General features: G+C 37.3%; 47 protein-coding genes (2 of these 47 cut by a window edge). 17 read left to right on the top strand and 30 right to left on the bottom strand.

Annotated features, from left to right (window positions below; genetic code table 11):
- From rpiA to RM573_RS04200, 3 genes are all read right to left on the bottom strand, one after another.
- Positions 1-217, bottom strand: the beginning of a protein-coding gene (rpiA, locus tag RM573_RS04210; protein ID WP_311577761.1) for a ribose-5-phosphate isomerase RpiA. Its footprint begins 440 nt before the window's first position; the window shows 217 of its 657 coding nt (coding positions 1-217); its start codon is at positions 215-217; the stop codon falls past the left edge of the window.
- A gap of 84 nt (positions 218-301) precedes the next feature.
- Entirely contained in the window at positions 302-910 is a 609-nt protein-coding gene (locus tag RM573_RS04205; RefSeq protein ID WP_311577759.1) for a 5-formyltetrahydrofolate cyclo-ligase, read from the bottom strand.
- Positions 911-1,036: 126 nt separating this feature from the next.
- A complete protein-coding gene (locus tag RM573_RS04200) occupies positions 1,037-2,581 on the bottom strand; it encodes a peptide MFS transporter (protein ID WP_311577757.1) in 1,545 nt (514 codons plus the stop codon).
- Between the two features lie 296 nt (positions 2,582-2,877).
- Between RM573_RS04200 and galU the strand changes: the two genes are divergently transcribed.
- The 8 genes from galU to galE all read left to right on the top strand — a co-directional run bounded on the left by galU (position 2,878) and on the right by galE (position 12,844).
- A complete protein-coding gene (gene galU / locus RM573_RS04195) occupies positions 2,878-3,777 on the top strand; it encodes a UTP--glucose-1-phosphate uridylyltransferase GalU (protein ID WP_311577755.1) in 900 nt (299 codons plus the stop codon).
- A 206-nt stretch (positions 3,778-3,983) separates the two neighbouring features.
- Entirely contained in the window at positions 3,984-5,600 is a 1,617-nt protein-coding gene (gene pgi, locus RM573_RS04190; RefSeq protein ID WP_311577752.1) for a glucose-6-phosphate isomerase, read from the top strand.
- 144 nt (positions 5,601-5,744) lie between these two features.
- Entirely contained in the window at positions 5,745-6,644 is a 900-nt protein-coding gene (cysD, locus tag RM573_RS04185; RefSeq protein WP_311577750.1) for a sulfate adenylyltransferase subunit CysD, read from the top strand.
- An 87-nt stretch (positions 6,645-6,731) separates the two neighbouring features.
- A complete protein-coding gene (gene cysN, locus RM573_RS04180; RefSeq protein WP_311577748.1) occupies positions 6,732-8,156 on the top strand; it encodes a sulfate adenylyltransferase subunit CysN in 1,425 nt (474 codons plus the stop codon).
- A gap of 131 nt (positions 8,157-8,287) precedes the next feature.
- Positions 8,288-10,006: an SLC13 family permease gene (locus RM573_RS04175; RefSeq protein WP_311577746.1), complete on the top strand. Its 1,719-nt coding sequence runs from the start codon at positions 8,288-8,290 to the stop codon at positions 10,004-10,006.
- A 78-nt stretch (positions 10,007-10,084) separates the two neighbouring features.
- Positions 10,085-10,690, top strand: coding sequence for an adenylyl-sulfate kinase (gene cysC, locus RM573_RS04170; protein WP_311577744.1), 606 nt, complete (start codon positions 10,085-10,087; stop codon positions 10,688-10,690).
- A gap of 103 nt (positions 10,691-10,793) precedes the next feature.
- Positions 10,794-11,750: a DHHA1 domain-containing protein gene (locus RM573_RS04165; protein ID WP_311577741.1), complete on the top strand. Its 957-nt coding sequence runs from the start codon at positions 10,794-10,796 to the stop codon at positions 11,748-11,750.
- An 83-nt stretch (positions 11,751-11,833) separates the two neighbouring features.
- Positions 11,834-12,844: a UDP-glucose 4-epimerase GalE gene (galE, locus tag RM573_RS04160; RefSeq protein WP_311577739.1), complete on the top strand. Its 1,011-nt coding sequence runs from the start codon at positions 11,834-11,836 to the stop codon at positions 12,842-12,844.
- Between the two features lie 122 nt (positions 12,845-12,966).
- On the opposite strand, the gene RM573_RS04155 is transcribed toward galE, so the two are convergent.
- On the bottom strand, positions 12,967-14,190 hold the full coding sequence (locus RM573_RS04155) for an EAL and HDOD domain-containing protein (RefSeq protein WP_311577737.1): 1,224 nt from the start codon (positions 14,188-14,190) through the stop codon (positions 12,967-12,969).
- A gap of 215 nt (positions 14,191-14,405) precedes the next feature.
- On the opposite strand from RM573_RS04155, the gene putP reads away from it, so the two are divergent.
- Complete coding sequence (gene putP, locus RM573_RS04150) at positions 14,406-15,893, top strand: sodium/proline symporter PutP (protein ID WP_311577735.1); 1,488 nt, start codon at positions 14,406-14,408, stop codon at positions 15,891-15,893.
- Between the two features lie 97 nt (positions 15,894-15,990).
- Here the strand turns inward: putP and RM573_RS04145 are convergent, their stop codons facing one another.
- The 9 genes from RM573_RS04145 to RM573_RS04105 all read right to left on the bottom strand — a co-directional run bounded on the left by RM573_RS04145 (position 15,991) and on the right by RM573_RS04105 (position 26,713).
- The gene (locus RM573_RS04145; protein WP_311577733.1) at positions 15,991-17,832 is read right to left on the bottom strand and encodes an alpha/beta hydrolase family protein; all 1,842 of its coding nucleotides are present in this window, start codon (positions 17,830-17,832) and stop codon (positions 15,991-15,993) included.
- Between the two features lie 428 nt (positions 17,833-18,260).
- Entirely contained in the window at positions 18,261-18,974 is a 714-nt protein-coding gene (locus tag RM573_RS04140; RefSeq protein ID WP_311577731.1) for a DUF3379 family protein, read from the bottom strand.
- Entirely contained in the window at positions 18,967-19,482 is a 516-nt protein-coding gene (locus tag RM573_RS04135) for a sigma-70 family RNA polymerase sigma factor (protein ID WP_311577729.1), read from the bottom strand. Before RM573_RS04135 ends, RM573_RS04140 begins: the two co-directional genes overlap by 8 nt.
- A gap of 181 nt (positions 19,483-19,663) precedes the next feature.
- A complete protein-coding gene (locus RM573_RS04130) occupies positions 19,664-21,328 on the bottom strand; it encodes a BatD family protein (protein WP_311577727.1) in 1,665 nt (554 codons plus the stop codon).
- Positions 21,322-23,175, bottom strand: coding sequence for a vWA domain-containing protein (locus RM573_RS04125; protein WP_311577724.1), 1,854 nt, complete (start codon positions 23,173-23,175; stop codon positions 21,322-21,324). Before RM573_RS04125 ends, RM573_RS04130 begins: the two co-directional genes overlap by 7 nt.
- Entirely contained in the window at positions 23,168-24,202 is a 1,035-nt protein-coding gene (locus tag RM573_RS04120) for a vWA domain-containing protein (protein WP_311577721.1), read from the bottom strand. The genes RM573_RS04125 and RM573_RS04120 overlap by 8 nt, the downstream gene beginning before the upstream one ends.
- Entirely contained in the window at positions 24,202-24,720 is a 519-nt protein-coding gene (locus RM573_RS04115; protein WP_311577717.1) for a DUF4381 domain-containing protein, read from the bottom strand. Before RM573_RS04115 ends, RM573_RS04120 begins: the two co-directional genes overlap by 1 nt.
- Positions 24,708-25,736, bottom strand: a complete 1,029-nt coding sequence (locus RM573_RS04110) for a DUF58 domain-containing protein (protein WP_311577714.1) — start codon at positions 25,734-25,736, stop codon at positions 24,708-24,710. Before RM573_RS04110 ends, RM573_RS04115 begins: the two co-directional genes overlap by 13 nt.
- Before the next feature lie 20 nt (positions 25,737-25,756).
- Entirely contained in the window at positions 25,757-26,713 is a 957-nt protein-coding gene (locus RM573_RS04105) for an AAA family ATPase (RefSeq protein WP_311577711.1), read from the bottom strand.
- 263 nt (positions 26,714-26,976) lie between these two features.
- Between RM573_RS04105 and fadI the strand changes: the two genes are divergently transcribed.
- The 3 genes from fadI to RM573_RS04090 all read left to right on the top strand — a co-directional run bounded on the left by fadI (position 26,977) and on the right by RM573_RS04090 (position 30,843).
- A complete protein-coding gene (fadI, locus tag RM573_RS04100) occupies positions 26,977-28,281 on the top strand; it encodes an acetyl-CoA C-acyltransferase FadI (RefSeq protein ID WP_311577708.1) in 1,305 nt (434 codons plus the stop codon).
- Positions 28,281-30,422 (top strand): fatty acid oxidation complex subunit alpha FadJ, encoded by a 2,142-nt coding sequence (gene fadJ / locus RM573_RS04095; protein WP_311577705.1) that lies wholly within the window; start codon positions 28,281-28,283, stop codon positions 30,420-30,422. The genes fadI and fadJ overlap by 1 nt, the downstream gene beginning before the upstream one ends.
- 217 nt (positions 30,423-30,639) lie before the next feature.
- Positions 30,640-30,843, top strand: a complete 204-nt coding sequence (locus RM573_RS04090; RefSeq protein ID WP_303448615.1) for a hypothetical protein — start codon at positions 30,640-30,642, stop codon at positions 30,841-30,843.
- A gap of 246 nt (positions 30,844-31,089) precedes the next feature.
- Here the strand turns inward: RM573_RS04090 and RM573_RS04085 are convergent, their stop codons facing one another.
- The 3 genes from RM573_RS04085 to RM573_RS04075 form a co-directional block, all read right to left on the bottom strand.
- Complete coding sequence (locus RM573_RS04085; RefSeq protein WP_311577697.1) at positions 31,090-31,368, bottom strand: hypothetical protein; 279 nt, start codon at positions 31,366-31,368, stop codon at positions 31,090-31,092.
- 136 nt (positions 31,369-31,504) lie between these two features.
- Complete coding sequence (locus RM573_RS04080) at positions 31,505-36,076, bottom strand: EAL domain-containing protein (RefSeq protein ID WP_311577692.1); 4,572 nt, start codon at positions 36,074-36,076, stop codon at positions 31,505-31,507.
- A 147-nt stretch (positions 36,077-36,223) separates the two neighbouring features.
- On the bottom strand, positions 36,224-38,995 hold the full coding sequence (locus RM573_RS04075) for an insulinase family protein (RefSeq protein WP_311577688.1): 2,772 nt from the start codon (positions 38,993-38,995) through the stop codon (positions 36,224-36,226).
- Between the two features lie 190 nt (positions 38,996-39,185).
- Between RM573_RS04075 and sixA the strand changes: the two genes are divergently transcribed.
- On the top strand, positions 39,186-39,662 hold the full coding sequence (sixA, locus tag RM573_RS04070; protein WP_311577685.1) for a phosphohistidine phosphatase SixA: 477 nt from the start codon (positions 39,186-39,188) through the stop codon (positions 39,660-39,662).
- Between the two features lie 20 nt (positions 39,663-39,682).
- On the opposite strand, the gene smrB is transcribed toward sixA, so the two are convergent.
- Positions 39,683-40,228: an endonuclease SmrB gene (gene smrB / locus RM573_RS04065; RefSeq protein WP_311577682.1), complete on the bottom strand. Its 546-nt coding sequence runs from the start codon at positions 40,226-40,228 to the stop codon at positions 39,683-39,685.
- A gap of 114 nt (positions 40,229-40,342) precedes the next feature.
- Between smrB and prmB the strand changes: the two genes are divergently transcribed.
- From prmB to RM573_RS04050, 3 genes are all read left to right on the top strand, one after another.
- Entirely contained in the window at positions 40,343-41,290 is a 948-nt protein-coding gene (gene prmB, locus RM573_RS04060) for a 50S ribosomal protein L3 N(5)-glutamine methyltransferase (RefSeq protein WP_311577679.1), read from the top strand.
- A gap of 42 nt (positions 41,291-41,332) precedes the next feature.
- A complete protein-coding gene (aroC, locus tag RM573_RS04055; protein ID WP_311577676.1) occupies positions 41,333-42,424 on the top strand; it encodes a chorismate synthase in 1,092 nt (363 codons plus the stop codon).
- Positions 42,425-42,487: 63 nt separating this feature from the next.
- Positions 42,488-43,633, top strand: coding sequence for an MFS transporter (locus RM573_RS04050; RefSeq protein ID WP_311577673.1), 1,146 nt, complete (start codon positions 42,488-42,490; stop codon positions 43,631-43,633).
- Between the two features lie 172 nt (positions 43,634-43,805).
- Here RM573_RS04050 and lipA read toward each other — a convergent pair whose 3' ends face one another.
- From lipA to leuS, 13 genes are all read right to left on the bottom strand, one after another.
- Positions 43,806-44,774 carry a lipoyl synthase gene (gene lipA / locus RM573_RS04045; RefSeq protein ID WP_311577668.1) on the bottom strand — a complete coding sequence of 323 codons (969 nt, stop codon included), beginning with the start codon at positions 44,772-44,774 and terminating at the stop codon, positions 43,806-43,808.
- Positions 44,764-45,426 carry a lipoyl(octanoyl) transferase LipB gene (gene lipB / locus RM573_RS04040; RefSeq protein WP_311578894.1) on the bottom strand — a complete coding sequence of 221 codons (663 nt, stop codon included), beginning with the start codon at positions 45,424-45,426 and terminating at the stop codon, positions 44,764-44,766. Before lipB ends, lipA begins: the two co-directional genes overlap by 11 nt.
- An 87-nt stretch (positions 45,427-45,513) precedes the next feature.
- Complete coding sequence (gene ybeD, locus RM573_RS04035; protein ID WP_311577664.1) at positions 45,514-45,777, bottom strand: DUF493 family protein YbeD; 264 nt, start codon at positions 45,775-45,777, stop codon at positions 45,514-45,516.
- Between the two features lie 176 nt (positions 45,778-45,953).
- Positions 45,954-47,126, bottom strand: coding sequence for a serine hydrolase (locus tag RM573_RS04030; protein WP_432280217.1), 1,173 nt, complete (start codon positions 47,124-47,126; stop codon positions 45,954-45,956).
- A 177-nt stretch (positions 47,127-47,303) separates the two neighbouring features.
- On the bottom strand, positions 47,304-48,092 hold the full coding sequence (locus RM573_RS04025) for a septal ring lytic transglycosylase RlpA family protein (RefSeq protein ID WP_311577658.1): 789 nt from the start codon (positions 48,090-48,092) through the stop codon (positions 47,304-47,306).
- Positions 48,093-48,105: 13 nt separating this feature from the next.
- Positions 48,106-49,221 (bottom strand): rod shape-determining protein RodA, encoded by a 1,116-nt coding sequence (gene rodA, locus RM573_RS04020; protein ID WP_311577655.1) that lies wholly within the window; start codon positions 49,219-49,221, stop codon positions 48,106-48,108.
- Positions 49,221-51,218: a penicillin-binding protein 2 gene (gene mrdA / locus RM573_RS04015; RefSeq protein ID WP_311577651.1), complete on the bottom strand. Its 1,998-nt coding sequence runs from the start codon at positions 51,216-51,218 to the stop codon at positions 49,221-49,223. The genes rodA and mrdA overlap by 1 nt, the downstream gene beginning before the upstream one ends.
- Positions 51,219-51,220: 2 nt before the next feature.
- Positions 51,221-51,691, bottom strand: coding sequence for a 23S rRNA (pseudouridine(1915)-N(3))-methyltransferase RlmH (rlmH, locus tag RM573_RS04010; protein ID WP_311577648.1), 471 nt, complete (start codon positions 51,689-51,691; stop codon positions 51,221-51,223).
- A 9-nt stretch (positions 51,692-51,700) separates the two neighbouring features.
- On the bottom strand, positions 51,701-52,018 hold the full coding sequence (gene rsfS / locus RM573_RS04005) for a ribosome silencing factor (protein WP_311577644.1): 318 nt from the start codon (positions 52,016-52,018) through the stop codon (positions 51,701-51,703).
- Positions 52,019-52,152: 134 nt separating this feature from the next.
- On the bottom strand, positions 52,153-52,854 hold the full coding sequence (gene nadD, locus RM573_RS04000; protein ID WP_311577641.1) for a nicotinate-nucleotide adenylyltransferase: 702 nt from the start codon (positions 52,852-52,854) through the stop codon (positions 52,153-52,155).
- Positions 52,847-53,890, bottom strand: coding sequence for a DNA polymerase III subunit delta (gene holA, locus RM573_RS03995; protein WP_311577638.1), 1,044 nt, complete (start codon positions 53,888-53,890; stop codon positions 52,847-52,849). Before holA ends, nadD begins: the two co-directional genes overlap by 8 nt.
- A gap of 55 nt (positions 53,891-53,945) precedes the next feature.
- Positions 53,946-54,512: an LPS-assembly lipoprotein LptE gene (locus RM573_RS03990; protein ID WP_311577634.1), complete on the bottom strand. Its 567-nt coding sequence runs from the start codon at positions 54,510-54,512 to the stop codon at positions 53,946-53,948.
- A 30-nt stretch (positions 54,513-54,542) separates the two neighbouring features.
- Positions 54,543-57,134, bottom strand: coding sequence for a leucine--tRNA ligase (gene leuS, locus RM573_RS03985; RefSeq protein ID WP_311577632.1), 2,592 nt, complete (start codon positions 57,132-57,134; stop codon positions 54,543-54,545).
- 256 nt (positions 57,135-57,390) lie between these two features.
- Between leuS and RM573_RS03980 the strand changes: the two genes are divergently transcribed.
- A protein-coding gene (locus RM573_RS03980) for a zinc ribbon-containing protein (protein WP_311577629.1) crosses the window boundary here: on the top strand, positions 57,391-57,671 show its 5' portion. The gene runs 202 nt beyond the window's last position; only the first 281 of its 483 coding nucleotides appear in the window; it begins with the start codon at positions 57,391-57,393; the stop codon falls past the right edge of the window.

Here is a 57,671-nt window from a genome sequence, read left to right as displayed (position 1 = left end):
CATTATTTAAATCAAATACTTCAATGCCGTGAGCTTGTAATCTTTTGGTTGACTCCTCTGAGCTTGAAACGGCGCCTTCAATATCATTTTTCATTGTCGCTAATGCGTCTATAAAGTGGTTAACCGTTGAGCCTGTACCAACACCAACGATAGAATCTTTTTTAACAAATTCTAGCGCTTTGATAGCCGCTGCTTTTTTCATTTCATCTTGAGTCATAGAGGAGGTCCTGTAATTTTTGCCGTTATTATATCAGCCAATAACGGCTGAATATATGTTATCGAAGGAAAAGAAGTATTAAGATTAATAAAATTTAAATTGATGGTTAGGTGTAATAATTTCAGGAATTGGAATATCCCAATGTTCACTGGGAATTGTCTCAACCTGTTGAAAGTCATGAGCTAAGCCAATCGGGTAGGGTTTATTTGTTTTTGCTTTTTGGGCGTACCATTTACTCAGTGTTCTATCGTAGTATCCACCTCCCATCCCAAGCCTTGCTCCTGTCTTGTCAAAAGCAACTAACGGAGTAAAAATGATATCGAGTTGTTCAAGTGGCAAGACATCCAAAACGTTCAATTTCGGCTCTAAAATATGATATTTGTTCCGTTGCATTATGGTGTGTTCATGATAGTGCAAAAATAATAAATGACCTTTACTAAAAGGGTGAAGCACAGGTAAGTAAGTCTTTATGTTTTGCGCCCAACACGCGTGAATAAATTTATCCGTATTTAACTCACCATCATTAGTTAAGTAGATAGCAATAGACTGAGCGGTAAGTACTTTTGGGTGATTGAGTAAACTGCTCGCTAAACGCTGTGACTGTTGTTGCTGGGTTGTTTCATCTAATGATTGACGTTTCTGGCGAATTACATGCCTAATTTCATTTCTAGAAAGTGAATTAGAGGTAGTCATTTTGTCTGATCAGTATGGATTGATAAGTTAACAATAAACGGCGAAGCAAAAAAGTGAAAGTAAAAAAATAGCCAACGATATTGTTGGCTATTTTATAGGAACTGCTTTTATTTTAAGTTGAAATAATTAACTAACTGGCGATGCTGACTTCACGTGTTCAGCCGCTGTATCTTCCGCTTTAGGGTCTTCATCATCAGCAGCAAGGCTTTCCCAAAATCTTGATTTCAAACCAATTAACAACATTACAATCCCGATACCAATACTAAATAAACTAATTTGGAGATATAACGAAGGTATTTGCTCTACGTTATTTGGATCGTAGTTACCCGCTAGTAAACCAGAAATAATATTACCAATTGAATAGGTTAATACGAAAATCCCCATCATTTGACCAGCAAAACGTTTAGGAGAAAGTTTACTAACCGCACTAAGTGCAACTGGACTTAAACATAATTCACCTACTGTGTGTAAAAAGTAAGTGGCAACTAACCAATAAGGCGCTACTTTCATACCTGAAGCGGCGTATTGTGCAGCAAAAAACATTACGATAAAACCACTTGCCATGATGATCAAACCAAAGGCACATTTAATACCGTAAGAGGGGCTAACTAATTTTTTACCTAAGTTAATCCATAATGCAGCGAAGAAAGGAGACAATAAAACAATAAACACAGAATTTAGTGATTGGAACCAGCCTGTAGGTACCTCAAATGAGCCAACTAAACGGTCGGTATAATCACGTGCGAATAAGTTCATTGAAGAACCTGCTTGCTCAAATCCAGACCAAAAACAGGCAGAAGCGATACAAATCAGTAATAATGCCCACAGTCTTTTCTTTTCATTTGGGGTTAAGTTACTGAAAAAGTAAATAACGGCGTAATAAATAACAAAAATAAGCGAGAATGCTATCGCAACATATTGTGCTACCGCTACCGGGTCGATTGAAATAGTACCATTGAAAACTAAGGCTGTGACTATAGCTATACCACCTAATACGGCACCAATTAGTGACCAACTTGTTTTCTGAGCTTTTTCTGACATCGGATAAACAGGGTGTTCACCAACGCCAGCAAGTTTAGGAGTAGTAATTTTATATTGAATTAAACCTAACGCCATACCAACTGCAGCTGCGCCAAATGCCCAGTGCCAGCCAACATTTTCCATTAAGTAACCACAAACGCCGTAACCAATTACAGAGCCTATATTAATGCCCATATAATATATGGCGTAGCCACTATCACGACGAACATCTTTATCCGCATATAATTGACCAACCATAGCGCCGATATTGGGCTTTAATAAACCGGTACCTAAAATAACAACGATTAAACCTATAAAGAAAGTATCATCACTTGGAATGGCTAAAATAATATGGCCAATCATAATAATGATAGCGCCGTACCAAACAGACTTTTGCCCACCGAGCAATCGGTCAGAAATCCAACCGCCAGGTAAGCCCATAAAATAAACACTACCGGTATATAAACCATAAATTGCTGCTGCAGATGCGACAGTTAAGCCTAAACCGCCTTCTTGTAATGTTGCTGTCATAAAAAGTACAAGCAGCATGCGCATGCCATAATAACTCATACGTTCCCACATTTCTGTGATAAACAAAGTTTGTAAGCCTTTAGGATGACCAAAGAACGAATGGTCAGTTTGCGTTGTCATATATAATTTCCTTCGTAAGGGGCGACGTACATCTATTTTTATTATTGGTGTGGTTGTTTAATGGTTAAATCAAACGTATCGATGTCGACGCTTTTTATAATAAATCAGCGGCATTTATACCTTTGATAGCCATCAAGCGCAAGTTTATCGCGCAGTTATCTGATGTTTTAAGCGGAAGAATTCGATTGAAAATGAATTAAATTCTGAAAAAATAACATTAAACTGGAGTTTAAATGTTAATTAATAGTACTATTTAACCCAGTTAACATAAATTATAGTCAATAAAGATGGTCAATATGGAAAAAAAAATTACCAAAGCAGTGATCCCTGTCGCAGGTCTTGGAACAAGAATGTTACCCGCAACGAAAGCCATCCCGAAAGAAATGTTGCCGATAGTGGATAAGCCGTTAATTCAATATATTGTCAATGAATGTATCGATGCGGGCATTAAAGAAATTGTTTTAGTGACCCATTCTTCGAAAAATGCTATTGAAAATCACTTTGATAAATCCTTTGAATTAGAAACGACGCTTGAAAAGCGTGTTAAACGTCAATTACTCGATGAAATTCAAGCGATTTGCCCAAAAGACATCACTATATTGCATGTGCGTCAAGGTGAAGCGAAAGGCTTGGGACATGCGGTATTAAAAGCGCGTCCAATTATCGGAAATGAGCCTTTTGCTGTGGTTTTACCTGATGTTATCCTCGATGATGTTCATGCCAACCTAAAAACAGAAAACCTTTCTGCCATGCTTACCCGTTATAAGGAAATAGGCAATTATAGTCAGATCATGGTTGAACCTGTACCTATGGAAAAAGTCAGTAGCTACGGCGTTGTTGATTGTGGCGGTTATGAACTTGCGCCAGGAGAGTCAAAAACCATGACGGCTATTGTTGAAAAGCCACCGGTAGAAAGTGCACCATCGAATTTAGCGGTTGTCGGTCGTTATGTCTTGTCTGAAAAAATTTGGGATTTGCTCAGTTTAACACCTCCAGGAGCTGGTGATGAAATTCAGCTAACCGATGCAATTGCAATGCTGATGGAAAAAGAAACTGTTGAGGCTTTCCATATGACAGGTAAATCACATGACTGTGGCTCTAAGCTTGGTTATATGAATGCCAACGTTGAATATGGTTTAAGACATCCTGAACTTGCTGATGACTTTAAACAACATTTAATTGAGTTATTAAAATAGTCTATTTACAGTAAATAGTGAGGTATTTAATGCGGAAAGTCTTTTCTGCTTAAATACCTTAATACAGTGTTACCTTTCATGTTACTTCTAAGACCGTATCGTATTTAATGATTGTTTTAAAATAGGTGTTTCTGTATGCGTCTCTCATTAGTTAAGCACTTTAGTAATAGTTAATAATAGTTGATTGATAAAATAAGGATATATCGGTGTTTCAAGAGCTAAATGATATTTGCCAACTTGCAAAGCAGGTGAAAAATCGTTCTATTTTAGAATTATTTACTGATGCAAATCGGGCCGATAAATTTTCTGTCTCGGTTGGCGATATCTTTCTTGATTATTCAAAACAAAATATCTGTGATAACGAGTTATCTGCTTTGTTTCAGTGGGCAGAAAATTGTCATTTATCTGAGACGATCAATGAGATGTTTTCAGGTGAAAAAATTAATAAAACAGAAAATCGGGCTGTTTTACACACTGCATTAAGAGCCTCAAAGTCATTAAAACACTCAATATTGAAAGAAACAGCGCAAGAAGTTATTGAGACCGAAAATAAAATGGCTGAAATTGTTGATAATGTTTGTTCAGGCAAGCTACTTTCGGCATCAGGAGAAAAATTTACGGATGTTTTAGCCATTGGTATTGGAGGATCATATTACGGTATAAAAGTCGCACTCACTGCACTTAAGCCATATCATACTACGGGATTAAATGTTCATGTGTTAGCTAATGTCGATGGCGGTGCGGTTGAAGAAAAAATGCGTCTACTACCCGTTGAAACAACGTTAGTTGTGGTGATATCAAAAACTTTTACCACTCAAGAAACACTACTCAATGCTACAGCGATAAAAAATTGGATGTTATCAAGCGCTAACAATAAGGATATTATCGAAAAGCAATGGTTCGCCATTAGTACCAATATTGATGCGGTGATCTCATTTGGTTTATCAAAACAACATATTTTACCTATGTGGGACTGGGTTGGTGGTCGATTTTCGTTATGGTCTGCCGTTGGCTTACCGCTAGCGCTGGCGATAGGAAACCAAGGGTTCTCACAGTTAAAATCCGGTGCAGCACAGATGGACGACCATTTTAAAACGGCCTCTTTTTCAGAGAATATGCCTGTTTTATTAGCGCTACTAGGGATATGGAATCGTAATGGTCTAGCTCATTCTAGTTTAGCCATTTTACCTTATGATCATTCTTTACGTGCTTTACCGGGGTATTTGCAACAGACAGACATGGAAAGTAATGGTAAATCTGTTGGTGTTAATGGTGAAAAATTATCGTGGCAGACTGCGCCGGTTGTTTTTGGTCAGGAAGGCACAAATGGCCAACATGCTTTCATGCAATTAATGCATCAAAGTGATGATATTATCCCCACTGATTTTATTATTGCCCTCAACAGTTCAAGCCCATTTAACAGCCATCATCAAGTGCTTGTCGCAAATTGTTTTGCGCAAAGTGAAGCATTAATGCAAGGTAAAAGCTTATCGCAAGTAAAAGAAGAGTTATCTGCTGCAGGTTTCTCGTCAGATGATATTGAAAGCTTAGCTCCCCATAAAACCATGAAAGGTAATACCCCAAGTAATACGTTATTGTTAAAAAGTGTCACACCTAAATCATTCGGTGCTTTGTTAGCTTTATATGAACATAAAATATTTGTTCAAGGGGCTTTGTGGCAACTTAATTCTTTTGATCAGTGGGGAGTAGAATTAGGTAAACAATTAGGTAATCAAATATTAAAGGTAATGGATGGAGAGCAAAGCGAACGGTTATCTTCCTCGTCATTATCATTAATTTCCAAGTTTAATCAGGCTAAATAACTCCTTACTTAATACTAAATGAATGCTTGAATGATTTTTATATTCATTTTTTGTCTATTAAATTTCTTTCTTATATTGGAACATACTAAAGTATTATGCCAAAATTCATGTCATATTTAATAGGGATTTAACGTTAAGAAGCCAATGAATTTAACTCATTTACAAAAGTTAGAAGCTGAATCTATCCACATAATGCGTGAAGTTGCTGCTGAGTTTGATAACCCAGTGATGCTTTATTCTGTCGGAAAAGACTCTGCTGTTTTACTTCACCTTGCCCGTAAAGCGTTTGCACCTGGAAAAATACCTTTTCCGTTATTGCATGTTGACACGACCTGGAAATTCAAAGAAATGATTGAATTTCGTGATCAAATGGCAAAAGAGTACGGTTTTGAGCTATTAGTGCATAAAAACCCTGAAGGTCTTGCCATGAACATCAGCCCATTTGAGCATGGTAGTGCCAAACATACCGATATCATGAAAACCCAAGGGCTAAAACAAGCGTTAGATAAATACGGTTTTGATGCCGCTTTTGGTGGTGCGCGTCGTGATGAAGAAAAATCTCGTGCTAAGGAACGGGTATATTCATTTCGCGACAAAAATCATCGTTGGGATCCTAAAAGCCAACGTCCTGAATTGTGGAATGTTTATAACGGTAAAGTCAATAAAGGTGAAAGTATTCGTGTTTTCCCATTATCAAACTGGACTGAGCTAGATATTTGGCAATATATTTATTTAGAAAATATTAAAATTGTTCCGTTATACCTTTCTGAAAAGCGTCCAGTTGTTGAACGTGACGGCACTTTGATCATGGTTGATGATGATCGTATGCCAATTGAAGAAGGTGAAGAAGTGATGATGAAAAATGTTCGCTTTAGAACTTTAGGTTGTTATCCGTTAACCGGAGCGGTTGAATCTGATGCCACGACTTTACCTGAAATTATTCAAGAAATGTTGTTAACCAAAACCTCTGAACGTCAAGGGCGTGTTATTGACCATGATTCTGCAGGTTCGATGGAAAAGAAAAAAATGGAAGGTTATTTCTAAGCCTACATTAGTCATTTATCCAACTAACAATATTAATCCGTATCAGGCCTTAGTGCTGATATAAGAATAAATTCCAAAGGAAAAAAAATGAGTAATCAATCAGACTCACTTGAAACAAATTTGCTTGAAACAGATATTGAAGCGTATTTAAAGCAACATGAAAATAAAGAAATGTTGCGATTTTTTACCTGTGGTAGTGTTGATGACGGCAAAAGTACACTAATTGGTCGTCTATTACACGACTCAAAAATGATTTTTGAAGATCAGCTTGCCGCGATTGAAAATGACAGTAAAAAGTCAGGAACTACGGGTGAAGCAGTTGATCTAGCGTTATTGGTTGATGGTTTACAATCTGAGCGTGAACAAGGTATTACCATTGACGTTGCTTACCGTTATTTTGCAACCGATAAGCGCAAGTTTATTATTGCAGATACTCCAGGTCATGAACAATACACACGTAATATGGCAACAGGTGCTTCTACGTGTGATTTAGCGATTATTTTGATTGATGCCCGTCATGGTGTGCAAGTTCAAACCCGTCGTCATTCTTTTATTTGTTCATTACTTGGCGTTAAACACGTATTAGTGGCTGTCAATAAAATGGATTTGGTTGATTATAGCCAAGAACGTTATCAGTCCATTAAGAAAGAGTATCGCGACTTTGCTGATGGTTTAGCATTTGATGATGTGCGTTTCGTACCTATTTCTGCATTAAATGGTGATAATGTTGTAGAAGAAAGTGCCAATATTTCATGGTATCCGGGCGCTACAATGATGAAATTGTTAAATACTATTTCTGTTGATAACGATGAAAGCTTCACACAATTTCGACTGCAAGTGCAATATGTTAACCGTCCTAATTTAAACTTCAGAGGCTTCTCTGGTACGATTGGCTCAGGTCATATTCGCGTTGGTGATGAGATTGTTGCTTTACCTTCTGGAAAAGAAAGTACGGTAAAATCGATCGTTACCTTTGATGGAAATTTAGAGCGTGCTGATAAAGGTCAAGCCATTACGTTAACGCTTGATGATGAAATTGATATTAGCCGCGGTGAGATGATCGTCAAAAAAGGCGCCTTACCTGAATCATCGAAAGAATTTAATGCCTCTGTTGTTTGGATGCATGAAGATGAATTAGAAGCAGGGCGTGAATATTATATTAAACAAGGTAGTAAAACTACTACTGGTCATGTCATCGATATTGAACATCGTATCGATGTAAATACCATGGAAACGAGTGACGTTACTCAACTTGCTTTAAATGAAATAGGCTCGGTAAATTTTGAAGTGGCTGAAACTCTGCATTTTGATGCATATCACAACAATAAAACCACAGGCGCTTTTATTATTATTGACCGATTAAGTAATATTACCGTTGGTGCGGGGATGATCAATAAAGCGATTTCAAAAGATCAAAAAGTTGAATTTTCAGCATTTGAACTTGAATATAATGCGCTTGTGAGAAAACACTTCCCTCATTGGGGCGCCCGTGATATTTCTAAACTGAAATAAGTGTTTTACTGTCAGAGTAAAACTGCAGATACTTTGACATTCAAGTCGTTGAACGCTTTAACTTTACGTGTTCAGCGACTGATATTTTTATCGATAAGTAAGCTAGCAAAAGGAAAATAAAAGTGGTCGCAATGCAATGGCTTTTAGTGGTCATTTTTATCGGTACCTTTATTGGACTTTTAAAGTTTCAACGTAGACCTGAACGGGTATTTTCTGCAGCAATGTTAACCTGTTTAGCGACTTCTTTTGTCGATACGGATCATATCCTTAATAATGCCGTAAATTCCGGTTTAGTTACTCTAATTTTATTGGTATTAGCGTCTTTCTCGTTTGAAAGAACCAGCATTTTACGCCGCTTGTCGGCAACAATGATTAATGGCTCGCCATTTAAATCAACGGTTAGAACTTTAACTTATACCGCACTTTCTTCTGCTTTAATGAACAATACGGCTGTGGTGGCCGCATTAATTTCCACGGTTAAAAATAACCGATTAATTAACCCTGGAAAATTATTACTCCCTTTATCGTTTGCTGCCATATTAGGCGGAAGCTTAACTTTGGTGGGCACTTCAACAAACTTGATCGTCAATACCATGTTGATTGAACAAGGTCATGCTGGGATCCGTTTTTTTGATTTTACCCCGATTGGCATTGTTGCCTTATTGGTTTGTTTGTTACTGATCATTATACGACAACACAAATTGCCGAATATCAAAGAAGAACATGCTTCAAATCAAGATTACTTATTAGAGGCTAAAGTAAGCCCTGATTCAAAAATGCTCGGTTTGACTATCGAAGAAAATGGCTTAAGAAATTTAGACTCGCTATTTTTAGCAGAAATAATTCGTGATAACCGTTTAATTTCTCCCGTGTCACCTGATGAGTTGATCTTGAAAAATGATAAGTTAATTTTTTCAGGGGATATTTCAAAAATACTGATTTTACAGCAATTTGACGGGTTAACTTTATATGCTGAACAAAGTGGTTTACTCAGAGATAACTTAACCGAAGTACTGATTAAGCCTGATGCGACGATTGTTGGTAAAACATTAAAACAATCTGGCTTTCGAGCGCGATTTGATGCCGCCGTTGTGGCAATTAAACGAGAGGGGAGTTCCTTATCTGGCAAGCTCGGCGAAATGATAATTAAACCTGGCGATTTTCTTGTACTAGCTGTGGGGAATGACTTTAGCGCTCGAACTAACTTAACGAAAAACTTTTATATTTTGTCGGGGCATAAACCCGATAATATGCTCTCTGGTTGGCGTGATAACTTAACCTTGTTTGGCTTTATTGCCTGTATTTTAGTTTCCGTTTTATTAAACGTTACTTTGCTTAAATGTTTGATTTTTTATATTTCATTGCTGATTTTTACAGGTTGCTTAACGGTAAACGAAATAAAGCGCCGTTTTCCTTTAGAAATTTGGATGATTGTAGTGGGGGCGTTAACGCTTGCCAATGCACTTGAAACAAGCGGCGTTGCTGACTTAATCGCCGTTAATATTGAACATATTTTACATGGGAAAAGTGCTTATCTGACTTTAGTGGTGATATTTATTACGACGTTAGTCATTACTGAGCTGATCACCAACAGTGCCGCAGCAGCCTTGGTTTTTCCTATTGCCTATAATATAGCGTTGGGGTTGGGAGTCAGCCCATTGCCTTTTGTCATGGCGGTAGCATTTGCCGCAAGTGGTAGTTTTATTAGCCCGTTTGGCTACCAAACAAATGTCATGGTTTATAACGCAGGTAATTATACCTTAAAAGATTTTGTCTCTTTTGGCTTGCCGGTATCTTTGGCTTATAGCACAGTTGTATTAATGTTATTACCTTATGTTTTTCCTTTTTAGTAAAATTGAATCAATAGCTTAGTAGTTGGCTTGGCGAGAGCAAATGCTGCTTTAACAAATTTTAATAGTGAATAAAAAATGAATATGAAAACTGATAATACTGTTTGGCATGAGCAATTAGTGAATAAAGAACAGCGCGCTAATATAAAAGATCAGCGACCTTGTTTGCTTTGGTATACTGGCTTAAGCGGCTCAGGTAAATCAACTGTGGCAAATGCCGTAGATCGATTGCTTTTCGAACGTGGTTGTCATACTTATTTACTTGATGGTGACAATGTCCGTCATGGCTTAAATGGTGATTTAAGTTTTAGTGATGAAGACAGAGTGGAAAATATCCGCCGCATCAGTGAAGTGTCAAAGCTGTTTATTGATGCTGGCATGATAGTTTCTACTGCCTTTATTTCGCCGTTTGCCGCAGATAGAAAAATGGCTAAAGATTTATTAGCAGAAGGCGAGTTTATTGAAGTCTTTATCGATACGCCCATGACTATTTGTGAGCAACGTGATCCAAAGGGACTTTATAAAAAAGCACGAGCAGGTGAGATCAAAGACTTTACTGGCATTGACTCAACGTATGATGTGCCTAAGCAACCGACTATTCATGTGAAAACCGCTGAGCAAGATATCCGTCAATGCGCGGAACAAATTATCCGGTATTTACTTAATCATCACTATATAAAATAGTGTATGAATAACTTATTCGGTAGCTAAGCGAACAACAAGTTTTAAAGCTTAACAATTGCCGCAAGTTATCTCTAAACTTTTAAAAATGGAAGAGTGTTAATTTATGCATTTTGATGTATTTAATGGTGATGCCGATGGCATTATCGCGTTAGTACAATTACGATTAGCTGAGCCAAAACAAACTAAGCTGATCACCGGAGTTAAGCGCGATATTGCCTTGGTTGAGAAAGTGTCTATAGAACAAGCAATGTCTGCGACCATACTTGATATCTCGATGGAAAAAAATATTACCTCGTTAACTCAGCTATTAAATAATGAGGTTGATGTGTTTTATGTTGATCACCATAGAGCGGGTGATATTCCACAAACGGATAAGCTACGAGCTATCATTGATACTGACGCCAATACTTGCACGAGTTTATTGGTCAATACTCATCTTAATCATCAGTATGTCAACTGGGCGATTACGGCAGCCTATGGCGATAATATGCTTGCTTCTGCGGAAGCGCTTGCTGAGCAAGTTGGATTATCACAATTTGAAAAATCGCAATTAAAAGCTTTAGGTATTTATATTAATTACAATGGTTATGGGCGCAGTGTTAATGATTTACATGTTGCGCCTGATCAACTGTACTTAAAATTGCTACAGTATGAAAACCCATTGGCGTTAGTTGCTGAGCCTAATTCGGTGTTTCATCAGTTGGAAAATGCTTATAACCAAGATATGGAAAAAGCGATTAGTGCACAAATTCTCGCAGATAATAAACAATGTAAAGCCGTAGTCTTACCTGATGAAGCTTGGGCGCGACGAGTAAGTGGTGTATTTGGTAACGAGTTAGCTAATCAATCTCCAGATAAAGCGAATATTGTCTTTACGATAAACACTGACGGTAGTTATACCGTTAGTCTGCGAGCACCACTAAATAATAAACAAGGTGCAGGCGATATTTGTGCCGAATTTCCAACAGGGGGAGGAAGAGCTGCTGCTGCAGGAGTGAACAAATTACCTGCAGAAATGATTAACGCATTTATTAAAGCCGTGGCACAATATTACGCTTAAAATTAACTTAATATTATTCGCCATACATTATCGATTGTTACTAGATAATAATTTTTTGATAAGACAAAAAGATAAGGAACATTATGAGTTTATTGATCACCGGCGGTACTGGCTATATTGCTAGTCATACGGTCGTAGAGTTATTAAATTTAAACAAAGATATTGTCATTGTTGATAATTTATCTAATTCATCAACATTAGTCTTAGACCGTATCACGCAAATTACCGGTAAGACGGTAACTTTTATTGAAGCCGATATTTGTGATGAAGCTGCGTTAAATCGTATTTTTGAGCAGCATAGTATCGAAGCCGTTATTCATTTTGCTGGCTTAAAAGCGGTGGGTGAATCCAATGAAATTCCGCTTGCTTATTATCAAAACAATGTTGCTGGCTCAGTGACGTTATTTAGAGTGATGGCACAGCATAATGTTAAAAATTTAGTGTTTAGCTCTTCGGCAACGGTTTACGGTGAAAATAACCCCGCACCTCTTGTTGAAACTATGCCTACTTCAGCCACTAATCCGTATGGCCAAACCAAATTAATGGTTGAACACATATTACAAGACTTAGCTAAAAGTGATGATACTTGGTCTATTGCTTGTTTACGTTATTTCAATCCTATCGGCGCACACGAAACTGGCTTAATTGGTGAAAACCCAAATGGCATACCAAATAACTTGTTGCCTTATGTTGCACAAGTTGCTGTTGGTCGCTTGCCTCAGTTACAAGTATTTGGTGATGATTATGATACGGTAGATGGTACAGGAGTCAGAGATTATATTCATGTGGTCGATTTAGCCGTTGGTCATGTAAAAGCGCTGGAAAACTTGTCTAAAATATCAGGTTGCCAGCCAATAAATATTGGTACAGGCAATGGTACATCGGTGCTTGAGATTGTGAATGCGTTTAAGGAAATTAGTGGTCAAGATATTCCTTATGCGATCGTTCCTCGCCGTGCAGGCGATATCGCAACCGTATATGCTGATGCGAGCGTTGCTAATGAGTTACTTGGTTGGCAGGCAAGTCGAGATATAAATGCCATGATAACGGATACGTGGCGTTGGCAATCAGAAAATCCGAATGGTTTTGAATAACAATATTGAACATCATTTTAAAACCATTGAAAAAAAGAGCCGTACGGCTCTTTTTTTATGTATGCAGTTTTAATCAGTAAACGAACTGTTCAAGCTTGGTTATTTTATCAATACTCAGCGGTCTAGTCTTGAGTAAGCTGAGACTGTTCATCCGCCCAAGCTATCGCTTCGTTATAATCTTTAACAACCTTCTCTTTGCTTAACCCTAATTTTTCCATGACAGTGGCGGTTTTATCCCAATTGGCATGTTCAATGAGTTTAACTAAAGTGATCAGAGCGGCTAAAACCCCTTTCTTTGTGGTAAGTGCGTCTTTGATCTCTTGAGCGAGAGGCAGCTTCTCTAATATACTTTCTAAGCTTTCATCGAGTATAGCATCAATTAATGACAATAATCCTGTTAAAAACGCGATAGAAGTATCAACGGGGGCTTTAATATCTTGAGCAACCAATTCACAAAATTTTGCTCTGGTCATTGCTGCATTAATTAATTCACTCGGTTTGTCAGGATTAACATTCGTGGCAAACATTAACCCGAGAAAACGTTTTAATTCTCCTGAGCCTAAAATTACGAGCGCTTGTTTAATCGTTGAAATTTCACTTCTACGTTTAAAAATAGGAGAGTTTGCATAACGTAATAATTTATATGATAACGAAACATCGCGCTCAAATACTGAAGTGATACTGGTAAGATCTAATTCTGGTTTTGAGGTTTCATATAATAATTCAGCCATGGCAATTTGCGAAGGCGATAAAGATTTTGTTTTCACCATTTCAGGTTTAGCAAAGAAAAAACCTTGAAACAATTCAAAACCTAGCTCGATGGCTTGATTATATTCTTCATAGGTTTCAACTTTTTCTGCTAATAATTGGATATGAGGATGTTTGACAATCGCGGTTTTTATTTCTTTGATTTGTTCAATACTTGTGTCTTTCCAATCGACTTTAATGATTTTTATATAGGGATAAAAATGCCCCCATACCGGTTGGTGAATGTAATCATCTAAAGCGAGTGTATAACCTTTTTCTACCAAATCTTTACATAATGATAAAAGCTTTTTACCAGGTTTGACTGTTTCTAAAATTTCAACCACAACTTCATCGGTGGTTAACATTTCAGGGTAACCTTGTTCGATGGTTTCTAAAGTGAAATTTATAAATGCTGGCTTATTTCCAGTAAACTCGCTGATTCCTAAATTGAATTTACTCGCTTCAACCATTTTACTGGTGGCTTCATCACCATCAATATCTGGAAATACGTTATCTATACTATCGCGAAACAATAATTCATATGCAAAGAGGTTCTTTTCTTTGTCTAGAATAGGTTGTCTGGCTGCGTAGAAATACATAGAAGATCCTGTTTACCTTTTTATATTATGAATATATGAGAAATACATTGATATTTCATTCTTTTTTTACAGAAAGTAAGAATATTTTTCTTAAAAGCATGGTAATGCATTTTGAGATCCGCATAATAACACTCTATATATTTTCTGTGTGTAACAGTTTTGTTTCTAACAAATAATAAATATTTTCTTAAAACGATACACTTTTGGAGGCTCATTTGGCTACTGGTACTTTAGTTTCACTTGCTATCTATTTTATTGTGATGTTGGCAATAGGTTTATACGCGTATAGAAAATCAACGAGTGATGTTTCAGGTTATATGCTAGGAGGGCGTAGTTTGAGCCCTTCGGTGACTGCTTTGTCAGCGGGAGCGTCTGACATGAGTGGCTGGATGTTAATGGGCTTGCCTGGCGCAATGTACTTAACCGGGTTAAGCAGTATGTGGATAGCATTAGGATTGGTTATTGGTGCTTTTTTAAATTATCTGATCGTTGCGCCACGTTTAAGAACCTATACCGAAGTTGCGAATGATTCGATAACTTTACCCGATTATTTTGAAAATCGATTTGGTGATAAGTCACGTGCATTACGTTTAGTTTCATCTATTGTCATTATTGTCTTTTTCACTTTGTACACCTCATCAGGTGTTGTTGCGGGCGGTAAATTATTCGAAAGCTCGTTTGGTCTTGATTATGAATTAGGCTTGTACATAACCGCAGGAGTTGTGGTTGTTTATACATTATTTGGTGGTTTTTTAGCTGTTAGTTTAACGGATTTTGTTCAAGGCTGTATTATGTTTTTAGCTTTGATTTTAGTGCCAACGGTCGTTTTAAATGACATGGGGGGATTCTCACAAGTCACGACCAGTGTTGAAGCAATTAATCCTGAATTATTAAACTTATTTAGCGGTGTCGGAATTGTGGCGATATTGTCAGCGATGGCGTGGGGGCTTGGTTATTTTGGTCAACCGCATATTATTGTACGCTTTATGGCTATTCGGTCTGTAAAAGATATTCCAACCGCTCGCCGCATTGGCATGACTTGGATGATTGTCTCTATTTGTGGAGCTATGGCGACAGGTTTTATTGGTATTGCTTACATTGCTAAAACAGGTACACCATTAAACGATGCTGAAACAATTTTTGTGCTTTTATCACAATTACTTTTCAACCCACTTATTTCTGGCTTTTTATTAGCGGCTATTTTAGCGGCTATTATGAGTACCATTTCATCACAATTATTAGTCACTTCTAGTTCATTAACTGGCGACTTTTATCAAGCCTTTTTAAACAAAACCGCGAGTGAAAAACAATTAGTTTTTGTTGGACGCATTTCTGTATTAATGGTGGCTTTGGTTGCTATCTATTTGGCTTATGATAGAGACAGTTCTATTTTAAGTTTAGTCAGTAATGCTTGGGCGGGGTTCGGTGCGGCATTTGGTCCAATAGTGATCCTTAGTTTATATTGGAAACGAATGAATCGAAACGGTGCATTAGCAGGTATGGTCAGCGGTGCAGCTACGGTATTATTTTGGATTTATGCGCCAATTACCATAAATGGTCAGAGTTTAAGCGCCATTATTTATGAAATTGTACCTGGTTTTATTGTTTGTAGTTTAGCGGTGATTATTGTCAGTAAATTAACCTATAAACCGCAAAATGATATCGAAGAAAAATTTGATGAAATGTTAGCGTATCACCCGTAATTTTATTTGGGATAAATGTTAGCTATTTAATCAAAAAGCCGAACAATTGTTCGGCTTTTTATTTATGGTATAAAGTTTAAAAATCAAAGACTAAACTTTAAATATTCTTTTTAATAAAGGTTAATGATTCACGTAAAAAAGATATTCTTGATTTTTCATGAGAAATCCAATGATCTTCATTTTCAAATTCAACATATTTACTGCCTTTTATTTTAGCCTTTTTCAATGCTTTATACATTTTTTCAGACTGAAATGCTGGGACAATCGTATCTTTCTCTCCATGAAACATTAGGATTGGACGAGTGTTTTTATTGATTAAATGAAGCGGCGAATATTTTAGGAGGTCTGCTTTATTTTTTCTGCTCCCTATACTTTTCTCCCAATATGAGAATCCACTATATTGTTCTTTGGCATGATAGAACATGTCATCGAGATTGCTAATTCCGGCAAAGGAAACACTGCATTTGTATTTTTTATATCGTGCAGTTGCGCTGTATAAAGCTACGTAACCACCATAACTTGCGCCAACAACACAAATTTTATCTTTATCGACTAATCCGTCTTTAATAAGTTTATCAACGCCATCGTCAATGTCTTGTTGCATTTTTTTCCCCCATTCACCATAGCCTGATTCAGCATATGTTTTACCATAACCTGATGAGCCTCTATAGTTGGGTTGAAAAACGGCAAAACCTTCAGATGCAAAGAACTGTCTTAACCAATCGAAAGCTAATGAATCTCTAGTTTCCGGCCCTCCATGCGGAAGAACTATTAACGGAGGTTTAATTAAATTACTGATACTTGGTGTGGTAAAATAAGCTGGTATTACTAAACCATCTGTTGCTTCATATTGTATATTCCTGACTTTACCTAACGACAGTTTCTTTATATGAGGGTAACTATCCGCTATTTTTAATAAACTTCCCTTTGATTGATCATAATAGAAATATTCCAATGGGACTTCTTGACTAGAAACTTTGGCAATAAATTTTTCTTTATTTTTAGAATAAGATGAAATGACAACTTCTGAGTTTGGAAATGTTGCTTTTAAATCAGCATAAACTTGCTTTAATTTGATATCAAAATAATCAGATTCAGTAAATTGGTTGGTGAATTGAACGCCAATTAATTGAGAGTCATAAAGATCTTTGAGGACATTATTAACATCAAATTTACCATTGTTAGAAGCGTTTTTTATATCTGTAACAACATAATTATTAATATTTGCTTGAATCAGGTTTTGTATGTTTATATCAGGCTTTTTCGTGTAAAAAATAGATTGTTTATCATTACTAACGAATTGTATATTGCCTTCAAAAAGTTCACTTTTCCCATCTTTAAGAATTTTTAACGAAGTGAAATCATTATCTCCTGGAACTTTGAACATCTCATGGAATTTTTCTTCTTTTTTCGAATATTGAGAATAAGCCAATATTTCCCCATCAGAGTCAGTAACCCAATCACTCGATTTTCGAGCAATGTCGAGTTCTTCTTTCTCTCCGTTTGTCAGGTTCACTTTTAATAAATCGCCAAAATATGATACTAAAATATGCTCAGAATCATTGATTAATTTATTGATTATTCTTGGAGCACCAATCGCATTCCGGTATCTACCTTTATTAAATGGCCAAATCGCTTTACTGTTATTGACGTTTAAGAAGCCTATTCTATAGATGGTGAAGGTTTCATAATCACCTCTAGAATAATGTGGGAAAGTAGCTAAAAAGATAACTCTATCATTATTTCCCCATTCTATTTGCCTTACCTTAGCAGCACCAACACTAAATACTACAGGTTTGGTCTTAGTATTCATAAGATCTCTTACTACAATATAATATTCGCCTTTAATATTTTGAATAAGCGCTATTTTATTGCCATTTGGTGATAATTGAATATCTTTAACAAACGGAAGTTTTCCTAATATTTCAGCATTGTCCATTGCGGAAGCTGATATTGATAAAGATATCGTAATGATTAAAATACAATTGAATAAATATTTCATTAAAGTTATTACTGTATATTGATTAATAGAATTAATGAGAGAAAATTAAATTCATTATGATAAGTATGATTATCATCGTTAGAATATTTCAATCATCCATGATTTAGGTGTGAAGCTTCCGAGCGTTTAAACCTCGCAGAATATGCAAAATTTTTGACAGTGTTTAATTACCACAAACAATTTGAATAATCAGGCTTACCTTCACCTTTGATTGTCTCAAAATTTATTGAAAAAAACACTGCATTTTATAAAGAAATGATAAAACTACGAGCTATTGAAAGGTCTTTGAGATAGTTTAGAACGTTTTTTTAACCTTAAGTAAATGTTCTAAACTATCTCTTTAAAAATTAGAGTCATCAAACAAGCTATGTTGACCAACGAACATTTTTATTGATTCTTTGTTGCCATTGTTGGAGTGGTTCTTGAAGATCACCCACCACAATAATTTGACTGGTTTTAAAGTCATTGACCAAACCAGATAACTCACCATTTGTAAATTCTTTCGAATAAGCGAGATGATCATTAGCAGGTACTACATAAATATTAACCGGTGATTTTTGTCCTTTAAGTACTAGATGTAGACTTCTCATGCCATCAAAACGACAATACTCCGCCATCATTAATTCACCTAAATTAGCCGTAAATTGACCATTAAAACTTGCCATTTTTTTATTTAATGCTGCTAGAGTTACTGTCGCTTCACCATTGTTATTAAAGTGACTTGCTTCGTGATTGGTATGAGCAATGGCATAATCACCTACAGAACTGTAGGCATGTGAAAATTGTAATTGGTTGATTGTTAATCCAATTGCAAAAGCGACAGACGCCGCAATGGCCAATTTTATTCGTGTTGATTTCTTCTGTTGCTGATGGCTCGCCAAAGATTGACGTAAAATAAGTTTCTCACTTAACTCTTCAGGCACAGGCACATTTAGTGCATCAAATATTTTTTGATCTAATTGCTCAATCTCACGCGCAAACTTTTGTTTGGCAGGATCTAAATTTTTTGCAGAAATAACATCTGGATCAGTTGTTTTGGGATCTGCATAAATATTGCGTCGAAATAGCAAATCATCCATTGTATTGACCTCTTAACTTGGGTTCTTCGTCTAAAGCCTCTTTTAATTGATTGCGGGCTCGAAAGAGTCGAGTCATTACGGTGTTTTTATTTAGTGATAACATTGCTGCTATTTCTTCACCACTAAAGCCACCAATAACTTGCAATACTAAAGGCTCTCGGTATTCTTCAGGCATTTTGGCTATTTTTTCTCGCAGCCAATGGTTTTCAATTTCTTGCTCTGAACTTGTTGAACGCGTGTCTGTGATCGCTGCTTCTTCATATTCGCTCATCTCAAAACGTTTACGTTCAAAACGACGTGCATTTTCACGACGTAAAATTGTGATCAACCATGACTTAGCTGCTTTTTCATCTTTTAAAGAATCTAAAGCCCGCCATGCCCTTAAAAATGTTTCTTGCACTAAGTCTTCAGCCACTTGTTTTTCGTGACATAGCCAATAAGCATAACGGTATAAATCGCTATGTAAGGCTTTTACTAATGCTTCGTATCTAACTTGTTTTGTCGCCATATTTGAAGAGACCCGACCTTGCGATTTTTAATTTCCAAATTTATTTTTAATTTAGTTTTTTTAGACGTTGCTCTATAGGAGTTAAGAGTAGTAGATTTTTCAAGGAGCATCTTTCATTGTAAAAAATAGCGGTAATAAGCTAGCAAGTTTGATTACTCGCTAGCTTAGTTTATAGAGGCTGTTATGGATTGATTGCAAAGGTTTGAGACGGAGAAATTTCCGGTTGTTTGTTAACCGCTGTTACTGCTTTTATTAAATTATCACCATGCCAACGCTGCGTGCTTTTACTGTAAAAACATTGTTGTAAATCATTAATTGCACTTATTAACGTGTCATGTTGAGTGTGATGAATGATATCAGCTATGGTCGATATTTTTTTATCGACCATAGTATTATACCAAGGCACTAATAATGCTAACGCTTGTTCGCCATTATGCTGTTTGCATGCGGCTAAAAGTGCTAAGTATTGGTCGTTCACAGAAGACTTTTTGGCGTTTGAAGGTGTTGATTTATTTTGTCTAATATAAGTGATAAACCACGCAAGAGAGGTTAATAACCACAAGGCTAAAAATAACCACTGTAACCAAGATGATTGATACACGGTCACGGTTTTAGAGGCGGTATTTGATGGTTCTGTTAAACTTGGTAGCTCCGAGGATAATGAAATAGGAGCTTGTGCGATTTGCTCCGGATTACTTTCTACCGTTATCGTTTGCGCTGGGATTACTGCTTGTTGATATTGATTAGTCACTGTATTCCACCAAGGAATAATGATTTCAGGCAATTGATAAACGCCTGCTTTATTAGCAACAATGGCGAAATTTTTCACTTTTTGACTAACTAACCTTTCATTATTTAATCCGGTATGTAATTCAGCTTGGTCGGGATATACTTTTAATCCTTCAGGCATCGCCATTTCTATGTCAGGTAATTGCTCTTCGGAAAGCCCTGCTGCTGTTAATGTGATAATGCGCGTAATGGGCTCACCAACAATAAAGCTATCAGGGGATGGTTGCCACTCTTGATGAATTGATAATAATTCGCTTGGCAACCAAGCACCTTGATAATCCGCAGGAATAGGGCGGATAGTTAACGGTATTTCTTCGCCTATTACACTGACAGGTTTTGTTTCAGCAAAACTTAAAAAGCCATTTCGTCGGGTAGATGGCTGCATAATTTCACCAGAGAATATCGGTGATTTTAAAGTAAATTCTCCACTTTGCTGTGGACTAATGGCATAAGTACGCTCTATTACACGATAACGACGCCCATTGATAATGGTATCAGCTTCTTTGTCTTTGCCAATTTGTGTGATGTTCGCGCCTGTTAAAGAAGGCTCGGTTAAACTACCTCGTTTTAATTCCGCAGCGAAGTGTAATTTAACCGTTAGAGTTAATTGCTGTTGAACGTAAACTTCTTTCGCTGAAATATCCGTGGTGATAAATAGATCTTGTTGTTTGCTCGCTTGTGGATCACTTGCGGCAAGTACACTTAAGGTAATTGGCTCAGTTACCGCTGAATCTACTGATAGCGCAGGAATGATTTTTGTGCCGGCTTCTCGGGCAATTAATACCGTTGACCATTTTGTAGTACGGCTGGTTTTAAAGTTAATCATACTCGTTTGCGTACTAACGGAAGTTCTTCCGACGATAAAATCTTGCATTAAAGGTGAGGTGTCTAATGCATTGGTATTAATGTCGTCATCAGCGGTTACGGTTAAGACAAATGATTCAGAGACAACCACAGGGTTTTTATCAACGGTTGCGGTTACGTTAACAAATGCAAACCCTGTTTTTGTTAGCAATAAAGCGTATAAGCCGATTAATGTTACGATTATTCTTACCACTTTTTCTTAACTCCTACACTACTTCTATCTTGACGACGCTTTTGATATTCCAATTGCATCTTATTGCGTAATAATAAATAAGGATCATCAGTCACTTTATTCAATAATTGCTTGTGTTTTTGCTCGGTTTCTTTCTCTTGTTGTGCTTTTATTGCTTGAGCTTCCTGCTGCTGCGCATTTTGCTCAGCCGATTCGTCTTTTTGCTGATCAGATTGTTGCTCTTGTGCTTCTTGCTCTTTTTGTTCTTGGTTTTGTTGTTCGTTTTGTTCCTGCTCAGCCTGTTGGTCTTGTTCAGATTGCTGATTTTGTTCAGGGTTTTCGTCTGAATTTTGTTGTTGATCTTGATCAGTGGACTGTTGCTCGTTCTGCTCTTGCTGATCTTGTTGTTGCTCACCCTTTTGATCTTGCTGCTGATCCTGATTTTCTTGATCGCTGTTTTCTTGTTTGTTTTGCTGTTCTTGGTCTTGTTGCTGCTGCTGTTGATCTTGCTGTTGCTTTAATTTTTCAATTAAGGCTTTATTCGCTTTTGCATCTTGGTAATCTGGGTTTAACTTTAACGCTTTGTCGTAGGCGGCTATGGCTTCATCAAGTTTATTTAATTTTGCAAGTGCATTACCTTGATTATAAAGTGAATCGGCATCATGACCTTTTTGAAATGACGCTAATGCTTGTTCATAATTGCCGGCGTTGTAATGAGCACTTCCTTGCCATTGAGGGTCTTCAAACTGCTGGGCTGCTTGCTCAAATTCTTTATTATTAAAATGAACTTGGCCTTGTTGGTTTTTGGTTTTCCACAAGTCTGTCCAAAAGTCTGCATGTACTGGTTTTGTTGGTGTTAAGAGGAAAAGGCAAGGAATAATTGCTAATAAATTACCTCGACGAAAATACCCCAACACTAACGGCAACACCAGTAATAATAAGTAAGGACCGAATTCTTGCCATTGATCACCCGTTTGCGCACTTTCCGATTTTTTATCTTCGTCTTGTGCAATAGGTTGGCTGACTAGATGCTTAATATCGTTAGGGCTATTGGTAATACGCGCATAGTTTCCTTGGCCGCTACTTGCTGCACCTTGTAATGCTTTGTCTGTTAATTTAGGGATAACAATTGAGCCACGGTCATCTTTCATTAATTCGCCATTGCTTAATTTTATTGGTGCGCCTTCTGAGGTGCCAATACCTAATATGTTCAGTCTATAGGGATGGTTACGACTCCATTGAGTAATGTCTTGCAAATCTTCGCTATCAATACCGTCAGTAAACCAATAAATATCACCTTCTAAATGGCCAGCATTTTTAAGCATATCATTGGCTAAAGCGAGTGCTGAATATGGGTTACTGCCTAATGCGGGCATAAGATCTGGACTTAATGACGGTAATAATAATTTGATGTTATTAATGTCTTCGGTAAGAGGGCTTATCGTAAAAGCATCTCCGGCATACGCAATTAAACCAATTTCACCTTCATTAAGCTGGTCGAGTAAATCAATGGCCTTGTAGCGAGCACGAGTTAAGCGGTTTGGTGATAAATCAGTCGCATACATCGAATACGACATATCCATGATTATTACTGAACCTCGGGCTAATTGATAAACAGGTTGTGGCAACTTTTTCCAAGTTGGCCCCGCAAGTGCGATTATCGTCAGTAACCCAATGATAAAAGGCAAGATTAAAGAAATAGATTGTGTTTTAGTAGCACCATCCACTAATACTTTCGATAAATGAGTAGGTAAAAGTTGATGCCAACCTGATTGATTGAGGCGATATTTTTTCAACAAATATAACGCGAAAATCAATGCAACAATGGCGACTAACCATAAAGGTCTAATAAAATGAAAATCAGCCATGATCACCACCTACTACTGAAGCTGAATTATGCTTACGTTTGCGAGAAAATAATGTCTTAGGCGCGTTGAGTAATAAAATATAAAAGAAAGTTAATGCAAGCGCCAAAGATAACGGATAGTAAAACAACGCAGTTAATGGTCGCATTTGCTGTTGTTCTTGCTCAACAGGCTCAAGTTGGTCGAGTAAGTTGTATATTTCACTCATATCGTCACTGCTTCTTGCGCGAAAATATTTTCCACCGGTTTGTTCAGCAAGTTGTGTGAGGGTATCTTCATCTAATTCACTGGAAGGATTAACACGTCTTTTACCAAATAACGAACGTTGGATCATCACATCAGCCCCGATACCGACTGAATAAATCGTGACTTTTTTGGCGACAGCTAATTCAAGCGCTTGATCAGGGGTAATTTTACCTGCGGTATTTTGACCATCAGTTAACAACAATAACACCCGATTTGATTCTTGCTTTTCATCAAAACGTTTTACCGCTAAGGCAATAGCGTCGCCAATCGCGGTTTGTTTACCTACAAGTCCTAAAACGGTTTCATCAAGCATTTGTTGTACGGTTTTTCTATCGAAAGTCATCGGCGTTTGCATATATGCATCATCACCAAATAAAATCAGTCCTAATCTATCACCAACGCGGCGGTCAATAAATTCACCAAGTAATACTTTTAGCATTTCAAGGCGGTTTACAGAGTTACCATTAAGGCTCATATCTTCTACTTGCATACTGCCGGATAAATCTACGGCAACCATCATTTCTCGACCTTGGGTAGGAATATTAATTGCTTCACCTAACCATTGTGGCTGACTTGCTGAAACCACAAGTAACAGCCAAACACTGATCAATAACGATAAGGGTGTTTTTTTACGAGCATTCCCGTGCTCACTACTGCTCATGCCTTGGATGATCGTTGGCATTTTTAAAGGAGCGGCTTCGGTATTTTTTTTCGCGGGTAACCAATAAACAATAAAGGGCAACGGCAAGGCGAGAAAAATCCAAGGAAGTGCAAATTCAATCATTAGTTTGCACCTGCTATTTTTGATGCTGGCATTGACGCGCTCTTGAGGTTTGACTTTTGATTGGATTGCTTAGCCGGTAGAGCGTGTTTTAGCCATAACATGACGGCTTCAGTTAACTCATTATGATTGTCGAGTAATTCATCTCGTTGATATCTTTTTTCAAGGGCAGGTTGAAAGCGCTCGATAAAGATTGGCTGTTGTTTGACCGGTAAACAAGACACCAGAAATGCTTGCAAGCCTTCGCCGGTTAAACTGGCAATTTGTTGGCGCTCAAAGTATTGCATTGCTGCCCATTTTAATAATGAAATCAATTGTTCAGCATCGAGCTTGTTTTCTTGAATCATTTGCATTGCTTGTTTTTTTGCTTGACAATGTTGACGATGCTTACGGTATTTTATTAACCCCCAAGCCGTTAACATTAATATGCTAACCAGTAAAATCCACCAGCCATAAGCTAGCGGATATTGAGCGATTTGCTCAGGTAAATGTATTGTTTTTAAATCTGCTAACGGATCCATGAAGCAACTCCGTTTTTTAATTGTTCTTCTAATGATTGACTGGCGCAAAAGTGCAGTAATCTAGCACCGGTTTTCGTTAATAATTGTTCTTTTTCGTTAAGCATGGCTTGCGCTTGTTGATGATAACGTTGGGCTATTTTTTCATCACCTAACGTTAATTGTTGCTTTTGCTGACCATCGGTAATGCTAACGTTGAGTTTGACATCACTGCTCGGTAACTGATGCTCTAGTGGATCTGAAATTAAACAAACCACTAATTCACAATGTTTGGTGATATTACTTAAATGTCGAATCGCCTCTTGGTTAATGAAATGCCCATCTGTGATCAAATACACTAAACTACCAGGGCGAGCTACTTGTCTAATACGTAGGCAATTTTGTTCAAAAGCGCGTTGTTTATTTGTCTTATCTTCAGACGACTGGCTACTGGTTAATTCGTTATTTTGTAGGTGAGAGATCGTTTGTTCATGACAAGTCATCAAGGTATGAATGTAATGCAATACACCTTGTTGTCGGCTACGAGGTTTTAATTCGCTGTGCTGAAACTCATTAAATACGATGCCGCCAACGCGATCACCTCTAATTTTTGCATGCCAAGCGACTAGTGCTGCTAAATGAGCAGCTTGCACTGATTTAAATAATAATTGGCTACCAAATAGCATGTTACTGCTTAAATCAGTGGCAATAATAACGGGTCTTTCTACTTCTTCCCTAAAAAGTTTCGTGTGTGTGGTCCCTGTTCTGGCCGTAACTCGCCAATCGATTGCTCGAATATCATCACCATTTTGGTAATGTCGAACCTCATCAAACTCCATTCCTCGACCTTTGCTGCGGGCTAAGTAATTACCACTCATTTGGCTTTGAATGTTTTTTACCGCCGTCAAATTGATCAATGACGCTTTGTTTTGATATTGGATCAATTCATCGATAGATAAAGCAATACCAGATGACAACAAATGGGCAAGTTTATCCTCAACACTTGTTGATGATGGTTGCTGTGTTTGTTTTAACCACATGTCTTAAATAATCCTTTTATTTAAGATATCGCCACTAAACTTAATAAGTGATCGAGTAATTGATTACTGCTGATCCCTTCGGCTTCTGCTTGATAAGTTAGTAAAATACGATGGCGTAGTACATTATGGAAAACGGCTTGGACATCTTCTGGACCAACAAAATCTCGACCTTGCAACCAAGCTCTTGCTCTGGCACATCTATCTAAAGCAATAGTCGCTCGAGGACTTGCACCAAACGCTAACCATTTTTTGAGGTTGTCGTCATATTTTTCTGGCTGACGAGTTGCCATGATCAGATCAACAATATATTTTTCTATCGCAGGGGCCATGTGTATTTTCATGACTTCTTCACGAGCGGCGAAAATATTCTCTTGGCTTATTTCCTGAGTTTTCTTCTGCTCGTGTTTGATGGCTTCGCCACGATTAAGCTTAAGGATAGCTAATTCACTTGCTGCATCCGGGTAGTCAATTTCAACATGCATTAAAAATCGGTCTAATTGCGCTTCCGGTAAAGGATACGTACCTTCTTGCTCAATTGGGTTTTGGGTTGCCATGACTAAAAATAAATCAGGTAAAGGGTAAGTGTTACGACCAACGGTTATTTGCCCTTCCGCCATGGCTTCTAATAACGCAGATTGCACCTTAGCAGGAGCACGGTTTATTTCATCAGCTAATACTAAGTTTCTAAATAAAGGCCCAGGTTGAAAGACAAATGTGCCGTCTTCAGGGCGATAAATGTCAGTACCGGTTAAATCAGCAGGTAAAAGATCTGGGGTAAATTGTACGCGGTGAAAGTCAGCTTCTAAACCTTGAGCTAATGAATTAACTGCACGTGTTTTTGCAAGACCTGGAGGACCTTCTACAATTAAATGACCATTTGCTAATAAGGCAATGAGTAAATTCTCTACTAATGCATGTTGTCCGATAATTTGTTCTGATAAGTGTTCTTTGAGAGAAGAAAAATGTTCAATAGCCATAATGGTTTATTCTTATTTGTTTAAAGAGTTACGAGAAAGTTTCGACCTTAGGATTTATATATGGTTCCTCAATTGAAATACAAGTACCAATATAAAATTGTAAGTAAATTTATTACGAATAATCTACGTGATACGAGTCATCATAAAGAAAAAATAATTTCTATCATCGGCTTTGAGTTGAAATATCAATTTAACACGTTAGAATGGAATAAAAGTTAAGAGGTCAGACCTCTTGTTTTGTACTATAAATTTAAGGATCAACAATGACAATTAAATTACAAACAGCAAAAGGTGAACGCATCGCCATTGTCGCAGGTTTGCGAACTCCTTTTGCTAAACAAGCTACGGCTTTTCACGGCGTCCCTGCTGTTGATTTAGGTAAGTTGGTGGTAAATGAACTCATTAAACGCAATGATGTTGATCCCGAAATTATTGAGCAATTAGTGTTTGGCCAAGTGGTTCAAATGCCCGAAGCGCCAAACATCGCGCGTGAAATTGTTTTGGGTACCGGCATGAATGTTCATACCGACGCTTACAGTGTATCAAGAGCGTGTGCAACTAGCTTTCAGTCAACAGTCAATGTGGCAGAATCCATCATGGCGGGCATTGTTGATGTTGGGGTGGCGGGTGGCGCTGACTCTTCTTCTGTTGCTCCAATAGGTTTATCTAAAAAATTCGCACGCTCTTTACTTGATTTAAGTAAAACGAAAACCTTAGGGCAAAAATTGTCAATTCTTAAATCATTACGATTTAAAGATATTTTACCGGTTCCACCTGCTGTTGCTGAATACTCTACCGGTATTTCTATGGGGCAAACGGCAGAGCAAATGGCGAAAACTCATCAAATTTCTCGACAGGCGCAAGATGAATTAGCGCATCGCTCTCACACTTTAGCGACTAAAAGCTGGCAAGAGGGCAAACTTGATGGTGAAGTGATGGCCGCTCATGTAGAACCTTATAATGCTTTCATCGATAAAGATAATTGTTTTAGAGATAACTCAGAATTAGCCGGTTACGCTAAATTGCGTCCGTGTTTTGACCGTAAACACGGCACAGTGACCGCGGCAAATAGTACCGCGCTTACCGATGGCGCTTCAGCCGTTTTAATGATGCGAGAAGGTCGAGCGAAAGAATTAGGATACCAGCCACTTGGTTACATTCGAAGTTATGGGTTTGCCGCAATAGATGTTTGGCAAGATATGCTGATGGGACCAAGTTATGCCACGCCAATAGCACTTAAACGTGCGGGTATGGAATTGAAAGATTTAGATTTAATTGAAATGCATGAAGCTTTTGCTGCACAAGCATTAGCCAATATGAAAATGTTTGCTAGTAATAAATTTGCCCAAGAAAATCTTGGTCGTGATAAGGCGATTGGTGATATCGATATGGATAAATTCAATGTAATGGGCGGCTCTCTTGCTTATGGACATCCATTTGCAGCAACAGGCACGCGATTAATTGTACAAACCCTAAATGAATTAAAACGTCGTGGTGGTGGAACTGGTTTAACTACAGCATGTGCTGCTGGTGGTTTAGGTGCTGCAATGATAGTGGAGACAGACTAATGACTGAGAAAAAAACAAATACCTTCACACTAATTCGTCAAGAAAATAATATTGCTCATTTAGTCATGGATGTGGCAAATGAATCGATGAATACTTTGAAAGCCGAATTTGCAGAAGAAATTGCCGAGGTTTTACAAGAAATCAAAGCCGACACTAGTCTAAAAGGCTTGGTTTTATTGAGCGGTAAAAAAGACTCTTTCGTAGCTGGCGCTGATATTAACATGATTGCTGATTGTCAAACGGCTGAAGAAGCAACGGCTTTATCACGCAAAGGACAAATGATCTTTGATCAAATTGAATCGTTAACAATTCCGGTTATCGCTGCAATCGACGGTCCATGTTTAGGTGGCGGTTTAGAGTTAGCGATGGCTTGTCATGAGCGAGTATGTAGTGATAATCCGAAAACAGCATTAGGTTTACCTGAAGTTCAGTTAGGCTTATTACCAGGTAGTGGTGGTACTCAACGTTTACCTAAACTAGTTGGGATCCAAAAAGCATTAGATATGATGCTAACGGGTAAACAACTTCGCGCTAAACAGGCATTGAAAGCAGGCTTAGTGCTGGATGTTGTGCCTAATACCGTATTAGTTGAGGTTGCCGAGAAATTTATACTTTCGGGTAAAGTGAAAGCCGGTGCTCAAGCGACTAAAGTGGTGAAATTAAATCTCGTGGGTAAAGTTTTAGAACGCACACCTTTTGGTCGTAAAGTGTTATTTAATCAAGCCACTAAAACGGTGTTGTCAAAAACCAAAGGTAATTATCCGGCACCATTAAAAATTATTGATTGTATTAAAACGGGTGTTGAGCAATCTCAAGCGAAAGGTTATCAACTTGAGGCGGATCATTTTGGCCATTTGGCGATGACAGATGTTTCAGCTCAGTTGCGACAAATATTTTTTGCGACTACTGATATGAAGAAAGAGCAGGGCATTGAAGGTGTTGACGCTGCCGCTATCGAAAATATCGGTGTACTTGGTGGTGGATTGATGGGCGGGGGCATTGCATTTGTAACGGCCACGAAAGCTAAATTTCCAGTTCGCATCAAAGATATTAATCAAAAAGGCATACATTCAGCGCTTAAATACAGTTTTGATTTGCTCAATAAAAAAGTAAAACGTCGCTTTATGAAGAAAAGCGAAATGCAAAAACAACTGAGCATGATCACCGGTACTACTGATTATTCAGGGTTTAAAAATGTTGATGTAGTCATAGAAGCGGTATTTGAAGACTTAACATTAAAACAAAATATGGTGGCTGATATTGAGAGCCATTGTAAAGAATCTACGATTTTTGCTAGTAATACTTCCAGCTTACCGATAGGTCAAATCGCGCAGTTAGCTCAACGCCCTGAAAACGTGATTGGCCTGCATTATTTTTCACCCGTTGATAAAATGCCGCTTGCTGAAATTATTGCCCATGATAAAACCTCGGATCAGACAATTTCAACCACCGTTGCCTTAGCGAAAAAACAAGGCAAAACTCCTATTGTGGTTAAGGATAAAGCTGGTTTTTATGTGAACCGTATTCTTGCGCCTTACATGAACGAAGCGGCACAATTATTACTTGCCGGAGAGCCCGTTGAAAAGTTAGACAAAGCATTAGTGAAGTTTGGCTTCCCAGTAGGTCCAATGCAATTACTTGATGAGGTGGGTATTGATATTGGCGCGAAAATAGGTCCTATTTTACAAGCTGAATTAGGCGATCGTTTTTCACCCCCTGAAGCATTTAATAAATTAATTGCTGATGGTCGCTTAGGAAGAAAAGTGAAAAAAGGCTTTTATCAGTATGGGACAAAAAAGAAACTTGTTGATGAAACGGTTTATCCATTGTTGTCAATCACTAAGCAAGAGAAACTATCTATAGAACAAATAAGTCTACGTTGTGTTTATATGATGCTAAATGAAGCGGTAAGGTGTTTAGATGAAGGTATCATTAGAAATGCAAGAGACGGTGATATCGGTGCTATTTTTGGTATAGGTTTTCCGCCGTTCTTAGGGGGACCTTTTAACTATATTGATAACATTGGTGCAACTGAAGTGGTCAAACAAATGAATACGTTTAAGCATGAATGTGGAGAACGATTCGCTCCTTGCTCTAAGCTAGTAGAGATGGCTGAATGTAACGCTAAATTTTATGAATAAGTAGCTAAGAGTAAAAGTCGAATATTCGGAAATTTATTTCCGGGTAGGGCGGCAAACTTTGTATAAAAGGGGGCAAATTTTTGCCTCTTTTTTAATCTGATCCTTTAGTAGGGTTTGAACAAATTAATGCTAAATTATTTGAATAAAAACTCTAATTGCATTATATTGCTCGCCATCAAGATTTGTAAGTTATTAATCATTAAAGCTTAGGTAAAGTATGTTGTCGTTACTTGTTGTTATCGTTGCACTAATGTTTTCTATTTTTTTCTATTGCCAAGCTTTATCAAACGGTTTAGGTCGTAAGCGTTGGGCATTTGCTGGTTTCATGTTTGGTCCATTTATTTGGCCAATGTTTAACATGAAAAAGCGAATGAAAATAAATCGATTATTCGGATTTAATTGTTTAATTTTTCGTGCGTAATTAACGGATTAGATAAGGGAGGGTAATCAGGCTATTGAGCTGTTTTTGATTGCTTCCTTTCTGGCTAATAATATAGCCGCTAACGTCCGTGTAGCGAATATCTCAGGTAAATCTCTTGTTGGTATGTTTAGATTAAGACCACAAAGATTTAGCAGGCATTTCTTTAATAACAATTGTCGCAGCAATTGCATTTTCTTTTGGTGTTTCAACAAATAACGCTTTGATTAATTTGATCATAATAAACTCCTAAAGTCTGATAGCTTGGCGTTTTGTACCTGTTTGCTCTAGCTCAAACTTATTATTTAGTCTGATAGCTTGGCGTTTTGTACCTGTTTGCTCTAGCTCAAACTTATTATTTAGTCTGATAGCTTGGCGTTTTGTACCAGCTTGCTCTAGCTCAAACTTATTATTCAGTCTGATAGCTTGGCGTTTTGTACCTACTTCGTTTATATCTAACTTTACAATATCAGCACTTGGAACTGGGGCTGCGTTCATCGCTAGAGATAAAATTATTGAACTTAACATTTATATATTCCTTTCTGATTGGTTAAATAACTCGAAGGAAGTTAAGCTATAAGTGTGCCAATTCGCAAAGCCATATTTTTATTGGCCTTGCGAAGGATTTAACTGACCGTCATAAAGTTGTCAGCACTGAAGTGATTTAGGATTTATTAAACGACGTAGATTTGTCGGTGATCTGGTGAGATAGTAAATATCGGCGAAAATCTTTTTCTGGTAATGGTTTGCTATATAAATAGCCTTGCATTTGTTCGCAGCGTAACCCAGATAAGAAACTGAGTTGTTGATTGGTTTCTACCCCTTCAGCAACCACTTGTAGTCCAAGGTTGTGTGCAATTGTGACAATCGTAGCAACCATATTACGACCTTGCTCAGATGACTCAATATCGTCGACAAACGCTTTATCGATTTTAAGGGTATTTAAAGGGAACTTTTTCAAATAGGCTAAAGAAGAATAACCGGTACCAAAATCATCCAATGATAGATGAATACCCATAGCGCGTATTTGTAACATGGTTTCTATGGCTCTTTGTGGAGAGTCCATTACCGTTCCTTCCGTTATCTCTAACTCAAGGTGTTTAGCAGGCAGTTGACTTTCCTTTAAGATACTTTCAATCATGCCTACAAGGTTAGGTTGAGTAAATTGTACTGCTGAAAGGTTAACCGCTATTCGCCCATCAAATAACCCAGCATCAAGCCATTGCTTAGTGGCAAAGCAAGATTTTCTTAAAACGGTTTCCCCAATATCAATAATTTGCCCTGTTTCTTCTGATACGGGTATAAAGACCACTGGACTTATAATCCCTTTACTTGGCGTTTCAAAGCGAACTAATGCTTCCATGCCGGCAACTTTACCCGTAGATATTTCTATTTTAGGTTGATAAAACACCGAGAAATAATCTTCTTTTAAACCATGACGAATTAGGCCTTCAATTTGTAAACGTTTTACCGCTTTTTTATTCATAGAGCCGTTGAAAAATTGATACTGATTACCGCCAATATGTTTTGCATGATACATTGCTGTATCAGCATTTTTTAATAACTCTTGTGGTGATGTACCATCCTCAGGGTAAAGTACGATACCAATACTGGAATACAGAACTATTTCTTGGTTTTTAAGCTTTAAAGGTTGAGCAATAGTACTTAATATATTTTTTGCTATTGTGGTAATGGTATGAATGTCGTTAGTATCTTCAATGATTAAGCTAAATTCATCTCCACCAAGACGATAAACCGTATCTAAATTACGCCCAACGTTTTTAATGCGCTTGGCAACTTTACAAAGTAATAAATCGCCTACTTCGTGCCCCATTGAATCATTGACTTTCTTAAAGTTATCTAAATCAAAAACTAATAAAGCATGAGGCACTTTATTTTTGACTAGACGTGCTTGGTTTGCTTGAAAATATGAACGATTGGGTAAGCCCGTTAAGGTATCTGAATTAGCAAGTTTTCTTAATTCAGCTTCGGTTTCTTTGCGTTTAGTGATGTCTGAAAAAACACCAACAAAATGAGAAATACTTTTGTTTTCATCTCGGATAATATCAATGTTTAAGTCGGTTAAATATAATTCGCCGTTATCTCGCTTACTTTCAATTTCGCCGTGCCAACCACCTTTATTCAATAAGTGTTTTTTCACGTCACGGGTAAAACTTTCTGGGTAGCGAGAAAATCCCATTTGTTTACCGATCATTTGCTGTTTTGCTTTGCCCGTTATACGTTGAAAAGATTTATTCACATCTACAATGTTGAATTTTCTATCATAAATAACCACGGCATCAGAAATGTTTTCAATACATTTCGCAAATAATTTAAGTCTTTCATCTGCTTTCTTGATTTGACTGATATCTTTTAATGTACCCGTCATACGTGTTGGTTGATTGTTATCATCTCGCTCAACGATTTTTCCGCGATCAAGTACCCAGATCCAATGGTTATCTTTATCTTTTACGCGGTAGGTTGCTTCGAAATGCTCTGTTTTATCATCAAAATGTTCTTGAAGGGCATGCGTGATTTTAGCGATATCATCTTGGTTGATATTCGTTTCATTATCGCCATCATTGCCTAAATTTCGTTTACCGTCTTGTGGAAATTCTAAAATTCCCCAAATATTTGAACGATAGATTTTCCCTCGTTTAATATTCCAATCCCACATTTCATCGCCGCTTCCCCAGAGAGAGAGTTTTAATCGTTCTTCACTGGCTTTTATTTGTAAGTGGTATAAGCGTTTATGACGAAATTGTTGTAATAAATAAGCTAGAAATAATAATACGATTAAGGTGTAAATAAGCACCGCGCTATTTGATAACCACCAAGGCGGCATGATTTTGATATCAATGGATTTAGATTGAAAAATGTTAGGATCAAAAATATCAAACGCTTGCACTTCAAAACGATAAGTACCCGCATTAAGGTTAGTATAGGTGGCTCTTAGATTGTCTTTATCGGTTTCAAGCCAATTTTCATCAACGCCATTAAGCTTATATTTGTAACCGATTTGAGTCGGTAATTTAGCATTAGGCGATATAAACTCAATGCTAAATGGCGAATGAATATATTGGAGTTTTATTGTTGATAAATTATTTAACTTTTCAGGTAGGGTATAGGTTTTACTTTGTTTGTTTTCTTCAATTTTGATTTTCTTATTCGCGATAAGTAAATTAGACAATATTGGCTTATTTATGACTTGTTTTGAATTTAAGAGTTCATCAGGTGAGAAATAATGGAAGCCACTATTAGTGCCAAAATAAATAATGCCTTGTTTATCAATTAAAGAGCTTTGAAATAAATATTCATTATTATCAAGCATATGATCATTATCATAGGCCGTAACAATTTTATTTTCGGATTGAATAGAACTGATACCTCTATTGGTACTAATCCATAAGTTGTTTTTTGAATCGATGACAATATCTGCAACAAAGTTATTGGAGAGGAGATTCTCTTCATTATATAGCTGACTTGTTTTATTTATTAAATCAATCACCAAAAGTCCCTGACTATTTGAACCTAAAGCGATAGTGAAAGAAGACGAGTTAATACTTGATGTGTTTTTGATTATAAAATTAGATTCATTCTTAAAATTCAATTCTTCCACTTTATTTTTATTGGTTAAAAATTGATAAAGTTTATTGTCTTGAGAAGTTAGCCAGATTTTATTTTTATTATTGATATGGATATTAGTAAATAAAAAAGGGAGCTGTGAAAATGAAGTAAACATTTCCGATTGAATATCATAATTGGATAATTTTTGTGAATTATCTACATACCAAATTTTTCCCTGATTATAGTAAAGTTTATTTAAGCCGTTATGATTTGATTGCTCTTCCCAATTTAGCTCTTCTGTAATTTCATTACTTTTAAAATTAAGTTTATAAAGTTTGAACTTGTCAGTAACAATAAATAAGTGAGTGTCACCTTTCGTAAGAAGCGTTATATTGCCTTCTAATTGAATATCAATTTTTAGTGGTTTCTTATGTGGTGTATATTGAAATAAATTATCATCACTAGAAAACCATATTTTATCTCCTTCTTTTACAAAAGCAGTGATATTTGTTTTTAACTCCTCGTCAATATATTTACTTTCATGAATAATATTACTTTCAGGAGATAGTACAAACACCCCATTTAATGTACCGACCCAAAGTTTATCGGTGTTATCGACTAATAATCCGTATGTATAAGCATTGTATTCTTGATCAATTATATTAGTGTAACTGTGAGACTTCGACGTTTCAGTTAACGGGTTGATAGACTTTAACCCTGAATCTGTTGCGACCCAAATATGGGCGTCACTCGCCATTTTTATATTTCGAGCTAGTAGGGGTGTTTGACCGGTTTCTGCAAGCGTATAATGCTCTTTTAAGGTGTATCGCTCGTCTAGAACATACACACCGGTATTTGTCGCTAACCAGTATTCTTTTTCAATCAATAATATCTTATTTATTTGGCTTGTTTCACTGCCTAATTGTGATTGAATTTGTTTATGTAGAGAGTGATCGAGTGATAAGTGTTTGTTAGTGACGAAGAAGCCTTGATCGTAACTATTAAACCAATAATTACCATTTTTATCGTGAAAAATGCTTTTTATTTCTTTCAGATTTATCGAAGTATTATTACTCGGTTGTCTAATCTTAGTGCGGATAAATCGTTGGTTATCGGCATCAAATTTATGTAAACCTTTTGCGGTTGCCACCCATAAATTATTCGGAATATCTAAATTAGATGTTTCACTTGCTTGATCTTCGTATATTTCCCAAATGGTATTATCTAACAGGCTATTTTCTTCACTTTCATTAAAGGTAAAGTTATCAAAATTATCTAACTTTTTATTATATCTACTTAGGCCATTTTGTGTGCCGACCCAAATATTACCTTGGCTATCTTTATACAGCTTGCGGATGTAATTATCAGTGAGTGAATGATCATTTAAAATATTACTGCGATAATATTTAAATTTTCTGCCGTCGTATTTATTTAAACCATCTTGCGTGGCAAGCCAGATATAACCGTCTTCATCTTGAATGATATCAAATACATAACTTTGAGAGAGACCATTAGCTGGGGTTATGTGTTTAAATTTTAACTTTTCATCATAATTGGCAGGCGCAGCAAAAAGAGAAGAGCTAAAGCCTAAAAAAATTAAGAATAATAGCGAAATATAACTCGACAGATAACGGGAGAAAAAAGCAGAGCTATTAAAGGAAAATTGCACAAATACGACCTTGCTTAACTTATAATTATTTTTATGGAAGCCACTATTACAAAGGATGGCAGCGATTAAGTCAACTTATTAGCAATAGATAAAGTGTTTGCCAAAATTACGTGCTAATTATAGTTATCTATTTTTATATCGGCAGCATTAATGTTTTATTGAGCATTTAGTTAAAATATTTTCTAAATTTTTTAAATGAATTGATGGTGTGTCCTGATTTTCATCTTTTGTCGACAACAAACAAAATCTATCAATAACTTTATGATTATCAGTTATTTGAGTTAATAGGTAGTCAAAAATATCATGCTTAGAAAGTGACAGAATAGTTTCGATCAAACGTTGTTTTTGCTTGAAATCGGTTTCTTTATTGCAAATAGAAGTCCAAAACCTTTGGCTTTTGATCCGCAAACTGGTGTCTTTTTCTTGCAATTGACTGGCAAGTCCCTGTTGCAAATGTTGCCAGTCTTCCTCTGGCATATTTTCTACCACTAAGTGACATTCATTAATAAATTCGTCCATCGCCGCCAGTAAATGACTGGCTTCATAATTGGGTGATTGAATATAAAAAGCAATGCCTGGATATCGATTAATTGGAACAAAGCCTACGCCTACTAAGTAACCATACTGCTTCTCAGTGCGCATTTGATGGAAAAATTGTGGTGATAAAATTTGACTCGCTATCATAGTTTTAGCCACAGTTATTAAGCTTTTATCATTCATAGGGTAATAAACCACCCCCGCATAATCATGCTCAGGTAAATCTAATAGGTACTGAATACTTCCTTGGTTTTTAATATCTAACACCGGAATTTTTACTTGGTGTTGTTGATGATATTGGCCATTGAAAGCCTTTTTTATTATGGCATGTATTTTCAGGGCATCTTGCTCTCGCCAATTACCATGAACTAAAACATCTAAATTTATATGCTTGAAAATAGTATGGCAAAAGTCTTTAAAAGTAATAAAATCAATATCTATCAAAGCATTAGATAAACTTTCTGAACTGGGGCACTTGGGCTGCATAGTCGAACTTAACACGGAGAATAACTGTGAGATCGACTTACTATTGTCAGCATTTTTCCAGTGACTAATTAGATGTTGCTTAAGTAAGGCGAATGTTTTTTCCGAAAAATTAAACTCTTGCAATTCAGCTAAAAGTTTATCGAGTAATTCACCTTGTTTTTCACTGATGCCTGATAATTGCAAGGTAAGGCCACCTTGATGTGAATATAAATGGTAATGAATACCCGCTAACTCAGCATCGTAATGACGTTCAATGACAGACTCAGTATATAAGTCGACAAATAAACGAGTCATGGCAATATTTTGAGCATTGTCTAATGTTATTGGACTATCTATACCTATATAAATATAGCCTTTGGGCACATGAAAGGTGTGATCTTGCATATACCAAAAATTTAAGCCATTTTCTTGCTTTAATAATTGTGGTGTTGATGCTGATTTACTATTCTTTGAGCCAAATAATTCTGGTTTTTCAACCATATACTTATTTTCTGGAGGTAATGCTAAATACCGGTTATTTTGACACTCACGCCACGCTTGTATTTTCTCTTGTGGGATCTTGTTGACTTGGTAAGGCACCTTATACCATCGACTGATCTTATCAGTGGCAACATTTTGAGCGATAAAGATAGTGCGCATATTTTCTGGTGTTAATAAATCAAGTAACTGAGTTAGCTGTGACTGATTCATTTTATCCATTACGTAATCACCAAAAATATAATCTTCTTGTGGGTAATGTTGCATGTTGATCACCAATTGACTTACCGAGTCTATTGGTTTCATTTTTTCGTGATAATGGAATGAAAGTTCGGCAATGAGTTTTTTTTCTTGGTAATAATGCTCTGCTAATGGCGTTTGTTTTAATAAGTTAATATAAGAAAATACGATAGTAATAATGTCATCGATATGCTCTTCACCTGCCTGGGTAAGACGGATACTGATATTAAAATCTTTAAAATTATAGCCATTTACCCCAGAACCCGCTGTTAACCCTAATGCCCATTGATTTTTTTTGAGTAATGACAAGATTGAATGTGGCCCTTCATGACCCATTAAGTATGAAATTAATGACTCAGGTTTTTCTCGATAAAACTCATCTATGCTTGGCAGGGCAAAACTAAGAATTAACTGTCGCTCTTTCTTCACAGGTTTTACTTGCAAGCATATTTGTTGATGCTCAGGAAGATAAAGCGGAATGTCTGGTTTTATTTGGCTAACTTCATTGCTTGAAATATCGGAAAATTTTTCGCTTGCTAACTGTTGTAATTGTTCTAGCGATTGCGGCCCCTCGATCACCAAGGTCATTGCTTTGGCAACGTAATGCTGAAGAAAAAAGTCTTCGACTTCATCTCTTAAATGTTTATCTTCACGATCTGAGAGTGTTTCCGTGTTACCCACTGAAAACTTGGCAAAAGGGTGTTCAGGATTAATTGTTTCCTTGTGCACGTCGTATAAACGTCGGATATCATCTTTTAATTTCAGTTTAAATTCAGCGTCAATATTTTTACGTTCTTTATTGACGAATTCTTCCGATAAAAGTGGTGAGATAAAAAACTGACTAAATCTGTCTAATGCAGGTTCAAAGTGATGATGATGGATATCAAAGAAAAAACAAGTATGCTCTGTGGCTGTCCATGCATTATTGCTTCCGCCATATTGATTGATAAATTTTTGATACTCACTTCCATCAGGATAAATTTTTGTGCCGAGAAACAGCATATGCTCTAAAAAGTGAGCAAGTCCTTGTCTATCAATAGGATCACTGAAATGACCAACATTAACAGCTAACGCAGCAGCAGACTTTTGCGTGTCTTGATTGTGTACGGCTAAAACCCTTAAACCATTTTCTAAGGTGAATGGAAAGTAATGTTTAAGGTCATTAGGACTTTGTTTCAATACATACTCCGACAGATAGCTTGATGAGTGAGCATACCCAAAATATTTTCATTTATGACGTTCTAAATTACCCTATGGAATAAGGTGAGTCTATTTTATTCTTAACGGATGTTATAACAATCGCTTACTTTCCTTTACTATAGCCGCAAATAGCGAGTTCAATAAACCTTTTTAGCATTGTGGTAACAATATGCAGCTTTATATTATGCGTCATGGTCAAGCAAACCCTGTTGGGAATATCGATCATTTACGTGAATTAACATCTACTGGCTATAATGAAGCGCAATGTATGGGGAAATGGGTTAATCAACAAGGTATAAGTTTCTTACAAGTTTTCGTAAGTCCATATGTACGCGCTCAACAAACCGCTAATACTTTGCTAAATGAGATTAATGGTCAGGTTCAGGTAGCAACCATCGATTTTCTTACCCCACTAGATGACGCTAAAAAAGTACATGATTATATAGATGGCATTTGTACAGATACCCACATTGAGCATCTGATCATTGTCTCTCATATGCCTTTGGTGAGTTATTTAGTCGAAACATTAACAATTGATCGTCAATCTCCGATATTTCAAACCGCGGCTATAGCGCAAATTGATTATGATGTGGAAAAAATGACAGGTCGTTTAGTCAGGCTAATTGCACCAGCTGATCTTGCCTAAGTTTGATGAAGGTTCAGACGCTAATCTTTTAAGTTAAATTTATCGTGTAAGTCAATCAATACTAGTAATGCACCATTACCTCCCCACTCAAGAGGAGCTTGATGAAAAGCTATTACATCAGGGTGTTGCACTAACCAATGCGGTACTTTGGTTTTTAAAATTCTGCCACCTAATCCGTGCACGATACAAACACATTGCGCATGTTCTTTTTGACACGCATATAACAATGCGGCGATTTCTTGTTTTGCTTGGTTTTGATCTAAGCCATGTAGATCAAGAATTAAGTCTGGCGCATAAACACCGCGGCGTAAATTTTTAGCTTCAAAACTATTGGCGTCATCTCTGACATATTTTGTCGGACCTTGAGTGTTTAAATTTGGTTCAAACTCGTCAGAGAAATAAAAGCTTGCTTGTTGTTTCGCGTTTTTTGGTTGATTGGCAATAGTTTTCGCGTGTATTGCTTTTTTACTTGGTGGTATTTTGTCTTGCACCATAGGTTTTACTTTACCTATCGCGTCTTTAAAGAGCTGTTTTTCTTGTTTTGAGATAATATCTTTAAATTTCATATGCGCAGTCTAAAATTTTCCCTGTACAATAACACTATAAATGAGTCTTATAAGTGAATTTTACCTTCTTTTAGCTCAATCGTTACAGTTTTTATTTAAATTTAGGGGAGTTGAGTGACTACTCATCAATCAACAGATATCACAGAACAGTTGCATACCGTCGCCGATTATATCCGATATGCGGCAAGTGAGTTTAATCGCGCTGATTTATTTTTTGGCCATGGACATGATAATGCCTGGGATGAAGCTATTACATTAATCATGTTTATCCTTGAATTGCCCGATTCATTAACTGAACATGTCATGCAATGTCGATTAACTATGGAAGAAAAAAGACAAGCAGTGGAGATTATCCATTGTCGAATTGCACAAAAAGTGCCGGCGGCTTATCTTACTAATCAAGCTAATTTTGCTGGATTACCTTTTTATGTTGATGAGCGAGTATTAGTGCCTCGCTCGCCAATTGGTGAATGGATTGAAAAGCGCTTTTCACCTATTATTAGTGATGAAAAAAACGTTGGTCGAATTCTTGATTTATGTACGGGAAGCGGTTGTATTGCTATTGCTTGTGCGAGTTATTTTCCAGAAGCAGACGTAGATGCCGTTGATTTATCGATTGACGCTTTAAATGTTGCCCAGATAAATATTGAAAATCATGGGCTAACAGAACAAGTTATTCCAATTCAATCTGATGTTTTTTCTGGGATTGTAGGCCAGAAATATGATTTAATTGTCACTAATCCTCCTTATGTTGATCAAGAAGATATTGACTCACTACCAACTGAGTTTACCCATGAACCCGAAATGGGCTTAGGTTGTGGCGCTGATGGCTTAGATATTGTTCGTCAAATTTTGGCGCAAAGTGCTGAACATTTAAATGAAGATGGTGTGTTAATATGTGAAGTTGGTAATTCACAAGTACATGTTGAAGCGCTTTATCCTGAAGTTGATTTTCAATGGTTAACTTTTGAACGAGGTGGTCATGGAGTTTTTATGCTAACGCAACAACAGTTAGTTCAGTTTCAAGAATTTTTTAACTATGCATTAAAAAATCGTGAGTGAAAAGTTAGCTGTGTCGAGTAATAAATATGTTGAGAAATAAATATGTCAGGTAATACGTTCGGAAAATTATTTACAGTTACATCATTTGGCGAGAGTCATGGCTTAGGGTTAGGTGCGATTATTGATGGTTGCCCGCCAGGAATTGAATTATCAGAAGCAGATTTACAACATGATTTAGACCGAAGAAGACCAGGCACTTCTCGTTACACCACGGCCCGCAGGGAACCGGATCAAGTTAAAATTATGTCAGGGGTTTTTGAAGGTAAAACTACGGGAACTCCAATTGGTTTGATGATTGAAAACACTGATCAACGCTCGAAAGATTATGGCAATATCGCACAAAGCTTTCGTCCAGGCCATGCTGATTATACTTATTGGCAAAAATATGGTTTACGCGATTACCGAGGCGGCGGTCGTTCTTCGGCACGTGAGACTGCCATGCGAGTTGCCGCAGGTGCTGTGGCTAAAAAATATTTAGCGGAAAAATTTGGTATTACTATTCAAGCATGTGTGACACAAATAGGTGATATCAAAGCGGAACGTTTTGATTGGGATATAGTTGAAGAGAATCCTTTTTTCTTCCCTGATGAGTCAAAGCTTGAACAGCTAGATGAATTACTACGCGGAATCATTCGTCAAAAAGACTCTATTGGCGCAAAAGTTACTGTCGTGGCGAACAATGTACCTGTGGGGCTTGGTGAGCCGATATTTGATCGTTTAGATGCTGATATTTCTCATGGCTTGATGAGCATCAATGCCGTAAAAGGCGTTGAAATTGGCGATGGCTTTGAAGTGGTTAATCAAAAAGGCTCAGAGCATCGTGATGAATTAACACCAGAAGGTTTTAGTACAAATCATGCTGGTGGCATTTTAGGTGGGATTTCTTCTGGTCAACCTATTGTCGCTCATATTGCGATGAAACCTACCTCTAGTATCGGCGTAAGTGGTAAGACGGTTGATCTACAAGGTGAACCAACAGATATTATAACCAAAGGCCGTCATGATCCTTGTGTTGGGATCCGTGCCGTGCCTATTGCAGAAGCAATGTTAGCATTGACATTGGTTGATCACTACCTACGTCATCGTGCTCAAAATGCCGATGTTTCCTGCATTACGCCTGATATTTGTCAGTAATATTATTATGCTCTTTTATGCAACCAGTTGGCATGAAAGAGCAACTCGCATTTTTATACTTCTATGAATTCACCTCTTTTTACTAAACTCTCGTTTAGCTACTTCGCTTATTTTGGCATTTTAGGTCTTATCGTACCTTATTTGTCTGTGTTTCTAGATGGTCGTCATTATACCTCGATGGAAATTGGCGAGATCTTAGCGATATTTACCGCGACGAAAATTGTCGGTCCAACCTTGTGGGCTATGTTAGCGGATAAGTCAGGGAAACAATTATCAATTATTCAATTAGGCTCGGGCTTAGCTTTGCTCTCGTTTACTTTGCTTTTTTGGATGACAGGTTATTGGTCGGTAACCTTTGCATTAGCATTGTTTAGCTTGTTTTGGACTGCTATTTTGCCTCAGTTAGAAGTCATGACCATGATATCTATACGACGAAGTGCGAAAATTTACGCACGGATCCGGCTATGGGGCAGTGTCGGTTTTATCGTCTTAGCAATAATCGCTGGTAAGGTTATTGAGCAGTTTAATTCAGAAGCGTTTACGTATATTGGCTGGTTAATTTTACTTGCCTTGTTTATATCAAGTTTACAGTTAAAACAACCTAGAGCAGTTTATAAAAAATCATCAGAGGATAGCTCTTTGCTCTCTAGGTTAGTGCTGCCAAGTTTTTTATTATTTTTTATTTCCGGCTTATTATTACAGGTAAGTTTTGGCCCTTATTATAGTTTTTTTGCTTTATTTTTAAGAGATTTAGCTTATCCAAGTTATGCTGTTGGTTTATTTATTAGTTTTGGGGTTGTCGCAGAAATAGCGGTGTTTTTTGTCGCTGGGCGTTTATATCAACTTTTTGGTGCACGATTATTACTCGTTTTTAGTCTACTCGTTACAGCTATTCGTTGGTACATTACAGGACACTTTGCGGATAATGTTTATATTTTATTATTGGCACAATTACTTCATGCTGCCAGCTTTGGTTTGTATCACAGTGCTTCGATTCAGTTTGTTCAGCAACATTTTCAAAGTAATCAACAAAATCGAGGTCAAGCAATTTATATCGCGGGAGTTTACGGTATTGGTGGTGCGATTGGCGCCTATGTTTCGGGTTATTTATGGAAAGATGGCTTTGGTGCTGTGCAGTCTTTTGAATTTGCAGCAATCATGTGTTTAATTGCAAGTGGTTTAGCTTGCTTTATTGTGGCAAAGAAATAGCTTGAAAACTGTTATGCCTTATTGTGATTTATAGTATTTAACAGTTACCAATCGTGGTACTAATATTTATACAATTAAAATTTTTACGACAAAAAAAAAGCAGTGTATTTAATTTAGAATAAATATTAAATACACTGCTTTTTATGATAATTGTTGTCGATATAACGGTAATTTATTTTACTTCTTCACCGGCAGCTTGTTTATCTGCATGATAAGAAGAACGTACCAAAGGTCCACAAGCAGCATGTTCAAAGCCCATTTTCATCGCTTCTTCTTGGAACATGTCAAAATCATCAGGGTGAACATAACGCTCAACGGGGAGATGATCTTTACTCGGTTGTAAATATTGTCCTATGGTCAACATTTTCACACCATGAGCGCGAAGATCTCTCATCACTTGTAGAATTTCTTCGTTGGTTTCACCTAAACCAACCATTAATCCTGATTTCGTATTAACGCTTGGGTTTGCTTCACCAAATTTTTTCAATAAGTCTAAAGACCACTGGTAGTTTGCACCAGGTCTGGCTTTTGTATATAAACGAGGGGCGGTTTCTAAGTTATGATTAAAAACGTGAGGCGGATGTTGATTTAATATCTCTAACGCTTTATCCATTCTCCCTCTAAAATCAGGTACTAGAATTTCTACTTTTGTGTGGGGGGCATGAACGGCAATTTCTTTAATACATTCTGCAAACTGTTGTGCTCCACCATCACGTAAATCATCACGATCTACTGAGGTGATCACTACGTATTTTAATGCCATGTCTTTTAACGTCAGCGCTAATTTTCGAGGTTCTTCTTCATTTGGTGCTAATGGGCGACCATGACCAACATCACAGAACGGACAACGTCTTGTACAAATATCCCCTAAAATCATGAAGGTGGCAGTACCGTGGTTAAAACATTCTGATAAATTTGGGCAAGAAGCTTCTTCGCAAACCGAGTGAAGATCATGCTTACGTAACGCCGATTTAATATTATCAATACGCTCAGTTGTGCGAGGTAATTTAATTCGTAGCCACTCTGGTTTTCTTAACATGGTTTCACGTTCTGAAGGCACAACTTTAATGGGGATATGCGCCATTTTTTCAGCGTCTCGTAATTTTGTACCCGGTGCAATGCGTGATGATTTAGTGGTCATTTAATGACTCCAATCCCGTTTGATAACTAATAGTGTCAGCATCTAACAATACTGACATGTGTTTGATTAATGCTTTACCTGCTTCATCAATGGTTTTTAATGAGCTAAGATCTGCTGTTTGTGTCATGGCCAGTCCGGCATAGCCACATGGATTTATACGTAGAAAAGGTGATAGATCCATTTTTACATTTAATGCTAAACCGTGAAAAGAGCAGCCTTTGCGAACCCTTAACCCTAAAGAAGCTATTTTATCGCCGTTCACGTACACCCCTGGGGCATCAGGTTTTGCATTGGCTTGGATATTGTAATCGGCGAGCGCTTGTACAATACCATTCTCTATTAATGTGACGAGTTGACGAACGCCCATTTTACGACGACGCAAATTAATCATAAAATAAATAACTTGCTGACCGGGACCGTGATAGGTAACTTGCCCACCTCTGTCCACTTTGACAACTGGGATATCTCCTGGCATCAGCAAATGTTCTTCTTTACCTGCTTGCCCTTGCGTAAAAACGCTCGGGTGTTCAACTAACCAGAGTTCATCTTGTGTTGAATCGTCACGGTTATCCGTAAAATTTTGCATGGCCTGCCAAACAGATACATAATCCATTCGGTTCAATTGCCGTATTATAAGCGAGTGTTTCAAAATATACCTTGTGTTAGGCAGTGCCGTTAAGTGCTTGTTGCTGAGTATTTTCTTCAAATAGCAGTACAATATGTACGGCTATTAGATTGATTACAGCACGTATCTAACTTGTTCGAGGGCAGTTAAGGTTTTGTAGATGGTTTCAATATGATCTTTACTTGTAACCGTTACTGCTATCGATAAAGAATGATAATTACCTTTTGAACTTGGCTTAATTGTGGGCGAATAATCTCCAGGGGTATGTTTTTGCAATTCAGCAATCACTATGTCTGGTAGATCATCACTGGCAACTCCCATTACTTTGAAGTTTAAAACAGTTGGAAATTCAAGTAGTTCATCAAATTTGGTTTTCATTTAAGTTCTCAATCTTGAGTATGACTTTACAGTATCGATTTTAATGGCGTTATTTTAACACTATTTCTTGGTAAGAAAAATGGTGACGTTTTGTTATAAATCAAGTTTTACCAGATAATAAAAAAAGCTCAGTAAATACTGAGCTTTATACGGTGATTTGTTGATTATTTGGCAAACTAATTTTGAAATTGTAGTTTTACGTAATCCATTAAACGATCGAACATACCGCCTTCGTTAATTTCTTGTAAGGTAACAAGCGGGTATTCGCCAATATCTTCACCATCAAGTTGTAAAAATACTTTACCGACTACTTGGCCTTTAGCAAGAGGGGCAATAAGTTGTTGGTTCAATTCGAAATTTGCTTTTAAGTTTTTGCGTTGTCCTCGCGGGATGGTAATAGGGGTATCTTCAAGAATACCTAAGTCAACTTCTTTAACATCTCCCATCCAAACTCGATCAGAAACAAATTTTTCGCCTGCTTTATAGGGGGTATAAGTTTCAAAAAATCGGAATCCGTAATTTAATAATTTTCTACTTTCAACAAGACGCGAACGTTCACTGTTTGTCCCCATCACAACACTAATTAAACGCATGTCGCCTTTGGTTGCAGAACTTACTAAACTGTAACCAGCTTGAGCAGTATGACCAGTTTTTAAGCCGTCTACATTCATGCTTTTATCCCATAAAAGCCCGTTACGGTTTACTGTTTTAATACCGTTAAAAGTGTAAGATTTTTGTTTATAAATCTCATACTCTTCAGGTACATCACGGATTAATGCTTTAGCTAACGTTGCCATATCTCTAGCAGTAGTTTTATGCTCTGTGCTATCTAAACCATGGCTATTTTCAAAATAACTACTGCTCATGCCGAGTTGCTCTGCATAAGCATTCATCATATCGGCAAAGGCACCTTCACTGCCTGCAATATGTTCGGCAATAGCGACACATGCATCATTGCCAGAAGCTACAATAATCCCTTGGTTTATTTCATGAATAGGGACTTCTTTACCAACTTCTAAAAACATTAATGACGAGCCTTTAAAAATAGGATTCCCTGTTGCCCAAGCATTTTTGCTAATTTTAACAGGGTCGTCATTTTTGATATTTCCAGATTGCAGCTCTTTACCAACAATGTAACTTGTCATGATTTTAGTTAAGCTGGCTGGAGCAAGAAGAATATCAGCATTTCCTTCAGCGATAACTTTACCGGTAGTGAAATCAACTAAAATATGCCCTTTAGCATTTATTTGTGGCGGCGAAGGAATAATAGTAGCCGCTTGAGATAATGATGAAAGGGTGAATGCGATAGAGCCTAAAAGGCTAATGATTTTACGATGTTTTTTGGTCATTGTTTTGGCCAATTGCTGAGGCATAACAGTCCTGTGAAAAGTTGTAGGTAAACGTTTTAATATAAAAACGCTACCTGGAAAATATGTGTTTTCAGCAGTATACCAGTTTTAATTTTGATTGCTATGGGGGGAAATAAAGCAAATGTATCATTTAATGAATTTATTGATTAAATGAGTTTATAGACTCACTCTAAAAGCCCCTGAATACCCGTTTGTTTTAAGCTGGTTTAATACTTTCTCTAAAGAGGCTTGATCTTGAAACGGTCCTACTTGAACCTTGTATATATTGTGTATTTTTTGATGGCTTGCAGGCTGTTGAAATAATGTGGTGATTGCTTTAGCCGTTTTTTCTGCGATTTGCTTATCGCGTGTCGCAAATACCTGAATATAATTACCGGTCGATATTTTATTATCGACGATGATGATTGGTTGATTATCTGCATTAAAAGTAATGGCTTCTATTGTGACATTAGCGGTGCCTGTTTTTAACATATCTAATTTATAAGCGGCACTATAGGACAAATCAATGATCCTATTTTGATGGAACGGTCCGCGATCATTAACTCTAACAATCACTGTTTTTTGATTATCATTATTGGTGACTTTTACGTAAGAAGGTAAGGGCAAGTTTTTATGCGCAGCACTCATTCCATACATATTATAAATTTCACCATTTGAGGTTAAATGACCATGAAATTTTTTGCCGTACCATGAAGCAATGCCTGATTGCTTGAAATTGTCAGCTGTATGTAAAACTTGGTAGTTTTTTCCTCTGACTTGATAGTGTTTATTGCCGCCTCGACTTTTCTCTTCAGCACGTGGAATAGCATCGCGTAATTCAAATTCATTAGGCAACCTTGTAGGTGTACTGTCATTTTTTTGCTGATAACGGCCGTGATTATTACTACAGCCAGCGGCGATTAGTAAGCTGAGAAAAGCGAGAGTGATTAGTTTTATTTTTTTCATAAGGACTGGTTAATTAAGCTATAAAGCGCCTATGCGTACTGATTGCCATTAAAATACCAAAACCTGCCATTAATGTAACCATGGAGGTTCCGCCATAACTGACAAGAGGTAAAGGTACACCAACCACAGGTAATAGCCCAGAAACCATACCAATATTAACAAACACGTAAACAAAAAAAGTGAGGGTGAGGCTTCCTGCTAAAAGTTTAGTAAACGCGTGCTCTGCGCTGATAGCAATCCATAAACCGCGCATGACTATCGCTAAATAGACCAATAATAATAATGTCACGCCAATTAAACCAAACTCTTCACTAAAGACGGCAAAAATAAAATCAGTATGGCGTTCAGGCAAAAACTCTAATTGAGACTGAGTGCCTTGTAGCCAGCCTTTGCCTTGCAGACCTCCAGATCCAATGGCGATTTTTGACTGAATAATATGATAACCTGAGCCAAGCGGATCTTGCTCTGGATTTAAAAAAGTTAACACACGCTGCTTTTGGTAATCTTTCATCAAAAATAACCATAATATAGGGGCAAATGCCGAAGCGAGTACCCCACAAGCCCCAATGAGTTTCCAACTCGCACCGGCTAAGAAAATGACAAAAATTCCGGAGCTTGCAATTAACAATGACGTGCCTAAATCAGGTTGTTTCGCGATCAACAATGTTGGGATCAACACTAAAATGAAAGCGGCTATAATGTGGATGATTTTAGTCGGTAAATTAAATTGACTGACATACCAAGCAATCATGATAGGTACAATTAATTTCATGATTTCAGATGGCTGAAACATAGTGAAACCTAAATTGATCCAGCGCTGGGCACCTTTACCAACGTGCCCGAATAAAAGCACCGCTACCAATAAAGAAATACCCACAATAAAGGCAGGAACGGCCCATTTTCGATACACGAGTGGAGGAATTTGAGCAACCAAAAACATAACAAATAATGCGATACCAATTCGTTTCGCGTGTCGAATCGCCATATCGGCACTTTGACCTCCAGCACTGTAAACGACGCATAAACCTAAGACAAGCAGAGATAAAATACCCAATAAAAGTGGCACATCGATATTGAGACGATACCAAATGCTGCGTTGTTTTTGTTGATCGTGACCAGTAGAACGCATTAATTACTTCCTGAGTGTTTATTTTTAGGTGAATCTAAATATTGTTCACCATAGGTTTTATCATGATGCGGGTGTTTGTTTTTACTGACGATAACTCGATTACCGAAATATTGATCCATAATTTGTCGCGCGACAGGTGCAGCATTAGTACCACCACCACCTTTAGCAACGTTTTCTATTGCGACAGCAACGACAATTTCAGGTTTTTCATACGGTGCAAAGGCAACAAACATAGCATTATCACGTTGGTTTTCTTGCGTTGTTTCAGCGTCATATTTTTCATCTTGACCAATATTCGCGGTTTGTGCCGAACCTGTTTTTCCTGCAGCATCATATTTACTGCCTTTAAAGGCAGAATAACCAGTTGCACCAAATTTTTGTACCGTATTATGCATACCGTCTAAAACAATATCCCAGTATTCGTTTTTGGATAATTCAATCGGAGGCTTTTCATCAACAGGCATTTCAATCACATGCTCAGTCCCCTCCATAGGCGCATCGTTGTTTTCGCTTGGCGTTAAGACGATTTCCTTGGTCGCTTTAAGTAAATGTGGGACTTTGATATGGCCTTTATTAACCAAAATTGACATTGCTTGAGCCAATTGCAGTGGTGTTACAGTCCAATAACTTTGTCCAATGCCTACTGATAACGTTTCTCCCGTATACCAAGGTTGGTTATAGCGTGCGCGTTTCCATTCTACACTGGGCATGATTGCTCGGTTTTCTTCATAAATGTCGATACCGGTATATTCGCCAAAGCCAAATTTTTCCATCATTCTGGCGATACGCGTGATACCTAACTTATACGATAAATCGTAGTAATAAACATTACACGATTGCTCGAGAGATTTAGCTAGGTTAACTTTGCCATGTCCCCATTTTTTCCAATCGCGACGTTTGGTTTCAATACCAGGTAATTGATAAAATCCGGGATCGTATATTTCTGTTTCAGGCGTAATTATTTCTTCTTCTAAGCCTGTGAGCGCAAGAAGTGGCTTTATCGTTGAGGCGGGTGGATAACCTTGGACGGTACGATTCACTAAAGGACGATCTTTAGAACTAAGTAATTTTTTATAGTTTTTATTGCTGATGCCATGAACAAATAAATTACCGTTATAACTAGGGTTAGAATACATTGCGAGTACGCCGCCATCACGAGGATCTATCGCGACGATTGCCCCACGTTTACCTGATAAGGCGCGTTTTGCGATCATTTGTAATTCTATATCAAGGGTTAAGGTTAAATCTTTGCCTGGCACTGGCGGGGTAAAGTTCAACGTACGAATAATGCGACCTTGATTGTTTATTTCTACTTCTTGGTGGCCAATGGTGCCATGAAGAATATCTTGGTAAAATCTTTCTAAGCCAAGCTTGCCAATATTGCGGGTGGCAGCATAGTTTTCTTCTTTACCTTGCTCTTCTAATTTAATCACATCTCTGCGATTTATCCGCGCGACATAACCTAACGAATGTGTGGTTAAATCCGCAAAAGGGTAATACCGTTTTAGCCGTGCATCAATAAACAAGCCGGGAAATTTATGTTGATTGACCGAAAATAATGCGACTTGTTGATCACTTAGTCTTGAAATTAACTCGAGTGGTTTAAAGCGACGTTTACTGCGTAAAGATTCAAAAAGTTTCGTTTGTTTTTCTTTGGGGATCTCTAAAAGCTCGCTAACTGCTTTAATTGTTTCTTCAAGATTTTCAACTTGTTCAGGGATCACCTCTAAGCTGAAAATAGGCTTGTTTTCAGCAAGTAACACGCCGTTTCTGTCATAAATTAATCCTCGGTTAGGCGCAACAGGCAAAAGTTTAATTCGGTTTGAGTTAGAACGAGTTTGATATTTTTCGTAAGAGCTAATTTCAAGTTCATAAATATTATTAAACAATATGAGTATGATGACGATAACGCCTAATAGCGTAATAAAGGCTCTTCGGGCAAATAAATTTGCTTCTGCACTATGATTTCGAATAACGACACGTTTTGGCCTAGGCATCTTTATTCTCGATGATATGGGTGATTATTGTTGATACTCCACGCGCGATATAAACTTTCTGCAAGCACGATTCTAACCATAGGGTGGGGAAGTGTTAATGGCGATAATGACCATTTTTGTTCTGATGCTTTGATACAAGCAGGAGCTAAACCTTCGGGTCCGCCAACCAAAAGCGCAACATCACGACTGTCGAGTTGCCAATTTTCTAATTGTTTTGCTAATTGCGGCGTGGTCCAAGGTTTACCTTCCACTTCTAAGGTGACAATGCGGTTGCCTTTTGGAATAGCCGCGAGCATTTGTTCGCCTTCTTTTTCAAGAATGCGGGCGATGTCGGCATTTTTGCCGCGCTTTCCAGGAGGAATTTCTACTAAATGAAAAGACACATCCCGAGGAAAACGACGGCTGTATTCGTTGAAACCTTGAGTGACCCATGCAGGCATTTTATTGCCTACAGCATAGAGGGTTAAACGCATGTGTTTAACTTATTCCCATAATTGTTCTAGTTGATAAGTATCACGGGTAGTGTCTGTCATGATGTGAACAACAATTTCGCCTAAATCCACTAAGGCCCATTCTCCAACATCATTACCTTCAACACCTAATGGCTCTGTGCCAGCAGCACGGCATTCTGCTGTTAAATATTGTGCGATTGATTTTACATGACGATTTGAATTACCTGAGGCGATAATCATCACATCGGCAAAGTCAGATTTTTCAGCAATATCTAACGTGATAAGATCACGGCCTTTCATGTCTTCTATTTTTTCAGTAACAAAAGCGGTTAATGCTTCAATTTGCAAAGTGAGTACTCTTCATTAATTTGATGGTAATTGAAAACAATAATATCACTATTCTAATGTTAGGTTAATAGTGTAGGGGCATTTTTACACTGCAAGAAAAATGCATTCGCCGTATTATGAATAAATAGATGTGGTTAACGGTATAATTGGTGTTGTTTGATATAGTTTAGCACGCTCGGACAAAGCGTGTTTTCATCTAAGTTATTGGCCTTTATTGCTTGGCGAATTTGTGTAGATGAGATATCGATATTCGTGTTTTGATGAAAAAGGATCTTTCCTGACTGAGTATTACTCAATAGGGTAAGGTCATCGGTAAAGTAAGGCGATAATGATTGATGGCAAGCTTGTTTAAGTGCATTAACATCATAGTCTGGTCGAGTATTAACTAATAAATGACAATATTTCAGTATTTCAGACCAGTGATGCCAAAGGGTAAATGTTAATAATGAGTCCATGCCAATGATAAAAAATACTTGGCTATTTGGATATTGTTGATGGATATCTTTCAAGCTTTCTAAAGTATACGAAGGGGTATCTTTATATAACTCTCTATCATCAAGTTGAAAAATTGGATATTGCTGACAAACTAATTCAACCATTGCTTTGCGGTGAGTTGCGTTGGCTGATGTTTGTGTTTTATGAGGCGGAATGTGTGCAGGTAAAAGATAAAGTTTATCAAGTGATAACCAGTTAGCATTTTCTATCGCAGGAATAATATGACCTAAATGAATCGGATCAAAAGTCCCCCCCAAGATACCAATTCGTGAAAAAGATTGCTGGCTTGCTTTTACAGGTGTCAGCTTTGATTGGCTTTCATGTTGTGAAGGCTTAAGCATATTCATAATTTAGCGAATAATGTTTCATGGTTTCACCATGATATAAACTAACTAAGACATCGGCGAGTAAAACAAACGGATTAAACTCACTATTGGTTTTACTGATGGTATCTACATCTGCAATTCTAGCTTGCGCATACGCTAAATTATGCTCTGTTATGTGATTAATAGCATGTTGGTAAAGAGGCTTCCTTTTATCCCAAATTCTAAACTCTTTACATAAAGTAGCGAACGAGTCACCTTGAGCTATTTTTTCTTGCATTATAAATAACTGATTGATTTCTTTATGGATAAACCAAATGAGTTGATTGATGGCAGTACCATCCTGTTGCAGTTGATCTAACATGGCAACACACTTTTTGATATCGCCCATTAACATCGCATCTATTAATTGGAATGGGTTAAATTTAGCTTGTTTAATCAGTAAGCTTTCTGCGTCGGAAACTGTGATTAATTGTTGTCCGAATAATATCGATAGCTTCTGTATCTCTTGCGTTAAGGCGTTTAAATTACCTTCAAACAATTCCGCTAACATAAGAAATACATCAGGGTGCAAATTCAGGTTGTTTAACCTAGCTTGGCGTTGAATCCACTGATTTAATTGTTTACCTTCGATATCATAAAGCGGTAAAAAACAGCCGTTTTTTTCTAAAACTTTAAACCATTTTCGTTTTTGACCCGCAGCATCCATTTTGGCGCCGTGTAAAATAAGCAAAACATCTGGATGTAATTGTTCACTGATTTGCGCTAAAGCTTTGCTACCTTTATCGCCTAATTTGTTGGTCATTAATTCAAGCTCGATTATGCGTTGGCTCGAAAATAAACTCATGGCTTGATATTCTTGTAACAACAATGACCAATCAAATTTATCATCGACACTAAAGCGAATTAATTCATCAAATCCTTGTTGTTTAAAGTGAGCTTTAATGCTGAAAAGGCTGTCATTTTTTTGCCAAGGCTCATCACCAAAAATCAACCAAACAGGTTTAAAACCTTGATGCAATGTGTTGGTTAATTGGTTGTGATAAATTCGCATGATGATTACCTTTTACACTGAAACAAAAGTAAATATAGTCGCATTACTCAATATGCTAACGTTGAATGGTGGCCATATTTCTTAAAATTTTATCTGCAGCTTCTTGTCGCATTTCTCTTAACATTAATGACAATTCACGACTTTTTGCCAGCGCTAAATCTGGATCATCTTGATAATCACGATTGATTTCAAATGAAAAAGATTGAATGTCTTCATTGGCAAAACGTAATTGGTAATTGACGGTATAAATTAATTCATACTCAGCGACTTGACCATTAGGGAATACAGATAAAGTGCGTCGGTCTAATTCATCTTTTAATATGCGTAACTCGGGGGTTTGTGGAGTAAAAGTTTCCACTAGTGTTACTTGGTTTCGGGTTAAGTGCTGGCGAGTTAGCCGAGTTAATTCGCCATGTTTATCAACTGAGCTGAGATACAAGGTTTGTAACTCAGGAGCAAGTAAATAATCACCACGTAATTGAAAGCCACAACCTGTTACCATCACAGATAGCATCAGTGGAAACAGTGACCAATGATAGCTTTTAAAGGCACTTACTTTAGCGTGAACAACGAATAAAATTGAACGTTTTATTATTGCTAAGTGTTTATTTACTTGACTCATATTAATTATCATTTCGCTAATAGAAATCGATTAATTCGCAACTATATTTAACAGTTTACCTGGTACATAAATCACTTTACGGACCGTTTTACCATCAATAAATTTAGCGACATTTTCTTCATTCAACCCTAATGTTTCAACGTGCTCTTTGCTCGCATCCGCTGCAACCGTTAGTTTTGCACGAACTTTACCATTTACTTGTACGATTATCAGCTTTTCATCTTCCACTAATGCTGCTTCATCGACTTGTGGCCAAAGCGTATTTTCAACGGGATTACCATCGCCAATAATTTGCCATAAGTGATGACAAACATGCGGTACGATTGGCGTAAGCATTAACACTAATGCTTGAATCGCTTCGTGCATTACAGCGCGGTCTTCAGTGCTATCCATGCTCGCTTTTGATAAGTGATTCATTAATTCCATAATGGCTGCAATCGCCGTATTAAAGGTATTTCGTCGACCGATATCATCACTGACTTTATGAATGGTTTTATGCAGTTCTCGACGTAATGTTTTTTGTGCGCTATTTAGCGTTAAGCCTTCAAGTGAAACAGGGTTTTCACCTTTTTCATGGTTAAGGGAAAAATCATGCACTAATTTCCAGACACGTTTAATAAAGCGATGAGCACCTTCAACGCCAGAATCTGACCATTCTAACGTTTGCTCAGGTGGAGAAGTAAACATGATAAATAAACGTACGGTATCAGCACCATACTGATTAATTACCTCTTGAGGATCAATACCATTATTTTTAGACTTAGACATTTTGCTCATACCAGCTGATATAACAGGTTGTCCATCTAATTTGCTTATCGCAGAAGTTACTTGACCTTTTTCGTTACGTTCAACTTCAACATCGGTTGGCGCAACCCAATCTTGTGCACCATTATCTGATTCACGATAATATGTATCGGCTAAAACCATACCTTGGCATAACAAGCTTTTGAATGGCTCATCGCTATTTACTAAACCGAAATCGCGTAATAACTTGTGGAAAAATCGAGCATACAACAAATGTAAAATAGCGTGTTCAATACCACCTACATATTGATCTACCGGCAACCAATAATTGGCTTTTTCTGGATCAAGCATTTGCTTGTCATCACTAGGTGAACAATAACGTGCGTAATACCATGAAGACTCCATAAATGTATCGAACGTGTCTGTTTCACGAAATGCTGCTTCGCCGTTATATGTGGTTTTTGCCCATTCTGGATCATCTTTAATCGGCGAAGTGACACCATTCATCACGACATCTTCAGGCAGCTCTACAGGAAGTTGATCTGCTGGAACTGGTACAGATTCACCATTGGCTAAATTGATCATTGGGATCGGTGTTCCCCAATAACGCTGGCGTGATACGCCCCAGTCGCGCAATCGGTAATTAACTTTTATTTGGCCTTTATTTTCTGTTTTTAGTTTATAGGCAATTGCTTTGAATGCTTTTTTAAAGTTTAAACCGTCAAACTCGCCTGAGTTAATTAATTTACCTTTTTCGGTAATAGCAGCTTGAGTAATATCATCACCGTCAGCGCCTTCAATAACTTGTTTGATTGCTAAACCATACTTTTTGGCAAATTCGTAATCTCGTTGATCATGGCCCGGTACAGACATTACTGCACCTGAACCATAATCCATTAACACGAAATTAGCCGCCCATACTGGTACTAATTCGCCCGTTAATGGATGCACCGCTTTCAGACCGGTATCAACCCCTTTTTTCTCCATGGTTGCCATATCGGCTTCAGTGGCCTTATTGGTTTTACAGTCGTTGATAAAATCAGCTAGTTCAGCATTATTTTTTGCTGCAGCAAGTGCAAGAGGATGTTGCGCTGCAAGTGCGACATAAGTGACCCCCATTAAGGTGTCAGGTCGAGTTGTGTAAATATCAAAACTGTCATCAGAGTCGGCAACCTGGAAGGTCATTTCAACGCCTTCAGAGCGACCAATCCAGTTTTTTTGCATGGTTTTAACTTGTTCAGGCCAGCCTTCAAGTTGGTCTAAATCAGTTAATAATTCTTCGGCATAGTCGGTAATTTTGATAAACCATTGTGGAATTTCTTTTCGCTCAACAATCGCGCCAGAACGCCATCCTCGACCATCAATAACTTGTTCATTGGCTAAAACAGTTTGGTCAACAGGATCCCAGTTTACCGTGGCATTTTTTTTGTACACTAAGCCTTTTTCGAAAAGTTGGGTGAAAAACCATTGCTCCCAACGATAATAATCTTTTTTACACGTCGCTAATTCACGATCCCAATCATAACCAAAACCTAATGATTTTAATTGGTTCTTCATGTAATCAATGTTTTTATACGTCCACTTAGCAGGGGCAGAGTTATTTTTAATAGCCGCGTTTTCTGCAGGTAAACCGAAAGAATCCCATCCCATAGGTTGCATGACGTTTTTACCTTGCATGCGTTGGTAACGAGAAATAACATCACTCAAACTATAATTGCGTACGTGACCCATATGTAATTTACCACTTGGGTAAGGAAACATAGAAAGACAATAAAACTTTTCTTTTCCAGGTTGTTCAACCGCTTTAAACGTTTGATTAGTAGTCCAAAAAGATTGCACTTCAGCTTCGATTGCTTGGGGATTGTAAATGGATTCCATTAACGATTTTCTCAAAAATTGATGTGGGAGCCTTTCATGACTTTAGGTGTTAACAGTCAGGAAATATGGCGAGTAAAATAATCGCCATAGAATACATGAACACCCCTATAGTCGACAAGTTTAATCCGTGAGATAGAGTGGTTTTTCATCAAAATTGTTGCTTTAGTAACTAATCAAGTAACTTACTTGCTTGATAGTTAGGTATTTGTGAATTAATTAAGCTATAAATTAATTAAAGACAATCAAGGGGCGAGTGATGACAAATAAAAATGTATTAACAGATTTTTATCAAAACTTAGCGCAATGGTTAACCGATGTTAAAAAGCACGAAGTCACCCAAGCGGTAGAACTCATTGAACATGCGAAAGTTTTAATGAAAGCGGCAGAAGAAATACCGGAAGAAAAATTTAAACAATTTATTGAAAATTTTAAATATGATTTACACGAGTTTTATCAGCAAAATCAAGAGCAAGCAAAACACTCTATTTATTTAGGTTTGATGAAAGAGTCTTTTTGGGCTGTTATGGCTAATATTAC

The sequence above is a fragment of the Thalassotalea castellviae genome (assembly GCF_031846185.1).
Classification (GTDB): Bacteria; Pseudomonadota; Gammaproteobacteria; order Enterobacterales; family Alteromonadaceae; genus Thalassotalea_H; species Thalassotalea_H castellviae.
This window is presented reverse-complemented; position numbering and strand designations above follow the sequence as displayed.

Bases quoted from the DNA above. Each gene is read 5' to 3' on its own strand.
- RM573_RS04155 (WP_311577737.1), bottom strand. From the start codon at position 14,190: ATGTATTTCTACGCAGCCAGACAACCTATTCTAGACAAAGAAAAGAAC.
- RM573_RS04175 (WP_311577746.1), top strand. From the start codon at position 8,288: ATGCAATGGCTTTTAGTGGTCATTTTTATCGGTACCTTTATTGGACTT.
- cysD (WP_311577750.1), top strand. From the start codon at position 5,745: ATGAATTTAACTCATTTACAAAAGTTAGAAGCTGAATCTATCCACATA.
- RM573_RS03990 (WP_311577634.1), bottom strand. From the start codon at position 54,512: ATGAGTCAAGTAAATAAACACTTAGCAATAATAAAACGTTCAATTTTA.
- RM573_RS04120 (WP_311577721.1), bottom strand. From the start codon at position 24,202: ATGATTGAATTTGCACTTCCTTGGATTTTTCTCGCCTTGCCGTTGCCC.
- aroC (WP_311577676.1), top strand. From the start codon at position 41,333: ATGTCAGGTAATACGTTCGGAAAATTATTTACAGTTACATCATTTGGC.
- RM573_RS04115 (WP_311577717.1), bottom strand. From the start codon at position 24,720: ATGGATCCGTTAGCAGATTTAAAAACAATACATTTACCTGAGCAAATC.
- RM573_RS04050 (WP_311577673.1), top strand. From the start codon at position 42,488: ATGAATTCACCTCTTTTTACTAAACTCTCGTTTAGCTACTTCGCTTAT.
- RM573_RS04110 (WP_311577714.1), bottom strand. From the start codon at position 25,736: ATGTGGTTAAAACAAACACAGCAACCATCATCAACAAGTGTTGAGGAT.
- galU (WP_311577755.1), top strand. From the start codon at position 2,878: ATGGAAAAAAAAATTACCAAAGCAGTGATCCCTGTCGCAGGTCTTGGA.
- galE (WP_311577739.1), top strand. From the start codon at position 11,834: ATGAGTTTATTGATCACCGGCGGTACTGGCTATATTGCTAGTCATACG.
- RM573_RS04085 (WP_311577697.1), bottom strand. From the start codon at position 31,368: ATGTTAAGTTCAATAATTTTATCTCTAGCGATGAACGCAGCCCCAGTT.
- holA (WP_311577638.1), bottom strand. From the start codon at position 53,890: ATGCGAATTTATCACAACCAATTAACCAACACATTGCATCAAGGTTTT.
- rodA (WP_311577655.1), bottom strand. From the start codon at position 49,221: ATGCGTTCTACTGGTCACGATCAACAAAAACAACGCAGCATTTGGTAT.
- RM573_RS04165 (WP_311577741.1), top strand. From the start codon at position 10,794: ATGCATTTTGATGTATTTAATGGTGATGCCGATGGCATTATCGCGTTA.
- RM573_RS04090 (WP_303448615.1), top strand. From the start codon at position 30,640: ATGTTGTCGTTACTTGTTGTTATCGTTGCACTAATGTTTTCTATTTTT.
- ybeD (WP_311577664.1), bottom strand. From the start codon at position 45,777: ATGAAAACCAAATTTGATGAACTACTTGAATTTCCAACTGTTTTAAAC.
- RM573_RS04205 (WP_311577759.1), bottom strand. From the start codon at position 910: ATGACTACCTCTAATTCACTTTCTAGAAATGAAATTAGGCATGTAATT.
- leuS (WP_311577632.1), bottom strand. From the start codon at position 57,134: ATGGAATCCATTTACAATCCCCAAGCAATCGAAGCTGAAGTGCAATCT.
- mrdA (WP_311577651.1), bottom strand. From the start codon at position 51,218: ATGCCTAGGCCAAAACGTGTCGTTATTCGAAATCATAGTGCAGAAGCA.
- RM573_RS04145 (WP_311577733.1), bottom strand. From the start codon at position 17,832: ATGGACAATGCTGAAATATTAGGAAAACTTCCGTTTGTTAAAGATATT.
- RM573_RS04200 (WP_311577757.1), bottom strand. From the start codon at position 2,581: ATGACAACGCAAACTGACCATTCGTTCTTTGGTCATCCTAAAGGCTTA.
- smrB (WP_311577682.1), bottom strand. From the start codon at position 40,228: ATGAAATTTAAAGATATTATCTCAAAACAAGAAAAACAGCTCTTTAAA.
- lipA (WP_311577668.1), bottom strand. From the start codon at position 44,774: ATGACCACTAAATCATCACGCATTGCACCGGGTACAAAATTACGAGAC.
- sixA (WP_311577685.1), top strand. From the start codon at position 39,186: ATGCAGCTTTATATTATGCGTCATGGTCAAGCAAACCCTGTTGGGAAT.
- cysN (WP_311577748.1), top strand. From the start codon at position 6,732: ATGAGTAATCAATCAGACTCACTTGAAACAAATTTGCTTGAAACAGAT.
- nadD (WP_311577641.1), bottom strand. From the start codon at position 52,854: ATGCTTAAGCCTTCACAACATGAAAGCCAATCAAAGCTGACACCTGTA.
- RM573_RS04025 (WP_311577658.1), bottom strand. From the start codon at position 48,092: ATGAAAAAAATAAAACTAATCACTCTCGCTTTTCTCAGCTTACTAATC.
- fadI (WP_311577708.1), top strand. From the start codon at position 26,977: ATGACAATTAAATTACAAACAGCAAAAGGTGAACGCATCGCCATTGTC.
- fadJ (WP_311577705.1), top strand. From the start codon at position 28,281: ATGACTGAGAAAAAAACAAATACCTTCACACTAATTCGTCAAGAAAAT.
- RM573_RS04135 (WP_311577729.1), bottom strand. From the start codon at position 19,482: ATGGCGACAAAACAAGTTAGATACGAAGCATTAGTAAAAGCCTTACAT.
- RM573_RS04140 (WP_311577731.1), bottom strand. From the start codon at position 18,974: ATGGATGATTTGCTATTTCGACGCAATATTTATGCAGATCCCAAAACA.
- RM573_RS04105 (WP_311577711.1), bottom strand. From the start codon at position 26,713: ATGGCTATTGAACATTTTTCTTCTCTCAAAGAACACTTATCAGAACAA.
- RM573_RS04125 (WP_311577724.1), bottom strand. From the start codon at position 23,175: ATGGCTGATTTTCATTTTATTAGACCTTTATGGTTAGTCGCCATTGTT.
- rlmH (WP_311577648.1), bottom strand. From the start codon at position 51,691: ATGCGTTTAACCCTCTATGCTGTAGGCAATAAAATGCCTGCATGGGTC.
- cysC (WP_311577744.1), top strand. From the start codon at position 10,085: ATGAATATGAAAACTGATAATACTGTTTGGCATGAGCAATTAGTGAAT.
- RM573_RS04030 (WP_432280217.1), bottom strand. From the start codon at position 47,126: ATGACCAAAAAACATCGTAAAATCATTAGCCTTTTAGGCTCTATCGCA.